The sequence below is a fragment of the Pseudomonas syringae pv. tomato str. DC3000 genome (assembly GCF_000007805.1).
Taxonomy (GTDB): Bacteria; Pseudomonadota; Gammaproteobacteria; order Pseudomonadales; family Pseudomonadaceae; genus Aquipseudomonas; species Aquipseudomonas avellanae.
Genome location: NC_004578.1, coordinates 2,393,203 through 2,450,679, shown reverse-complemented (window position 1 = coordinate 2,450,679; position 57,477 = coordinate 2,393,203). Strand labels below are relative to the sequence as shown.

Sequence of the window (57,477 nt, the reverse complement as noted above, 5' to 3'; positions counted from 1 at the left end):
ATCGCAACGCCATTCACCGTGCCCACGATACTGCTGGCACTGGCCTGCGCTGCACCGGCATTAAGGCGCAAACCTACCCCGTCGACGCCGGTGCCTGCCAATTGCGAGCCCGTCAGACCGAGCTGACTGAAATGCGTGACCACTGTACCCGCCAATGCGCCGCTGCTGGAGCTGTTGGTCAGGTTCACGCTGGAGCCGGTTGTCAGGTCCCGTAATCGATTGACGCTCAGACCGATACCGCTGGCATTGGCGATGGTGCTGTTGGAAACAGTCCCGAGACTGTTAGTGATGCTAAGGCCATTGCTGATCGCAGCGCCATTCATGGTGAGCTCGGAACCGCCACGCAACGTGGCAGCCACAAGGGCCGACCCGGCCGAGATATTCAGCATGGAGCCCGTAGAGTCAACCCTGCCGTGCTGGCTTCCGCCATTCACATTCAGCGTTGCGTCGCTGGACAACACGTAATTATTGACGGGGCTGGATTGATCGATGTCCATCACCTCGTCTTTTACCGGGACAGTAGCGGCAAACACTTGATTGCTGATCAATAGCGCAGGAACAAGTGCCAGGCACTTTATGGCAACGGGCAAAAGATGCAGGGCGCAGGGGGGGCGGAGCATCATGGCAGCTTCCTCGATCTAGGAAATATGTAAGCCCGTTCGATATCTGTCTTAAGAAAAAGAAAAGCGAGCTGTAGGACGTCTGCGGATCCTACCGACGTATATCCGACAAAAATGCAAGGCAATTCCGACATTACTGTAGGAATATTCCTACCAACACTGCGAGTGGCGATTCCCCCTGCACTGCTGTTACACCACAACTGCAATGTCCTTAGAGCACGGTCCCAAGGTCGGCACCCTGAAAGATGCCGACCTACTGAAACGCACACCCCTGCGACGCTATAAAACAGCGCTATCTATTACTGAGCATCGCCAGTTTCCAGCCCGCTGTCCTCACCGGATATACAGGTCGTGCGAGAGCTTGCAGAGCAAAAGGTCGAGCCCGTTTTTCGACTGATCCGGACGCGTGTTGAATGAGAGCCTCGCTGTCCGCTGTCTTTGGACAACTCATAGGTAAAAAGTCCGCTGCCGTTGGTAACAGGCTCTACAAGATCCGCATAAGGCACCTTGAATTCAATACCCTGTGCCACGTGCTCGGGAGTCACGGTAATCGGATCAAAGGTAAACTCCGTTCCGGGTATCAGCATCGTGCCATCCCTATCACTGTATCCCCGCCAACTGAACACGACGGTATCACCCGGTTGCATGTCGGCAGCATTGCCTGGCATCACAACATCGATACCCTCCCACGGCTTGCTACCACAGTTGATGAACGGTTCGTCTGCCGGACTTCCACTCCAGCGTCCAGGAAACTCCACATCGACCAATCCCTTGATGGGAATGATAGTGACACTCACCTCGGTGAGGGCGGATTGCTGTACGTTTATGCCGTTCGAAGTGGTGTAGTAGATCGGCAGCTTCTCGTTGTATCCCCCCCTGACAATATCCGCCCACGCAACTTCAAAGGCGACCGTTGCACCGGGCGACTCAGTGGTCAGCGTTATTTCACTGACAGGATCACTCAAAGTACCCCAGTAAAGTTTCAACACCTGCCCTGCTTGGACTTCGTTATAGAGTTGCAGTTGCGCCGTGGCAGACAAACCCAGATCGGCCTCCGTCAGTTGATTATCCGGCGCAGACGAATTCCGACTTTTTACGACCACCGGGGGGAGATTTATGTTTACAGGATCAAGCCCGACAGGGGGCGGGCCAGCCACACTGAAGTTAACGTTCACTGTCAGTCTCGGCGAAGGAGTCTTCGACACTCCACGCACGACGTTGTAGCCAACCTCGAAGGTGCGCGCATTGTCTGCACCTTGCGCTGACAGCGTGGCCCAATGGATCGGGAAAACCATCGGAAAGCTAGACACCGGCACCAGCGGTAGCCGGGTGTTTTCCCATACAACTTCTATCTGGTCTGCTTCAGGTTTCGCATTTTCATAACTGGGCGCAGGAATCTCGACCTCAACGCCTAACAGAGCGTCGGCTCTGTCGATCCACCCATCGAACGCCAAGTCGACCTCTGGAGTTTGAAGCCCAGCAGGGCCAGGATTGAGATCAACCTCTATATAGGTCGCACCCGAATAAGCCCCAAAGTTACCCGTGCGATCTTGATAACGGTAGACAACCGCTATTCTTCCCTGAGACAGCGTTTTGACAAAGTCGGCTTCGAGGCGGACAACCGGATCACCCGCTTCCGGGACTACATCGTCTACCGTAATTGGTTTGCTCGTAATGGGTTCAAATGGATCACTCTGGCGGGAAGTGAGCAATGAGGGCACCCATGAAATAAAAAAATTATCACCCGCTAACATGTCCTTGGTGCGCGAGACCGAAATATCCAGGTAAGCATTGTCGTTCAGGTATTGAAGCGTCAGACCGTTCGTCACCACCTCGACAGGCAGTGTAGGAGGCGGGCCTTCGTCGCCCTCATTTGGCGGAACTTTATCAACGGTGAATTGGAGTTCTGACGAGTCAGCCTCGTTGCCATCATATTGGGTATAGTGATATGAAAATAAATAACGCCCTGCCTCTTTAATGACGTCCACGGGGACTATAACTTCAACATCGGAGGGGCTGTCCAGCACGTTTGTCTGAAGGTGACTGCCGTTAACCTTATACTCGAGTGTTTCACCATAACCGTATTCTATGAAATCAGATCTTGGAAGAGTCAGCGTCAGAGGGTTTTCCCATTGAGTCTTTGGCCACAGGGTTCGATCATCGCCCGAAATTGGTAGCAAAGCACCCAATGCCACTGGCGCAGCTTCCAGCCTATAATTTCTTTCGCGAGAACGCTCAAGGCGCTTCTTGCGTACCGCCTGGCGGACCTCTTCAGCCGTTTTTTTTTCTTCGTGCAAGTCCATTTGTCGTTCTCCATAACGATCAGCCGCCATCAAGCCCTGGCGGCAACAGGCGCAACCGCAACCGCAACCGCTCACCGGACGTTTAAGCCAGCCGAAACCGGAGAGATCACGGGTTTCCGTCATGCTAGCTAGCAACCTAAGGCTTAATCAGGGCACCGCGATACTGGTAGAAGTGCTAGCTAGACAATCTTCGTTTTAAGGCGTAAGCGTCGTGGTTCGTTCACTCATCTCTATGTATCCGTATCGATACATTCACGACATCCGCCTGACATCGGCCAGCGTCACCCTACCGCCGAGCCTCACGGCGAAGTAGCATGAGCGGCAGCGTTGATCTTCAACAGCGGCCAGACAACGGCGGCACACGCAGGCGACAGACGCACTATGCAAGCACTTCCCGAGAACACCCTTGATGCCACATCGACCGACCAGCGCTGGAGCGTGCGGGCGCTGATCGTCGATGACGACGTGGCCATTCGCGAACTGCTTTGCGACTACCTGACGCGCTTCAACATCAATGCCCGCGGCGTGACCGACGGTTCGCAGATGCGTCAGGCACTCACCGATGAAACCTTCGATGTGGTGGTGCTCGACCTGATGCTGCCCGGCGAGGACGGCCTGTCGCTGTGCCGCTGGTTGCGCAGCACTTCGGACATTCCGATCCTGATGCTGACCGCACGTTGCGAACCGACTGACCGGATCATCGGCCTGGAGCTGGGTGCCGACGATTACATGGCCAAACCGTTCGAACCGCGCGAGCTGGTCGCGCGCATCCAGACCATCCTGCGCCGGGTACGCGACGAACGCAGCGATCAGCGCACGACCATTCGCTTTGACGCCTGGCGCCTGAACAGCGTCCTGCGTCAATTGACGGCCGCCGACGGGCTGGTGGTGCCGCTGTCCAACGCCGAGTTTCGCCTGTTGCGCGTCTTTCTCGAACGACCGCACAGAGTCTTGAGCCGCGAACAGTTGCTCGATGCTGCAAGAGGCCGCTCGATAGAGGCGTTTGATCGCAGTATCGATTTGCTGGTTTCGCGCCTGCGCCAGAAACTCGGCGACGACCCGAAGAATCCGCAACTGATCAAGACCGTACGCGGTGAAGGCTATCTGTTCGATGCCAGGGAGCTGGGTTGATTCGCAGGTTCGACACCCTGTTTGCGCGGCTGTTTGGCGGTGCACTGCTGGCTATTCTGCTTGCGCACTTGCTGGCCTTCATCTGGTTCACGCAATACGGCATGCGCCCCATGCCGCCGCCAAGGCCTGACTTCGAGCCTGCGCACGGCCAATTTGATGACAGGCCGATGCACAGGCCGCCGATCCTGGGGGGGCCGGCGATAGTGCTGTTCTTTCAGTTCATCACTATGATCATCGCCGCGTGGTATGGCGCCAAGGCACTCAGCCGTCCGATACAGCGACTCAGTGACGCCGCCGAGCGCCTGAGTGAGGACCTCGACAGCCCGCCATTGGAAATCAGCGGCCCCAGGGAGGCGCGTCAGGCCGCGCAGACGTTCAACCTGATGCAAAGCAAAGTGCGCGACCAGATGCAGCAACGTGGACGCATGCTGGCGGCGGTGTCCCATGACCTACGCACGCCGCTGTCGCGGCTTAAACTGCGCGTTGAACAGATCGAGGAACCCAGACTGCACGGCCAGATGACACAGGACCTCAACGACATGATCAGCATGCTCGATGCCACGCTCGCCTACCTCAACGAGCATCGGCGCACCGAGGGCTTGCAGCAGTTTGACCTGCAGGCGCTGATCGAGTCCCAGGCCGAAAATGCCCAGGACAATGGCGACGACGTGCAGTACGAGGGGCAGTGCAAACCGCTCAGGACGCAACCGATGGCGCTGCGCTCGTGCCTGCAGAATCTGGTCGACAATGCGCTGCGCTACGCCGGTAGCGCGCGCATCGTGATTGAAGACAGCGCAGATCACGTGCGCGTGTCGGTGGTTGATCACGGACCGGGCATTGCGCCGGAGTTTCACGAGACGGTGTTTGAACCGTTCTACCGCCTGGAAAGCTCGCGCAATCGCAACTCCGGCGGCATCGGCATGGGCATGAGCATCGCCCGCGAGGCTGCGCGCCGCATCGGCGGGCAGTTGTCGCTGGCGCAGACCCCGGGCGGTGGTCTGACGGCGGTACTGGACCTGCCGCGCCTTTGACGCACTGAGTATCGCGCCCTGTACAAAGCCTACATCACCACGACAACTGACAGCAGCCGACGGGTATAAAACTCCGCGGGAGTGAGCGTGCTCACGAAAGCGATTGTCCATGCGCCCTGTTTCTTAGACGTGTGTGACTATCGTACCGATGCTCCGCCTCGGCACGATCGTCAGTTAGATTTGCATATAATGATGAGTGCTTAGCGCGGGTTACGCGCCCGTTCACTGCCAACCCAGTCCGTCAACAGGCTGTACGCCACCGCCAGCAGGGTCGGGCCGATGAACAGGCCGATGAAGCCGAACGCCAGCAGCCCGCCAAACACCCCCAGTAACACAATCACCAGCGGCAGATTGCCGCCCCGACTGATCAGGTAAGGCTTGAGCACGTTGTCCACGCCACTGATGACGAACATGCCCCAGATGCCGAGAAATATCGCCATACCATACTCGCCCTGCCAAACCAGCCAGGCGGTTGCAGGCAACCAGACCAACGGCGGGCCCATCGGGATGAGGCTGAACAGGAAAGTCAGAATGCCCAGCACCAGCGCTCCAGGAATGCCTGCGATCAGAAAACCGATCAGCGCGAGCAACGCCTGCGCCGCTGCGGTGCCAATCACACCGTTGACTACCCGCTGCACCGTGCCTGCAACCAGGTCCAGATAATACTGCGCCCTGTCACCGATCAAGCGTTCCAGCAGGCTCAACACGAACGCCGCCAGACGCGGACCGTCGCGATAGAAGAAAAAGGCGAAAACGATACTCAGAGTCAGCTCGAGGATGCCGCCACCGATCTGCGCGCTGCGCGCCAGCAACCAGTTGCCGACCTCGCCCAGGTACGGCTTGACCGTGGTCATGAACGCCGCGCCCTGCTGGTCAATGGTGGTCCACAACCCCACCAGGCGCTCGCCCACCAGCGGAATACCCGCCAGCCATTGCGGCGGATCAGGCAGCCCGTCGACCTGTATATCCTTGATCAACGCCGTGGCGTCACGCACATGGTCGGCGAGATTGAAGCCCAGCCAGACGAGTGGTGCCGCGACCAGCAACATCCAGCACAAGCACATCACCAGCGCAGCCAGCGACTCACGGCCCTTGAACCAGCGCGTCAGCAAACGCATCAACGGCCAACTGGCAAACGCCAGCACCGCGCCCCAGACCAGCGCCGACCAGAACGGTGCCATTACCCAGAGACAGGCGCCGAATAGCGCCAGCAGCAGAATCTGCACCAGCAAACGATCATTGTTGAACATGCGGCATCCATCAGAAGGGCTCGGAGGTAGCGAGCATAAAGGCGAACAGGGCTGGCGTCAGCCGTTGTTCGCCATGTTCGCCATGTTCGCCAATCAGTGACTAGCGGATGACCTCGATTTTCAGCCCTTTGCCATCGAGCGCCCCGGTCTCCAGCCGGGCAGCGCGAACACCTTTGCCGATCAACGCGTCACGCCAGGCACCTGCGCTGACGCCGGACACGATCAAACGCAGTGAACTGTCGAGGTTGAGGCCGCGAGAAACCAGCGTGACCCAAGCCTCTTGTGGCTCGCCGGCAAGCCGGGGCAGTTCCAGCTTGCCGGTGCTTTTCAATTGACGCAGCAGCGTCGCCGAGGTGGGCAGCAGCTCGCCCAGTGGCGCAGCGACTTCGAACTGCTCGACGTGCAGATAGGCTCGACGATTGCCGCGGGTAATGCTGTAGAGCGCCACCAGAGTGTCATTGCGGGGCTCTGCCATGCGCAACAGCAGATACGCCTGCCGGTCGTCCGCGCCGAACAGCTTGGCGTTGCCGAACACTTCGTTGGCCCACAGGCTGCTTTCTCCGCAGTCGCGTGCCTGACACCAGAACAGCAATTCAGCGCCCTGCTGCTGCAAGGCTTGGCGCGCGGCGGTAAAAGCGTCGTCGGACGTATGTTCGGCAGGTAACTGATAGGTGACCGAGGTCAGGTTGCCGCGCGCGCTGACCTGTCCGTCGAATCGCAACTGGCCACTGATCTTGCGGATCGAGCCCATCGGGTAGACACGCTCCAGTTCGGCGACGGGACGGTAGTCAACGATCTCGGCATCGGCCAGACGCGGCACAATGTCCAGATCACGGCTGCCTTCCAGATCGTCGGCGCTGAGTGCGCTGCTGAACAGGCCGCTGAAAATGACTGCGCACAACGCGGCGACTGGAACACGTGTTAAAAGCATGAGTGCTCTCATCGGCAGGCAAGCGTAAAGAAAGGATGTGGGTAATCGCCTGCAAGGCGATCATGGCGGGCTGCGGGTTGATCCATCACGGTTGACTCCTGTTTCAACCCGCCCAGCGTCGGCAGTTGCCGGCCTCAAGTCAAGAAGCAGCGAAAAAGCGATTGATACAGTGTGCAACAGAGCGCGCTCCCTCCTCGTCGTCCAGGTGCAAATGATGCCCGCCGGGCAGCCGTGCAACGTCAAACGGCAGGCCGGACAGCAGCTCGTGTTTTTTCGCCAGCATGCCGTCCGACGCAATCACCAATTGTGTCGGACAGCGAATGCCGTGAACGAACGCCATCGCCTGGCGCTCGGTAAACCGTATCGCTGAGGGCAAAGTCAGGCGGCTGTCGCTGCGCCAGGTATAACCGCCCGGCACCGGCATCAAACCCCGTTGAGCGAGCAGTTCGGCCGCCCCACGACTGACCGCCAGCATGCCTTTCATGCGCGCCTGAACGGCGCGCTCCTGATCCCGATAGACCGGTTTTTTCTTGTTCGACAGCGCCAGTTGCGCCTGCAAGGCTGCGCCCATACGCTCGGCGGCAGACTGGGGGTCACCGGTCAGCGGCACAAGCCCGTCAATCAGAGCCAAGCGCGTAACCCGCTCGGGCAGCGAACTTGCGAGCAACACCGCAATGATCGCGCCCAGCGAGTGCCCTAACAAGGCAAAGCGCTGCCAGCCCAGTTGTTCGGCGACCTGCAGGACGTCAAACACATAGTCGGCCAAGGCATAGGCAGCACCCGCCGGGCGATGATCGGAGTGGCCATGCCCGGCCAGATCCAGCGCGACGATCCGCAAACCGTCAAGGTGCGGGGCCAGCCGGGCAAAACTGTTGGCGTTGTCGAGCCAGCCGTGCAGCGCGATGACCGGCTGGCCGTCTTCAGGGCCGAACAGATGGGCCGCCAGCTCTATATGCCCAAGGTTCAAGCGCACTTCCTCGACAGCCAGCCTCATGCGCCCGCCCGTTGCAGCTGTCGCGCATCCCAGCGTGCGAACAGCGATTTGAGTAACTGCGCCGTTTCATCGGGGCGTTCCAGTGGAAACATGTGCCCTCCGGGCATGGACAGGTATTCGCCATCGCGCATACGCCGGGCCAGATAGCCATGATGCGGCATGATGACCCGGCTGTGCTTGCCGCGCACCATCGCCAGCGGCACCTTGAGCTGACGCGACGGCAACGGGCTGGTGTGGGGAATGCTGCGATAGATGCTGATCTCTGTCGCCGGATCGAAGCGCAGACGCAGTTGCTCGCCGTCCTGCTGTAAGCCGTGTTGCAGGTATGCCGTCAGGCAGTCGGGGTCGAACCGGCGAAACAAGGTTTTGCTGGCAAAATAAGTACGGGCCGCATCAAGGTCGGCGAAGGCATCACGACGGCCCAGTGTGCGACCTGCCGGGGTGATGCGGTCAATGAAACCAAGGCGTTTGGCTGCGCGGATGAACAGCTTGTCCGCCAGCCCCAGCACCGGAGAATCAAGCATCACTACCCCACGGTACAGCTCAGGGCAACGCAGCGCGGCATGAAAATGCAGCACTCCGCCAAGCGAGTGCCCCACGCCCCATACCGGACCGGCCTGCTCGCGCAGGTGATGGATCAGCTCATCCACCAGGTTCAACCAGTTGTCATCCACCGGAAAACGCGGGTCGTGAGCATGCAGCTCAAGGTGGGCCACTTGATATTCCGGCGCCAACGCGCAGAACAACTTGCCGTAAGTGGCGGAAGGGAAGCCGTTGGCGTGAGCGAAGAACACCGATTGCGACATGCCACTACTTCCAGAGGCCGTATGAGTCGCAATTGTGCGCAGCCGCCTTGAGCAACGGCAATGACTGGAACTGCCATCACAGGCGGCACTCCGGCCATCGCGTACCGAACCATACATACTCAGCGGGCAGGCGGCTCCTGGCCATGCGGCACGACTGCCACGGTCAGTCGCGAAATGCAGCTCAACTTGCCTTCGTCGTTGCTGATGCGGATGTCCCAGACGTGGGTGGTACGGCCGATATGCACGGGACGCACGACCCCGGTCACGCGCCCGGTACGCACGCCACGCAAATGGTTGGCATTGACCTCGATCCCGACGCAGAAGTGCGTACCCGGATCGACCAGCAGATAGCTGGCCATCGAGCCCAGTGACTCGGCCAGCACCACTGACGCGCCGCCGTGCAGCAGACCGAACGGCTGGTGGGTACGCTGATCGACCACCATACTGGCCGTCATCGAGTCTTCGGTGAACGACTCGAAGCGAATGTCGAGCACTTCGCCAATAGTGTTTTTCTGAGCCGCCATGAGGGCTTCGATGTCGGGAGCCTGACGCCATATGCTCATGTCAAATCCTTTTTAGAGTGGGTTACGCTTGCTTCACAAGCGCGAGGTCGATGTTCGGACAGCCTGTTCAGACGTGTCGAACGCTGTTGAGTGTCAGGGTGCCGGCCGCCACGAATTCGCCTTCCAGCTCGGCCAGGCTGGCAGTGCTCATGGGTTCGGCCTGCTGCGCGCTGCCATGCACCAGCACGCCGATCAGTTCACCCACCAGAGGCTGATGACTGACCAACAGCACGTTGTCGACACCCAGCGTGTCGAGCTGTGCCAGCACCTGACTCGGGCTGCTATCCGGCGTCAGCCAGGGCACTGTCACCACCGGCGCGTCGAAACCCAACGACTGACGCACCAGTTCTGCGGTCTGCTGGGCGCGTACATAGGGGCTGGCGAGAATGCGCTGGAGGGGCTTGCCGGTCAGATGCAGGGCGCTTTTCTGCACTTCCTCGCGGCCATGCGCCGTCAGCTCGCGCTCGGCGTCGCTGCGCGCACGGGACTGGGCTTCGCCATGACGCAACACCCAGACCTTCACAGTCTGGGCTCTTCGTCGCGAACCGGGTGCGGCGCAGGCGCGACGTGATGCGCGGCTTCACCGTTCGGGTCACGGGGTGCAGGCCAGTCGGCAAACGGCCAAGGCTTCTGATCACTGTGAAACGTACCGAAACGGCCAATCTGCGCCAGATACTGGCTCAGGCTATCGCCGAAGTTCATCAGGCTGCCACTCGGCGCGCCGTAGATAAGGCGATACGCCAGTTGCACCAGCACCACGCCCGCCAGCACGATCTGGGCCACGTGCCACACACACAGAAACAGCAGCATCCAAAGGATACGCAGAAGGATCGATTCGTTATCAGCAGTTTTCGACTCGTTCAAAACCTTCTCCCTGATGAAGTTGAATGGAGCAAATTGAATTCAATTGAAGCCGGTAATCGAAATAAAATCGACGTCGGTCTTCGGCTCGGCACGCATCAGCGCCTCGATGACCTGACTGAGCGTACGGCCTTCAAAAAGAATCGCATGCAGTCCCGCGACCAACGGCATGTAGACCTGAACCTCCTGCGCCTTGACCTTGAGCACCTTGAGGGTGTTGACACCCTCAGCCACTTCGCCCAGGCGAGTCACCGCTTCTTCCAGCGAGAGGCCCTGCCCCAAGGCAAAACCGACCTGATAATTACGGCTTTTGGGCGAGGAGCAGGTCACGATCAGATCGCCCACCCCCGCCAGCCCCAGAAAGGTCATCGGATTGGCGCCCTGACTCACAGCAAAACGGGTCATTTCCGCCAGCGCACGGGTAATCAGCATGCTCTTGGTGTTTTCGCCCATGTCCAGCGCCACGGCCATACCGGCAATGATCGCGTAGACGTTCTTCAATGCCCCACCCAGTTCGACGCCAAACCGGTCGTTGCTGGCATAGACCCGGAAGGTTCGCCCGTGCAGGGCAGCCTGAACCTGCTGACACAGGTCTTCATCTTCACTGGCCACCACGGTGGCAGTCAGGGCGTGCTCGGCTATTTCGCGCGCAAGATTGGGCCCGGACAACACGCCGATACGCGCCTGGGGGACAATTTCTTCAAGAATCTGACTCATCAGTTTGAAGCTCTGCGCTTCAATACCTTTGGTCAGGCTCACCAGCATCTTGCCGCTCAGGCGCTCGATATGCGGCGACAGCACGGAACGCAGCGCACTGGAGGGCAAGGCGACGAAGATCAGTTCGCTGACCTCGAGCGCCGCGGTCAGGTCGGTTACCGGCTCGACCTCAGGGCGCACCTTGATGCCTTTGAGGTAACGAGGGTTTTCGCGATTGACGCGAATCGCCTCTGCCTGCTCCGGATCGCGCATCCACTGACGAACCTGATGACCGTTTTCGGCCAGCAGATTTGCAATGGCGGTACCGAAGCTGCCGCCACCAAGAACCGCTACGGGCTGCTGCGTGGTCATAAAACTATCCATCCAGGGCCATCAAATGGCGATGCTGGCATTATACGGAGCGCTGCGCCACGAGCCAGCACCAAAAAGCAGCCAGCAACATGAAGAGAGATGATCTGCCACAAAGATGGCCTTCAAGGGCCGTACGTCTTTACCAGGCAACAAGTTGGCTGGAAAGCCGCGCCATCTCGGTTAACATGCGCGCACTGCACGAATTATCGCCACGACCGGTTTGTTACAGGGCCAGGACGATGCGCGACCACTGAGCGAACAGGCATGGATGCATCAAGCGTAGTTCCGACGTATCGTCCTGCGTGCAAGGCGCGCCGCCGATGAAGTTCCGTCAATGGGATATCAATACCCGCACCCAGATCATCAGCCTCGGCCCTGCCCTGTTGCTGACCGTTATGCTGATCAGCTTCTTTACGTTCGTGCGGATTCAGGACCTGCGTCAGGAGCTCAATCACACCGGGCAGCTCATCGCCAATCAACTCGCCCCGGCGGTCGAACCCGGCGTGACGGCAGGCGACATCGACGGGCTCAAGTCGCTCATGCGCGCAACCCTGTCCATGCCCAGCGTGCGTTATGTAGAAATACAGGACGCCTCCAACACCGTCATGGTCTACATCGACCAGACCCGCGAAAACGAGCATCAGCCCAGGCAGATGGAAATCTTCCAGGCGCCCATCCGTCACCAGCGCGCAGCGGCGCACACCGCTCCCGCAGCACGCAGGGAAACGCAGGACGCCGCGTCGCCCGACTATCTGGGTCGCGTACTGGTGGGCATGTCCAGCGAGGCGTTCAATCGACGCCAGCAGGAGATACTGCTCAAGGCAGGGATTCTGGCGTTGTGCGCCCTGCTGTTCACCTTTCTGCTGGCCCGACGCCTGTCATTGAGCCTGTCCAGACCTATCAGCGAGATGGGTGAAGCCCTCAAGGCCATTCAGCAGGGCGACTACCACACACCCATGCCGGTCAGCGACGATGCCGAGCTGGGAGCGCTGGCTCGGCATATCAATAGCCTGGCGGAGAACCTGCACCGCACCAGCCTTGAACAGCAGCGCTCGGTGGCGCAACTGATCCAGACCCGCGAAGAAGCCGAACGGGCCAACCGCGCCAAGTCGGATTTTCTGGCGATGATGAGTCATGAGCTGCGCACCCCCATGAACGGCGTTCTGGGCATGCTGCAACTCATGGAAACCACGCGCATGACCGATGAGCAGAGCGAGTACGCGACGCTGGCCACCGAGTCCACCGAACATCTGTTGAAGGTCATCAACGACATCCTCGATTTTTCCCGCATCGAGCGCGACGCTTTGCAAATGGAAGGCATCGCGTTCAACCTCGCCGAACTGGTCAGCGTCTCGACCCATGCGTTCAACCACAGTGCACTGCAGCGCAAGCTGTTGCTGGAACTGCACGTCCAGCCGGGCCTGGAGGCAATGACGGTGATCGGCGACCCGACCCGCATCCGTCAGATCCTGGTGAACCTGATCGGCAACGCGCTGAAATTCACTGAGGAAGGCAAGGTCTGCGTCGAAGCCGACTGGTTGATGCTTGACGATGAACAGCTGCGTTTTACCTGCAAGGTGCATGACAGCGGCATTGGCATCGATGCCGAGCGACTGGAGTCCATGTTCGATGCCTTCAAGCAGGCAGACAGTTCGATTTCCAGACGCTATGGCGGCACCGGGCTGGGGTTGCCGATTGCCCGTAAGCTGGCGGAACGCATGGGCGGCACGCTTTACGCAGAAAGCGTGGAAGGTGCGGGATCGGCGTTCACCCTGCAGATCGCTCTGCCGGTTTCGCGCTATGTTTCGGTCGATGTCGTCCCGCCGCCATCTGCACTCTATGCGTATGGCAAGGAGCGCAGCATATTGCTGGTCGAGGACAACCCGGTAAACCGCACCGTGGTGCAGGCCATGTTGCATAATCTGGGCTGCAAAGTGGATGTCGCGGTCGATGGTGTCGACGCCGTCATGAAAGCCGGTGCAGGAAACTACGCGCTGATCCTGATGGATTGCCGACTGCCGGTCATGGACGGTTATGAGGCCACTCGCAAAATCAGGCAACTTTCCGGACTGGAAAGGATCCCAATCATCGCCTTGACTGCCAACGCGCTGCATGGGGATCGGGACGCCTGTTTACAGGCAGGGATGGATGATTATCTGCCGAAGCCGTTCAAACATGCTGATTTGCAGCAGGTTTTGCAGCGCTGGTTATCCTTTCAAGCACCTGCGACTGGCGATAAATGTTAAATTGCGGCAGTCTTGGTTACCCCATCGGCCAGCAAAATCGGCTGGATGACAAAATTCAGTGTACAGGTGTACTTTGATTTCACCTGAGCTGTGACTTTCATTACAACGCAACAGTCTATGAGTAGGCTGCCGGACAGGGTCCTGGCGAATTGGTACGTCAGAACCGGCGTTCGAGCCAGTGGCGCCACAACCTGCCACACAAGATTATTGAGGAGCTCGCATGACCAAACAACACGCCTTTACCCGGGAAGACCTGCTGCGCTGCAGTCGCGGCGAGCTGTTCGGCCCAGGTAATGCGCAACTGCCCGCCCCCAACATGCTGATGGTTGATCGCATCACCCACATCAGCGAAGAAGGCGGCAAGTTCGGCAAAGGTGAATTGGTCGCCGAACTGGATATCAACCCGGACCTGTGGTTCTTTGCCTGCCACTTCGAAGGCGACCCGGTCATGCCCGGCTGCCTGGGCCTGGATGCCATGTGGCAACTGGTCGGTTTCTACCTCGGCTGGCAGGGTAATCCTGGCCGTGGCCGCGCCCTGGGTTCGGGCGAAGTGAAGTTTTTCGGTCAGGTGCTGCCTACTGCCAAAAAAGTCACCTATAACATTCAAATCAAACGCACCATGCGCGGCAAACTGGTCCTGGCAATCGCCGAAGGCACCGTGAGCGTCGATGGTCGCGAAATCTACAGCGCCGAAGGCCTTCGCGTCGGTCTGTTTACTTCCACTGAAAATTTCTAAGGGTACTCGCATGCGCCGCGTCGTTATCACTGGTCTGGGTATTGTTTCCTGCTTGGGCAATGACAAAGAGACCGTCACCGCAAACCTGCGTGCTAACCGCCCTGGCATCCGCTTCAACCCGGAATATGCCGAAATGGGTCTGCGTAGCCAGGTTTCCGGCTCCATCGACCTGAATCTGGAAGAACTGATCGATCGCAAGATCTATCGCTTCGTCGGCCATGCGGCAGCCTATGCCTATCTGGCGATGAAAGATGCCATCACCGACTCCGGCCTGTCCGATGACCAGGTGTCAAACGTTCGTACCGGCCTGATCGCCGGCAGCGGCGGCGCGTCCACCCTCAACCAGATGGAAGCGCTGGACACTCTGCGCGAAAAAGGCGTGAAACGCGTCGGCCCTTACCGTGTCACGCGGACCATGGGCAGCACCGTTTCGGCCTGCCTGGCCACGCCCTTCAAGATCAAGGGCGTGAATTACTCTATCTCGTCTGCCTGCGCCACCAGCGCCCACTGCATCGGCAACGCTGTCGAGCAGATCCAGCTCGGCAAGCAGGACATCGTCTTTGCCGGCGGCGGCGAAGAAGAGCACTGGAGCCAGTCGTTCCTGTTCGACGCGATGGGCGCATTGTCCACCCAGTACAACGAGACACCGGAAAAAGCCTCCCGCGCCTACGACGCCAAGCGTGACGGTTTCGTCATTGCCGGTGGCGGCGGCATGGTGGTAGTCGAGGAGCTGGAACACGCTCTGGCACGTGGCGCGAAGATCTACGCAGAAATCGTGGGCTACGGCGCAACATCCGACGGCTACGACATGGTTGCGCCAAGCGGTGAAGGTGCGATCCGCTGCATGCAGATGGCCCTGGCTGACGTCGACAAGAACGATGTCGACTACATCAACACCCACGGCACCTCGACCCCGGTTGGCGACGCCAAGGAAATGGAAGGCGTGCGAGAAGTGTTCGGCACCAACGCGCCGGCCATCAGCTCTACCAAGAGCCTGTCAGGTCACTCGCTGGGTGCTGCAGGTGTTCACGAAGCGATCTATTGCCTGCTGATGATGGAAAATAACTTCATCGCCGGTTCCGCGAACATCGACGAACTGGACCCGGCCATCGCCGACATGCCGATCCTGCTCAAGACGCGTGAAGACGCCAAGCTCGATCTGGTCATGAGCAACAGCTTCGGTTTCGGCGGCACCAACGCCACGCTGGTACTGAAACGCTGGGCGGGCAAGTAATACTGCTTTTGCCACAAACAAAGAAGGCGCCTTTCGAGGCGCCTTTTTTGTGGTTCGGGCAAAGTAGCTAATGCTCCCAGGTATGCCTGAGGGGAAGATGGATCTTCAGAGCATTTCCCGTTCCTCACGCTCCAGCGTGGGCACGATAGTGTTTTCCAGCACGCCTTAGGGGAAGATAGCTGTTCCTTCAGCCAAACACTTCTTTCAGCAAATCATGCATCGACTTGAACGCGCGGGCCGACACTTTGGCGTCGTACATCATCATGCCTGGCACATTGGCGTGCGGGTCGGTGAATGAGTGGAATGCACCGCCGTGGCTGTGCAGTTGCCAGTCCACGCCAGCGGCGTTCATTTCTTCCTCGAAAGCAGGCAGTTGCTCTTTCGGCACCAACGGGTCAGAAGCGCCGTGCAGGACCAACACTGAGCCCTTGATGTTGCTGGCATCAGCAGGGTTTGGCGTGTCCAGCGTCCCGTGGAACGAGATGGCCGCTTTCAGCTCGGCCCCGGTACGCGCCAGCTCCAGCGAACAGCAGCCGCCGAAGCAGAAACCGAACGTTGCGATTCTGCTCACATCCAGCGACACATCCGCCTGACTCAACAACTGGTCGAGCCCCGCCTGCATGCGCTTGCGCAGCAGGCCACGGTCGTTCTTGAGCGGCGTCATGGCAGCGCCCGCCTCGTCATTGTTACTCGGGCGAAGCTGCTGACCGTAAAGATCCGCCAGCAGCACCACATAGCCCTTCGCAGCCACAGCCCTGGCAATGTCCTCGGCACCCCGACTGACACCCATCCAGTTAGGCGCCATCAAGAGACCGGGCTGCAGGGCGGTAGCGCTGCTGTCATACACCAGTCGGCTTTCATAAGGCTGACCTTCAATCTGATAGACCACAGAACGGATTTCGATAGTGCTGCTCATTACTGACTCCTGGTCATACGCAAGATGAGAGTGGGTGGTTACTGCCCCCAACAAAAAACCCGCCGAAGCGGGTTTCTTGTCAGTCGGCTATCAAACCGACAGTTCTACCAACAGCTTGTTCAACCGGCGCACATAAGCGGCCGGGTCTTTCAGGCTGTCGCCGGCAGCCAGCGCCGCCTGGTCGAACAGGATGTGCGACAGGTCGCCAAAGCGCTCTTCGCTCTGCTCGGCGTCGAGCTTGCCGATCAGCGGGTGAGCCGGGTTGAATTCGAAGATTGGCTTGGAGTCCGGAACCTTCTGCCCGCTGGCTTCCAGAATCTGACGCATCTGCAAGCCCATGTCCTGCTCACCTATGGCCAGAATCGCTGGAGAATCGGTCAGGCGATGGGAGACTCGCACCTCACTCACAGACTCGCCCAGTGCAGCCTTCAGACGTTCGATCAGGCCTTCTTTGTCCTTGGCAATCTCTTCCTGCGCTTTCTTGTCCTCTTCGGAATCAAGGTTGCCCAGATCAAGGTCGCCGCGCGCCACATCGACGAAGTTCTTGCCGTCGAAATCGCTGAGGTAGCTCATCAGCCACTCGTCGATACGGTCGGTCAGCAGCAACACTTCGATGCCCTTCTTGCGGAAGACTTCAAGGTGCGGGCTGTTTCTGACCTGCGCGTAGGATTCGCCAGTAAGGTAGTAGATCTTGTCCTGACCTTCTTTGCCGCGCGCCAGGTAATCGGCCAGAGAAACGCTTTGCTCGCCGCTGTCGTCGGAAGTCGATGCAAAACGTAGCAGACCCGCGATTTTTTCTTTGTTGGCAAAGTCTTCCGCCGGGCCTTCTTTCAGCACCTGACCGAAGTTCTTCCAGAAGCCCTTGTACTGCTCGGGTTCGTTCTTCGCCAGCTTCTCGAGCATGTCCAGCACACGCTTGGTCAGCGCCGATTTCATCGAATCGATGATCGGGTCTTTCTGCAGGATTTCGCGGGACACGTTCAGCGACAGGTCATTGGAATCGACCACGCCCTTGACGAAGCGCATGTACAGCGGCAGGAACGATTCGGCCTGATCCATGACAAACACGCGCTGCACATAGAGCTTCAGGCCGCGCGGTGCTTCGCGCTGATACAGATCGAACGGCGCACGCGCAGGCACGTACAGCAGCGAGGTGTATTCCAGCTTGCCTTCGACCTTGTTATGGCTCCAGCTCAGCGGGTTCTCGTAGTCGTGGGCGACGTGCTTGTAGAACTCCTGATACTCCTCGTCCTTCACCTCGGTGCGAGGGCGTGTCCAGAGTGCGCTGGCGCGGTTGACGGTTTCCCATTCCTGCGCCGGTGCTTCTTCGCCTTCTGCGGCAGGAGCCTGCTCTTTGGGCAGCTCGATCGGCAAGGCGATGTGGTCGGAGTACTTCTTGATGATGTTGCGCAGACGGTAACCGTCCGCGAACTCTTCTTCACCGTTTTTCAGGTGCAGCACGATACGCGTACCGCGCTCGGCCTTGTCGACGTTGGCGACTTCAAACTCGCCTTCGCCTTTGGAGGACCAGTGCACGCCTTCGCTGGAGGGCGAACCGGCGCGACGGCTGAACACTTCGACCTGGTCAGCAACGATGAATGCCGAGTAGAAGCCCACGCCGAACTGACCGATCAGGTGCGAATCCTTCTTCTGATCGCCCGACAGGTTTTTCATGAAATCAGCGGTGCCGGATTTGGCGATGGTCCCCAGGTGGGTGATAACATCTTCACGGCTCATACCGATGCCGTTGTCTTCAAGGGTAACGGTCTTCGCGTCCTTGTCGAAGCTCACGCGGATCTTCAGCTCGGCGCCGCCTTCCAGCAGCTCAGGCCTGGACAACGCTTCAAAACGCAATTTGTCGACCGCGTCAGACGCGTTCGAGATCAATTCGCGAAGGAAAATTTCCTTGTTGGAATACAGCGAATGGATCATGAGGTGCAGCAGCTGCTTTACCTCGGTCTGGAAGCCCAGGGTTTCCTTTTGAGTTTCCACACTCATAATCATCAAACTCCGATCTGGATGGTATAAGCCGTCACAATCAGGCTAAAGCCTCTATGACAGCGGGTAGTCATCAAGGTGGGGGCTGGGTCAGGGATTTCAAGAGCCAATGATGCCCGACGCGTGTTTCATGCTTGGAATGCGACCGGCGAGGCATTGAACGCTGCTCGTTTGAAACCGGCGCAATGGGGTCAACGTCTTCGGTCTGCCCCCACGATGAAACAGGTGTTTCCAATATTGTCGTCACGGTTGGAACTTAACTCTCGGGGGCAGGCTCTTAGGCACGTGAATACTTAATAAGGAGAAACACCCCATGCGTAAATCTTTAGCCTATGCCTTGATGCTTTCTGCCACCCTGGGCCTCGCCGCCTGTGACAAGAAGTCCGAAAACACCCAACAAGATGCCAACAAGGCAGCTCAGCAGTCCCAGGAGTCGATGGAGAAGGCTCAGGACAAAGTGAATGACGCGGCCAAGGAAAGCCAGGAAGCTGCCCAGAAAAACGCGGAAGCTGCTCAGCAGCGCGCCGCTGAAAACGCCAACAAGGCGCCAGAAGCAGCTCCAGCCACCAAGTAAGGCTGGCCTGCTCGCTGAACTGAAAAGGCCCGCTTCGAGCGGGCCTTTTCATTGACTACGATTTACCCGGCAATCAGCCGGCGCAATACCCGAGCACTCAAGCCAGCGCCTCGCTACGCTTGCCCATGACCCGGTCGATCACCACTGCGCCCGCCAGGGTGATGACCGATGGCACCAGCCACGCAAGCCCCTGATCACTCAGCGGCATACTGGTCAGCGCACCCGGCAGGTACTCACCAAAACCTGCCCCCTTGAGCGCGTCGACAAGGCCGAAAACGAACGACACCAGCATGACTGGCGCGACCACCCTGCCCTGACTCTGCCAGAGGCCTTTGCAGAAGCTCAGCGCGACCAGCACGATGCACGGCGGATAGATCGCTGTCAGCACCGGAATCGAAAACTGGATCAGCCTGGTCAGCCCCAGATTGGACACCAGTAACGAAAACACCGCCAAAATGATCACCAGCGTTCGATAGGACAACGGCAGCACCTTGGCGAAGTATTCCGCACAGGCGCAGGTCAGGCCCACCGCCGTGACCAGACAGGCAAGAGAAATCAGCACGGCAAGAAAGCCGCTGCCCAGCGAACCGAAGGTGTGCTGCACGTAGGCATGCAGGACCGCAGCGCCGTTACTCGCGCCTGCTGCGACCGCATGACTGCCGGAGCCCAGACGAAACAGGCTGACATACACCAGCGCCAGCCCGACACCGGCAATCAGCCCGGCGATGATCGCGTAGCGAGTGATCAGACGCGGCGACTCGACACCGCGAGAGCGGATGGCATTGACGATGACAATGCCGAAGACCAGCGCACCCAGCGTGTCCATGGTCAGATAGCCATTGATGAAACCCTGAGAAAACGGCGCGATCGCATAAGCCGGCTCGGCCTCGCCTATGCCGCCTGCTGGCAAGGCGAACGCCGCAACCCCCAACACCGCCAGGGCGAAGATCTTGAGTGGTGCCAGAAAGCGCCCGACCGTATCCAGCAAGCGCCCCGGATACAGCGAGACCCAGAACACCACCAGGAAATACACCAGGCTGTAGAGGAGCAGCGCCATCGGGCTGTCGCCGGTCAGCGGGGCCAGACCGACTTCAAACGAAACGGTGGCTGTGCGCGGGGTCGCGAACAGCGGACCGACCGCCAGATAGCAGACCGCCGCAAGTGCCCCGCCGGCAATCTTGCCGATCGGGCTGCTCAAAGCATCCATCGCGCCGCCAACCTTGGCCAGGGCGATCACGGTGATCACCGGCAGACCGACCGCCGTGACCAGAAAACCGAGCGCCGCCATCCATACATGCGGCCCGGCCTGCAGGCCTACGATGGGCGGAAAGATGATGTTGCCAGCCCCGACAAACAGGGCAAATGTCATAAAACCGAGTGCCAGGATGTCCTGGCCTTTCAAGACTTTCATTACGAGGGACCACACGGATTCGAGATGAGGGATGGGACGTCACCCATTAATGAGGTAGACGCAGCCCGTCGGCGTAAGACGTGGCAGTACCTTGCGAAACACCCCTCGTGAGGGCACCGCAAAAACGGCGGACAGGGTAGCCAACTTCGACCAAAAATGCACTGTCTCAGGGCGTATCACCCGACGACGCACCGTTGAACAGCAGTCGAACAAGCTGCCGGATATTCGGAAATATCCGACAGACCCACCGTTGATTGATCGGTAGATTGACGGTCATCTCTGCTGCCAATGACTGATGTCCATGCCCGAAACGAAAACCCGGTCTGTAGCCCTCACCCCGCCCCTGCACACGCCACGTCTGCTCCTGCTGCCACTGCAACTCGAAGACGCGCCCGCCATGCAGAGCCTGTTCAACCACTGGGAGGTCGTGCGCTACCTGACCCATCACGTGCCCTGGCCCTATCCAGAAGGCGAAGCACTGCGCTACCTGCGCGAAGACGCTCTGCCTGCGATGCAGGACGGGGAAGAATGGCATTGGTCGATTCGTCTGCGCAGCCAACAGGACCGCTTGATCGGCAGTGCCTGCATGATGGACGAGCAGGATAACAACCGTGGCTTCTGGCTTTCACCGGCCTATCAGGGGCTGGGGCTGATGTCAGAGGTCTGCGTGGCGATTGATCGCTTCTGGTTTGAAACACTCAAACGCCCTGTTCTGCGCGTGGCCAAGTGCGCCTTGAATGAAGCGTCCTGCCGCCTGTCGCAGCGCGAAGGCATGCGCCTTGTGACCGTTCAGGAATCGCAGTTTGTCTGCGGCACGACGCAGGAACAGCTATGGGAATTGACGCGGGACGAATGGCGGGCAAATAACGGCGGTTAGCCAAGCTGGCCTGGGTATGACTTTTAACTCGCCCAAACAAAAGCCACCCGAACAGACTGTGTGAAAACCTAGCAATCTGCGCAGCGCTCAAAGAAAATGCTCCGTATCGAAAGATACAGAGCATTTTTCGTTATGGCCTACATCCAAGGTGAGTCCCGCAGCCAGACCAGCCTATTCCCGGTCTCGCTGGAAGAGTTGATCCCCGAGGATCACCTCGTTCGTGTCATTGACCTGTACGTTGCCAAGCTCGATCTGGTGCAACTGGGCTTCGATAAAGCGATTCCAAAAAGCACGGGGCGCCCTGCTTATGATCCCGCCGATCAGCTAAAACTCTACCTCTACGGCTATTTTCAGCGGATTCGCTCATCGCGACGTCTTGAAGCCGAGTGTCAGCGCAACATCGAAGTGATGTGGCTGATCAACCGGCTCAAGCCCGACTTCAAGACCATCGCCGACTTTCGCAAGAACAATAAACCCGCCTTCATCGCGACCTGCCGTGCTTTCGTTCGATTTTGTCGCACAGCAGGCTTGATCGCCGGTGAATTGGTGGCCATCGACGGCAGCAAGTTTCAGGCGGTCGCCTCCTCACGGCGTCATGTGAATTTGAAGCAGCTCAAGCGCCAGGAAGAAAAACTGGATAAGCGCATCGCTCAGTATCTGGCCGAGCTGGATGAGGCCGACAAGGCTGAAACCACAGATTCAATTGATCGCAGCGCAATCAAAGCAGCACTGGCACAGCTTGAGGCTCGACAACAGGATAATCAGAGTTGCCAGGCACTGATGCGTTCGATGGGCATCGAGCAGTTCAACACTCATGAAAGCGATGCCCGAATGATGCGCACGGCCAAAGGGCCACGTGTGGCCTACAACGTGCAAACCGTCGTGGACGCCGAGCATTGCCTGATTTTGCATCATGAGGTCACCCAGGATGGCGATGACCGAAAGCAACTGGAGCCGATGGCCAAGGCCGCCAAAGCAGAGTTACAGCAAGATGAGCTGACGGTCACTGCCGATGCCGGCTACTCCAATGGCAAGCAGTTTCAGGCCTGCGAGGATGCTTCGATTACGGCCTATGTACCGCCCAATCGTTCGAAAAACCCTGGCAGTCAGGAAGAGCAGCTCTTTGAGCGAAAAGACTTTATCTATGAGGCCGGACACGATCGTTTCCAGTGTCCGGCAGGCAAATGGTTAACGCTAAAACAGCACAACAAAGGTGATCGGATCTATCAGGCTGAGGTCGATGACTGCGCCAACTGCGCGCTGAAAACGCAATGCACTCGAGCCCAGCGCCGTTATGTCTCACGACATGCCCATGAAGAGGCTTTCGAGCGGATGGAGCAAAGAATGCAGGCGCATCCTGAGATGATGGCCAACCGAAGATCCATCGTTGAGCACCCCTTCGGCAACCTCAAGCAATGGCTATTTGGTAATGGCCGTTTCTTGCTGCGACAACTGGAGGGGACAAAAGCTGAAATGGCCTTGGCGGTGAATGCTTATAACCTGAAACGAGCGATTAAAGTGCTCGGTGTGCGCCATCTGATGGCTTTGATGGGCTGAGCGGTCATTTTTTCGTCTGCTGCCAATACAAAACAAAACGCCCCGAACAAGTCGGGGCGTTTGCTTGGGCCTTCATCAGTGTGTTTTCACACAGTCTGCGAAGGTGGCTTTTGTCGATTGCTCGAATCAGTAAGCGAAGCTTACTTGGTCGGCCAACCGGTCAGCTCGGCCAAGGCCTTGCCGATGTCTGCCAGGGAGCGCACGGTTTTTACGCCAGCGTCCTGCAGTGCAGCGAATTTCTCGTCTGCAGTACCTTTACCACCCGAGATGATTGCACCGGCATGGCCCATGCGCTTGCCCGGAGGAGCAGTCACACCAGCGATGTAGGAAACAACCGGCTTGGTCACGTGTGCCTTGATGTAGGCAGCCGCTTCTTCTTCAGCCGAACCGCCGATCTCGCCGATCATGACGATCGCCTCGGTCTGCGGGTCTTCCTGGAACAGTTTCAGGATGTCGATGAAGTTCGAGCCAGGGATCGGGTCACCGCCGATGCCGACGCAGGTGGACTGACCGAAACCGGCGTCAGTGGTCTGCTTCACAGCTTCGTAAGTCAGGGTGCCGGAGCGCGACACGATGCCGACTTTGCCTGGCAAGTGAATGTGACCTGGCATGATGCCGATCTTGCACTCGCCCGGAGTGATGACGCCTGGGCAGTTAGGACCGATCAGGATCACACCCAGTTCGTCACACTTGACCTTGGCTTCGAGCATGTCGATGGTCGGGATGCCTTCGGTGATGCAGACGATCAGCTTGATGCCGCCGAACGCTGCTTCAAGGATGGAATCCTTGCAGAAAGGAGCTGGAACGTAGATAACGCTGGCGGTAGCGCCAGTGGTGTCTACCGCTTCTTTCACAGTGTTGAACACTGGCAGGTTCAGGTGCGTAGTGCCACCCTTGCCTGGCGTCACGCCGCCAACCATTTTAGTGCCGTAGGCAATGGCTTGCTCGGAGTGGAAAGTACCTTGCGAACCAGTGAAACCCTGGCAGATAACCTTGGTGTCTTTATTGATCAGGACGCTCATTACTTGCCCTCCGCGGCTTTGACAACTTGTTGAGCAGCGTCGGTCAGGCTGGTCGCAGCGATGATGTTCAAACCGCTTTCTGCCAGTACTTTAGCGCCCAGTTCAGCGTTGTTGCCTTCAAGGCGCACAACAACCGGGATTTTCACGCCGACTTCTTTCACTGCACCGATGATGCCTTCGGCAATCATGTCGCAACGAACGATGCCGCCGAAGATGTTGACCAGTACTGCGGCGACATTGGTGTCGGACAGAATGATCTTGAACGCTTCGGTAACGCGTTCCTTGGTGGCACCGCCGCCAACGTCAAGGAAGTTTGCAGGCTTGCCGCCATGCAGGTTGACGATGTCCATGGTTCCCATGGCCAGGCCAGCACCATTGACCATGCAGCCGATGTTGCCTTCCAGCGCAACGTAGTTCAGTTCGAACTTGGCAGCGTGAGCTTCGCGAGGATCGTCCTGCGAAGGATCGTGGAAGCCCTTCAGCTTAGGCTGACGGTACATGGCGTTGGCGTCGATGTTGATCTTCGCGTCCAGGCAGTGCAGATCGCCGTCGGCCTTGATCACCAACGGGTTCACTTCCAGCAGAGCCAGGTCATGGTCCTGGAACAGTTTGGCCAGACCGGTGAAGATCTTGGCGAACTGAGTGACCTGCTTGCCTTCCAGACCCAGCTGGAAAGCCAGATCGCGACCCTGGAATGGCTGAGCGCCAACCAGTGGATCGATCGTGGCCTTAAGAATCTTTTCAGGAGTGTCGTGAGCAATCTTCTCGATGTCCACACCACCTTCGGTGGAAGCCATGAACACGATACGACGGCTGGAACGATCGACCACAGCGCCCAGATACAGCTCTTTGGCGATGTCGGTGCAGGACTCGACCAGGATCTTGGTCACTGGCTGACCGTTGGCGTCAGTCTGGTAAGTCACCAGGCGCTTGCCCAACCACTGTTGGGCGAACGCTGCAGCGTCTTCCTTGCTACGAACCAGCTTTACGCCGCCCGCTTTACCGCGACCACCTGCGTGAACCTGGGCTTTGACGACCCACTCGGTCCCGCCGATCTTGTCGCAGGCTTCTGCTGCTGCTTCCGGGGTGTCTACCGCGTAACCTTTGGATACTGGCAGGCCGTACTCAGCGAACAGCTGCTTACCCTGATACTCGTGAAGATTCATGCTTATTACCGTCTTCGTTTAGGTACTGCGCATTCGGTGCTGCACGTCAGCGTGCCGCACCACCTGTGACCGCTACTCCGGGTGGACCCCGCAAATGCCGTCGGGCACTCGTGAAGCCGCCTGAGAGGTCGAGTCCGGCGCAGATTCCGCGGTAAGCCCTGCTGGCAAGGCTCACGACGGGCACTGCGTCGTGGTTTCTCTTGTTGTCTTAGCGTTTCTTGCGATTCTGAATGTGGATGGCGCCGCCATTCACAGCCAGTGCAGCTTCATGCAATGCCTCGGACAGAGTCGGGTGCGAGAAGACCATCATGCCGATGTCCTCTGCGCTGCTGCCGAATTCCATCGCGATGGCGCCCTGCTGTACCAGTTCGGCAGCGCTCGGGCCAATAACGTGAACACCCAGAACGCGGTCGGTCTTGGCATCGGCAATGATCTTGACGAAACCACCGGTGTCGTTGGCTGCCATGGCACGGCCGCTGGCTGCGAACGGGAACGTACCGACATTGACTTCAACGCCTTCGGCCTTGAGGGTCTGTTCGGTCTTGCCTACCCACGCGATTTCCGGGTGGGTGTAGATAACCGACGGGATCAGGTTGTAGTTCATCTGGGCCTTGTGACCCTTGATGCGCTCGACAACCATGATGCCCTCTTCCGAGGCCTTGTGCGCCAGCATCAGGCCGCGAACCACGTCACCGATGGCATAGACGCCCGGAACGCTGGTGGTGCAGTAGTCATCGACGTAGATGAAACCGCGCTCGTCGAGGTCGACACCGCTGTCGGAGGCCAACAGGTCGGTGGTCACAGGACGACGTCCGACAGCAACGATCAGACGGTCGAACGTGATCGACTGCTCGCCTGCTGCGTCGGTGTAGCTGACCACCACTTCTTCGCCGTTGACCTTGGAGCCGGTCACGCGAGCGCCCAGTTTGATGTCCAGGCCCTGCTTGGTGAAGGTTTTCAGCGCTTCCTTGGAAACGGCTTCGTCAGCGGCCGGGATGAACTTGTCCAGCGCTTCCAGAACAGTGACCTGAGCGCCGAGGCGAGCCCAGACCGAACCCAGCTCCAGACCGATTACGCCTGCGCCGATAACGCCCAGACGCTGTGGAACCTGTTGAAATTCCAGCGCACCGGTGGAATCAACGATGACTTTCTGATCAACCGGAGCTGGCGGAATGTCGATAGGACGCGAGCCCGAAGCAAGGATCACGTGGTCCGCTTCGATGATTTCAACAGTGCCGTCGGCCGCTGTCAGCTCGACTTTCTTGCCGGCCAGCAATTTGCCGTGGCCTTGCAGGGTGGTCACGCCGTTGGCTTTGAACAGGCTGGCGACGCCGCCGGTCAGGCCTTTGACGATGGTCGACTTGCGACCGATCATGGCGGGCACGTCGATGGCCACTTCAGATGTCGAAATGCCGTGCACTGCGAAACCGTTCTTGGCTTCGTAGAATTTCCAGGAGCTGTCGAGCAGCGCCTTGGATGGAATGCAACCTACGTTCAGGCAGGTACCACCGAGGGCCAGTTTGCCCTCCTTGTCCTGGTATTTCTCGATGCAGGCAGTCTTGAGACCAAGTTGCGCTGCCTTGATGGCGGCAACATAGCCGCCAGGGCCTGCGCCAATCACTACCACGTCGAATTTCTGGGACATAACAAAGAGTTCCTCTTTAGCTGCAAGCTTTTAGCTGCAAGCTGCAAGTCAGTCCGCGTTTCAACGCGAGGCCGACTTGCGACCTATTGATTAGGTAAAACACATCAGCCCCGACTGCACGCCCTTTCGCTTCTGACTTGAAGCTGGAAGCTTGCGACTCGAGGCTGCCTCATCAGATATCCAGCAACAGACGAGCTGGATCTTCCAGCAGGTTCTTGATGGTAACGAGGAAAGTTACTGCTTCTTTACCATCGATCAAACGGTGATCGTAAGACAGCGCCAGATACATCATCGGGCGAATCACAACCTGACCGTTGACTGCCATCGGGCGTTGCAGAATGTTGTGCATTCCCAAAATTGCAGCCTGTGGCGGGTTGACGATCGGCGTCGACATCATCGAACCGAAAGTACCACCGTTGGTGATCGTGAAGGTGCCACCGGTCATCTCATCGATGGACAGCTTACCGTCACGGGCTTTTTTGCCGAAGGTGGCGATGCCGCCTTCGATTTCAGCCAGGCTCATGTGCTCGGCGTTACGCAGAACCGGCACAACCAGGCCGCGATCGCTGGAAACCGCTACACCGACGTCGGCATAACCATGGTAAACGATGTCAGAACCGTCGATCGAAGCGTTGACTGCCGGGAAGCGTTTCAGCGCTTCGGTGGCCGCTTTTACGAAGAAGGACATGAAGCCCAGACGTACGCCATTGTGCGACTTCTCGAACAGGTCCTTGTACTTCGAACGCAGCGCCATGACTTCGGTCATGTCGACTTCGTTGAACGTGGTCAGCATCGCCATGTTCGACTGGGCTTCGACCAGACGCTTGGCAACGGTTGCACGAACGCGGGTCATCGGCACGCGCTTCTCGGTGCGGTCGCCAGCGGCAACGACCGGAGCAGCAGCGGCGACAGGCTTGGCAGCAGGCGCAGCGGCTGGAGCGGATTTCTTCGCTTCAACGGCAGCAACGATGTCTTCCTTGGTGATACGGCCGTCTTTACCGGTGCCCTTGACGCTGGCCAGGTTGATGCCGTTCTCTTCAGCCAGTTGACGCGCAGCAGGCGCGGCAATCGGGTCTTCTTCGCCAGCGGCAGCCGGTGCAGCGGCAGGTGCCGAAGCAGGCGCAGCAGCGGGTGCTGGAGCAGCAGATGCCGTGGCACCGTCATTCAACGTGCCAAGCACTTCATTGGACAGGACGATAGCGCCCTCTTCCTTGGTGATCGCGCCCATCACGCCATCAGCTTCGGCCAGTACTTCCAGGACAACCTTGTCAGTCTCGATGTCAACCAGCATCTCGTCGCGCTTTACCGCATCACCCTCTTTTTTGTACCACTTGGAAATGGTGCCATCGGCAACGGATTCCGGGAAAGAGGGGGCTTTGATATCGATAGCCATTATCTGTAATTCCTTAATTCGGTTTCTAATGCTCGAAGGCGTTAAACAGTGAAGGCATCGCGCAGGAGTTTTTCCTGCTGCTCAGCGTGCATCGAAGCGTAACCACAGGCTGGTGCGGCAGAAGCATCACGACCGGCGTACTCGAGAACGAGTTCGCGTTTGTGGTTGCCCATGCTGCGACGCAAATGGTGTTGGCTGCTGTACCAGGCACCCTGGTTCATCGGCTCTTCCTGACACCAGACCACATGCTGCAGGTTGGTGTACGGCGCGATGGTTTCCATCAGGTCGTCTTCAGGAAACGGGTACAGCTGCTCGAGACGAACGATAGCGATGTCTTCACGACCTTCGGCACGGCGTTTTTCCAGCAGGTCGTAGTAGACCTTGCCGCTGCACAGCACCAGACGCGTGACCTTGGCCGGATCGAGGGTATCGATTTCCGGAATGACGGTCTGGAACGAGCCTTCGGCCAGATCTTCCAGCGTCGAAACAGCCAGCTTGTGACGCAGCAGCGATTTCGGAGTCAGCACGATCAACGGTTTGCGCAGCGGACGGATGACCTGACGACGCAACAGGTGGTAGATCTGCGCCGGAGTCGTCGGTACGCACACCTGAATGTTGTGCTCTGCGCACAATTGCAGGTAGCGCTCAAGACGTGCCGAAGAGTGCTCCGGCCCTTGGCCTTCGTAGCCGTGAGGCAACAGCATGGTCAGACCGCACAGACGGCCCCACTTGTGTTCACCACTGGTGATGAACTGGTCGACAACCACTTGGGCGCCGTTGGCAAAGTCGCCGAACTGCGCTTCCCAGATAACCAGTGCATCCGGCTGGGTAGTCGAGTAACCGTATTCAAATGCCAGCACGGCCTCTTCCGACAGGAACGAGTCGTACAGGTCGAAACGCGGCTGACCGGCGTACAGATTCTGTAGCGGAATGTAAGTCCCGGCGTCTTTCTGGTTGTGCAGCACAGCGTGACGGTGCGAGAACGTACCGCGACCGATGTCCTGGCCTGTCATGCGGATCGGGTGGCCTTCGAACGCCAGCGTGGCGTATGCCATGGTTTCGGCGTAGCCCCAGTTGATCGGCAAGCCACCGGCCTGCATCTTCTGGCGATCTTCGTAGATCTTCTGCACCTGACGCTGCACGACGAAGCCTTCTGGCAACTCCATCAGCTTGGCGGACAGTTCCTGCAGGGTCTTGAGATCGAATCGGGTGTCGTGACGCGCAGTCCAGGCATGGCCCAGATACGGACGCCAGTCGACGAACAATTCCTTGTTCGGCTCCTTGACCAGGCTTTTCACCACGTGCAGGCCGTTGTCCAGCGCGCTGCGGTAGTCATCGACCTTGGCCTGAACGCGGGCTTCATCGAGGACGCCGGTCTTGATCAGATGCTCGGCGTACAGCTCACGGGTGGTGCGCTGCTTGGTGATCTGCTGATACATCAGAGGCTGGGTGCCGCTGGGCTCGTCAGCTTCGTTGTGACCGCGACGGCGGTAGCAGACCAGATCGATGACGATGTCCCGCTTGAACTGCATGCGGTAGTCGATCGCCAACTGGGTGACGAACATCACGGCTTCCGGATCATCACCATTTACATGGAGGATCGGCGCCTGAATCATCTTGGCAACGTCGGTGGCGTACTCGGTGGAACGCGAGTCCAGCGGGTTGCTGATGGTGAAACCGACCTGGTTGTTGATAACGATGTGGATCGTGCCGCCCGTCTTGAAGCCGCGAGTCTGCGACATCTGGAAGGTTTCCATGACCACGCCCTGACCGGCAAAAGCCGCATCGCCGTGGAGGGAAATCGGCAGAACCTTGTCACCGTTCGGATCGTTGCGACGATCCTGACGCGCGCGCACTGAACCCTCGACCACCGGAGAAACGATCTCCAGGTGAGACGGGTTGAATGCCATGGCCAGGTGAACTTCACCGCCTGCGGTCATGACGTTGGAAGAGAAGCCCTGGTGGTATTTGACGTCACCGGAACCCAGTTCCACTTTTTTCTTGCCTTCGAACTCGTCGAACAGGTCGCGCGGGTTCTTGCCGAAGGTGTTGACCAGTACGTTCAGACGACCACGGTGGGCCATGCCGATCACGACTTCCTTGGTGCCATAGGACCCGGAACGCTGAATCAGCTCGTCGAGCATCGGAATCAGACTTTCGCCGCCTTCCAGACCGAAACGCTTGGTGCCTGGGTATTTGGTGCCCAGGTATTTCTCGAGACCTTCCGCCGCAGTGACACGCTCAAGCAAGTGGCTCTGGATGTCAGCCGAAAACGCCGGACGACCACGAACACTTTCGAGACGCTGCATGAACCAGTTGCGCTGCTCGGAATCCACGATGTGGGTGAACTCGGAGCCTATGGTGCGACAATATGTCTGCTGCAACGCTTCGTGAATTTCGCGTAGGCTCGCTTCCTCTTTGCCGATGAACAAGTCGCCAGCGCGGAAAGTCGTGTCCAGATCGGCATTGGTCAAGCCGTAGTGATTGATCGACAGATCTGCGGGTGCAGGACGCTGCCAAAGGCCCAGCGGATCGAGCTGAGCAGCCTGATGGCCACGCATCCGATACGCCTGGATCAGTCGCAGCACTTCAACCTGCTTCTTTTCGTGCTCGCTGCTCACACTGCCGGCGGACACCGGTTGAGCGCGGCGCTGGTTTTTAGCCAGCAACACGAAATGATCGCGAATAGTCGAATGCGATACATCAGTGGCAGAGCTGCCGTCTGCTGGCAACTTCTGAAAGTAGGTGCGCCATTCTTCTGGCACAGCGTTAGGGTCGTGCAGGTAGAGCTCATAGAGCTCTTCCACATAGGCAGCGTTACCACCGGATAGGTGGGCACTGTTCCACATGCGCTGCATCACGCTTTCTTGCATGCTTGGTCACCCTCGGTAAGGGGACACCACCGGCGAAGACACCAGAGCAATCCTGAAATAGTCGTGTGCAGCGACTGTATCAAGTCACCAGGGATCACGCAGATAGTCCGGGTACCAGCCCGGATGCCCCTGCTGGTCTCATTTCTTCAAAATAAGAGCGGCAGCTTTGCGAGCTACTGCTCAGGTTAAAACTACGGCGCCGGTTGAAGCCTGCGCCGCAGCCACTTCTGTGCAACGGTGTAACAGATAAAGCGATGAATCAGATGCCGCTTTGCAACAACATGTTGCGCACGTGACCGATAGCCTTGGTTGGGTTCAGGCCCTTCGGACATACGTTGACGCAGTTCATGATGCCGCGGCAGCGGAATACGCTGAACGGGTCATCAAGCGAAGCCAGACGCTCGTTGGTGCGGGTGTCACGGCTGTCAGCCAGGAAACGATAGGCTTGCAGCAGTGCAGCTGGACCGAGGAACTTGTCGGGGTTCCACCAGAAGGACGGGCAGGAGGTCGAGCAGCAAGCGCACAAAATGCACTCGTACAGACCATCGAGCTTTTCGCGCTCTTCTGGCGTTTGCAGACGTTCGATGGCCGGAGCCGGCGTGTCGTTCTGCAGGAATGGCTTCACCTTCTCGTATTGCTTGTAGAAGATGCTCATATCGACGACCAGGTCACGAATAACCGGCAAACCTGGCAGAGGACGGACAACCAGCTTGTTCTTGGCGACAACCGCAGACAGCGGCGTGATGCACGCCAGGCCGTTCTTGCCATTGATGTTCATGCCATCGGAGCCGCACACGCCTTCACGGCACGAACGACGGTACGAAAAGCCTTCGTCCTGTTCTTTGACCAGCGCCAGCACGTCCAGCACCATCAGGTCCTTGCCACCGGTATCGACCTGAAACTCCTGCATGAACGGAGCAGCGTCCTGATCAGGGTTGTAACGATAAACACTGACTTGCAACATATCGGTCACCCCTTAATAAGTCCGAATCTTGGGTTCAAACGTCGGGACAGTCTTCGGTGAGAAGTTCACGGCACGCTTGGTCACGCGCTTGTCACCCGGGAAATACAGGGTGTGGCACAACCAGTTCTCGTCATCGCGATCTTCGAAGTCTTCACGGGCGTGAGCGCCGCGGGACTCTTTACGATGCTCTGCGGCGATCGCCGTGGCTTCGGCAACTTCCAGCAGGTTTTGCAGTTCAAGCGCTTCGATACGGGCAGTGTTGAAAGCCTGGCTCTTGTCGTTGATCTTGACGTTGGCGATACGAACGCGCAGGTCAGCCAGTTGGGCAATACCCTTCTGCATGTATTCGCCGGTACGGAACACACCGAAATAGTTCTGCATGCAGCTTTGCAGCTCTTTACGCAGCGTGGCGACGTCTTCGCCGGTGGTGCGCTCGTTCAGGCCGGCAAGGCGTGCGAGAGCAGCATCGATGTCGGACTCGGAAGCGCGGGTGTAGTCGATACCCTCGCTCAGCGCCTTCTCCAGATGGATACCCGCAGCACGACCGAACACCACCAGGTCGAGCAGCGAGTTGCCGCCCAGACGGTTGGCACCGTGCACCGATACGCAAGCCACTTCGCCCACCGCAAACAGACCCGGGATGATGTGATCGACGCCATCAGCGTCCTGAGTGATCGCCTGACCATGAATGTTGGTGGCAACGCCGCCCATCATGTAGTGGCAGGTTGGAACTACCGGAATCGGCGCTGTTGCAGGGTCTACGTGGGCAAACGTCTTGGACAGCTCCATGATGCCTGGCAGGCGGCTGTGCAACACTTCTTCACCCAGGTGATCGAGCTTGAGCATTACATGGTCGCCATCCGGACCACAGCCGTTACCGGCAATGATTTCCTTGACCATGGAACGCGCGACCACGTCACGACCGGCAAGGTCCTTGGCGTTCGGAGCATAACGCTCCATGAAACGCTCGCCGTGCTTGTTGATCAGGTAACCGCCTTCACCACGGCAGCCTTCGGTAACCAGTACACCTGCGCCGGCAATGCCGGTCGGGTGGAACTGCCACATCTCGATGTCCTGAACCGGGACACCGGCACGCAGTGCCATGCCGATACCGTCACCGGTATTGATCAGGGCGTTGGTGGTGGACGAGTAGATACGCCCTGCACCGCCGGTTGCCAGCACGGTGGCGTTGGCACGGATGTAAGAGGTTTCGCCGGTTTCAATGCAGATGGCGATGATGCCGACAAAGGCGCCATCCTGATTCTTGACCAGATCCACACCGTAGTATTCGTTGAGGAATACGGTGCCGGCCTTGAGGTTGGCCTGATACAGGGTATGCAGCAGTGCGTGACCGGTACGGTCGGCAGCAGCACAGGTACGTGCAGCCTGACCACCCTTGCCGAAGTCCTTGGACTGACCACCGAACGGACGCTGATAGATGCGACCCTGCTCGGTACGAGAGAACGGCAGACCCATGTGCTCGAGTTCGAAAACGGCTTCCGGGCCTACGGAACACATGTATTCGATAGCGTCCTGGTCGCCGATGTAGTCGGAACCCTTGACGGTATCGTACATGTGCCAGCGCCAGTCATCGTTAGGATCGGCAGAGGCGATTGCGCAGGTGATGCCACCCTGTGCGGAAACGGTGTGCGAGCGGGTCGGGAACACCTTGGTGACCACGGCAGTCTTGTGACCGCCCTGGGCGAGCTGCAGGGCAGCGCGCATGCCGGCACCGCCACCACCAATGATGATGGCGTCGAAGGAAAGCGAGTTTATATTAGCCATGAATCAGATACCCCAAAGAATCTGCACGCCCCAGACGAAGTAGGCGAACATCAGAACGCCGCATACCGCCTGAAACAGAAAACGTACCGCAGTGGCGGACTTGCCCAGCGCCATCGGCGTCAGGTAGTCGGTCGCGATGGTCCACATGCCGACCCAGGCGTGAGCGCCAAGGGCAACGAGGGCCAGCAGACTGAAGATACGCATCCCGTTATGTGCGAACAGATCATGCCATTGGGCGTAGCTCAGACCCGGATGAAAGACCATGTACCCGATCAGGAATATGAAATAAGCCGCGAGCACGACCGCAGATACACGCTGGGCCATCCAGTCATAGAGGCCCGAACGCGAAAGGTTGGTGACGTTGGTTACCATATCCATACTCCCGCCAGAAGAATCAGTACCACGGAAACCGCGATAACGATTTTGGAGCCCAGCTTGCCGCCCTCGAGCGTCTCGCCTACCCCGGTGTCCATGATCAGGTGACGGATACCGGCCACCATGTGATACAGCAGGGCAGACAGAAGCCCCCAGATGATCAGCTTGGCCAGCGGGCTGGTCAGACACGCCTTGACTTCACCAAAGCCTTCTTCGGACGCCAGCGACTTGTCCATTGCATACAGCATGATTGCAATACCGACAAAGAGGATGACACCGGAGATGCGGTGGAGAATGGACGTGTAAGCGGTGACTGGGAGCTTGATGGTCCTTAGGTCTAGATTTACAGGTCGTTGGCTATTCACGGCTTTTTTTCACACTGAAGAGCCCCTAACAATCAGGGCAAGTTGTTGGGAAGTGCACTGGTCAGGTACCCACCACCCAGGAAGTGACGACCCCCTTGAAACAGGCCAAAAAGCCTCTGGCGGTCGGACGTCGAGTATAGACAGTTAGGTCGCTAATGACAACGCGCAGACTTACCGCCAATAGCGCATTGCTTTGCCGGCACAAAAGGCGTAAACGGCAGGAAATGCCCTGAAAAATTTCACGGCCCGGGCCTTGTGGAACACGACTTTAGGCAAATTGACTTTAGAATTTATCTCACTATAGTGATGCGGGCCCTGCGTGGGGGGCCTGTCTGATGATTTGAAGCATAAATAGGAGGCCACATGGCTGACAAAAAAGCGCAGTTGATCATCGAGGGCGCTGCCCCCGTCGAGCTGCCAATACTGACCGGTACAGTGGGTCCGGACGTGATCGACGTACGCGGTCTGACCGCCACCGGCCGCTTCACATTTGACCCTGGCTTCATGTCCACGGCCTCTTGCGAGTCGAAGATCACCTACATTGATGGTGACAACGGAATTCTGCTGCACCGCGGCTACCCGATCGAACAACTGGCCGAGCAGTCCGATTACCTCGAGACCTGCTACCTGTTGCTCAACGGCGAGCTGCCAACCGCCGAACAGAAAGCCCAGTTCGTGGCCGTGGTCAAGAACCACACGATGGTTCACGAACAACTCAAGACCTTCTTCAACGGCTTTCGCCGTGACGCCCACCCGATGGCCGTCATGTGCGGTGTAGTCGGCGCCCTGTCGGCGTTCTACCACGATTCGCTGGACATCAATAACCCGCAGCACCGCGAAATTTCGGCTGTACGCCTGGTCGCCAAGATGCCGACCCTGGCAGCGATGGTCTACAAGTACTCCATGGGCCAACCCATGATGTACCCGCGCAACGACCTCAGCTACGCCGAAAACTTCCTGCACATGATGTTCAACACGCCGTGCGAGATCAAACCGATCAGCCCGGTGCTGGCCAAGGCGATGGACAAGATCTTCATCCTTCACGCCGATCACGAGCAGAACGCGTCGACCTCTACCGTGCGCATGGCGGGCTCCTCGGGTGCCAACCCGTTCGCCTGTATCGCAGCCGGTATCGCGGCACTCTGGGGCCCGGCTCACGGCGGCGCCAACGAAGCCGTGCTGACCATGCTCGATGAAATCGGCGACGTGTCGAACATCGACACATTCATAGCCAAAGCCAAGGACAAGAACGATCCGTTCAAGCTCATGGGCTTCGGTCACCGGGTCTACAAGAACCGTGACCCTCGCGCGACCGTGATGAAGCAGACCTGCGACGAAGTACTCAAGGAACTGGGCATCAAAAACGATCCTCAGCTCGAGCTGGCCATGCGTCTTGAAGAGATCGCCCTGACCGACCCGTACTTCATCGAGCGCTCGCTGTACCCGAACGTTGACTTCTACTCGGGCATCATCCTCAAGGCTATCGGCATCCCGACCAGCATGTTCACCGTGATCTTCGCCCTGGCGCGGACCGTTGGCTGGATCTCGCACTGGAAAGAAATGCTCTCCAGCCCTTACAAGATCGGTCGCCCGCGCCAGCTCTACACCGGCAACGTGCAACGCGACATTATTGCACTGAAAGACCGCAAGTAAGCGACACGACGCAAAAAACAAGGGCTGCCACTGGCAGCCCTTTTTTGCACCCCTCAAAAAGGCCGCAGATTACTGCGCAGCCCGCTCCCTGAGCGCTTTCAACGTATTGAATGGCGCATCGACAACAAACTTGTTGGCGATCATCGAGGGCACACTGCCGCCCGGCTCGGTATGCACCTGATACGTTACTTCGGTCTGATTGGGGCCTTTGGGCACCATCTTCCAGAAGCCCTTGACCTCGCTCACGCGCACAAAGCCCTTTTCCTCGGGAATGTACCTGGGCTGCTCTTCGAGATTGCGGGTAATACTCCCGTCAGCGCCCTCTTGGGTGGTAATCAGCAATACCGAGTCGCGAGGGGTTACCGGCCAGGGTGTATTGAACTGGCTGTAGGTCCAGGTCTTGTCGCCTTCATGCTTGAGCACTTTCTGCAATTTACACTCATGAATCCAGGCACAGGCGCCCGCGACGTCTTCCTGAAGCGCGCGCAGCTTGCTTACGCTGGCGTTGATCACGGCAATGCCCTGATAAGCCTTGTAGTCGGAGCCCGGCACCTCACTCAGCGAAACCTTGATTCCGTCTTCGTTCCTGGCCACCTTCCAGTCTTCAGCCTGCACTGCCCCGACAACCATGACAGTCAACCCACAAGCAACAACCATGCGATACAGCGAACTCATTGTTTTATTCCTTGTTTTTGAAGTGCCGACAAAGCGCTCGCGCTCACTGATTCCGTTTCAAGCCACCGCAGTAGCCTTTTCCCACCAGCCGATAAGACGAATGGCGTCTGCCTGATCGACACCGCAGACATCTTCCGCCGCCTTGAACTGGCTGCAGACCGCAGGACGCTCGGCCTTGCCGAACAATGCACACAGAAGCCCGACCGACAGGTGCAGACAGCGCTCCCCTGCCGGCTTTCCGTGAGGCATACCCGGTATGGGAGACGTGATGGATGGCGCTATGCAACACGCACCACAATCGGAACGGCAGTCCATGACCAGACACCTGACTGAAAAGTTGACAAAGAAGAGACGATATTAACCGTCAAAACGTTTGTTTGAAAATGCCGTATCGGACGATAGGCAGGGCTTACTGCTTGAATTTGAAATCCAGCGCAGCGCCTTCGACGTCGCGACGGTTGTCATTGCGCATCTGCAACTGCATTTCATTGGTCAGCAGCCGACCTTCAAGCTCGAAGGGGCCAGGGTTGGCCGAGTCGCCTTTGTCACTGAACATCTGCGGCAATATTGGCTTGCGCTTGCTGGTGATCACATTGGCAGGCGGGGCCAGTTCCTTGACCAGCTCGGGAGGCAGGCTCAAGTCCAGCCTGGGCGACTTGATTCGCACATCCTTGGCCTTCGCCGCTTTTGCTTCCTTGGCCTTCTGACGCTTGTCGGCGGGTGCCTTGACAGCAACGACCTTTGACAAAGGCTTTTCAGAATCGGTCGTCGTGGCCTTGCCGGAATGAGCTGCCGAGGGTTCGGATTTCTCCTTGCCCACCACGACCGGAACAACCGGAACGCCCGGCATCAACTGATGCACTGTATCCGGTGCCTTGATCTGCCGGGCATCAGTGGCCACTGCCTCTACAGGCGCCTCGGTTTTCAAGTGAACCTCGGGGGAGACCGGCGCAGTGATAACCGCCTCGACCTTGGGCTTGGGCTTGGGCACAGACGATTCCTGAGCGTCACAACCACTCAGAAGCACGACGACAATCAACCCCAGACAGCGAAAAACATTCATAGGCAAAGAATCAGGCAAGACAGTGGCAAAAAGCCGGGAAGGAATACATGCTGTCCTTTTGAGGCCAACCTGACAAGGCAAGAGTTCAAAACAACTGACAAAAAATCTTTACAACTCAGTACACCTGTATCGCTTCCTGACACAACTGCTTGGCCAACATACCCAGCGTCATCAGCGCGCGCTCAGCCTCTTTGTTCCACGGCATGCCGCAATTGAGGCGAATGCAGTGGTTGAACTGCTCGGTGTTACTGAAGATCAGCCCCGGCGCGATGCTGATGCCCTGCTCCAGCGCACGCACATGCAGCTCCTGGGTATTGACGCGCCCCGGCAGACTGACCCACAAGATAAACCCGCCCGCCGGACGACTCATCTGCGTGCCCTCAGGAAAGAACTGCTGCACCGCCAGTTGGTAGGCGCTCATGTTCTTGCGGTATTCCAGGCGAATGAAGCGCAGATGCCGGTCATAGCCGCCGTTTTCAAGGTAGGCAGCTACGGCCATTTGCGTGACGCTGCAAGCCGAGTGAGTGCTGAAAGTCTGCAGACGCTGAATTTCAGCCTGGTATTTGCCCGCGATTGTCCAGCCGATACGTACACCGGGCGATAGCGTTTTGGAGAAGCTCGAGCAATAAATCACCCTGCCCAGCCGATCAAACGCCTTGAGTGCCTTGGTTCGTCCGACCTCGAACATCAGCTCGCCGTAGACATCGTCTTCAACCACCTGAATATCAAAATCCGAGGCCAGCCGCAGCAAGTTCTTCTGGCGCTCCTCAGGCATGGTGCCGCCCAGCGGGTTGCTCAGCCGCGAGGTCAGCACCAGAGCCTTGATCGACCACTGATTGGCCGCCAATTGCAGGGCTTCCAGGCTGATGCCGGTGGCCGGGTCGCTGGGGATCTCGATGACTTTCAGGCCCAGCAGATCGGCGAGTTGCAGCAAGCCGTAATAGGCCGGCGACTCGGCAGCGATCAGATCGCCAGGCCGGGTCAGCACACGCAGGGTCATTTGCAACGCATCCACACAGCCGTGAGTAATCACCACTTCGGATGGATCAACCACTACGCCCGCGTCGCGCATACGGATGGCAACCTGCCTGCGCAGTGGCTCGAAGCCCGGACTGAACATGTAACTGAACGCACGCGGACTGTGAAAGCGCGTCACTTTCGCAAGCTGCTGATGCAGGGCGCGTACCGGCAGGTAATCCACATGAGGCACCGCTGCGCCCAGGGCGAACACGCCTTCGCGTCGCGACTCTTCAAGCACCTGCTGGATAATGCTGCTGCGCGTGACCAGCCCTGGCCGCTCGACCCGCGCGATGTCCGGCGTCGAAGCCGTCAACGCAGGGGTCTGGTGAACGTAGTAACCCGACTGCGGACGCGCCCTGATCAAGCCCTGATCCTCAAGGTTCGCGTAGGCCTGCAACACCGTTGCATGGCTGACATTGAGCTGCGAGCTCATTTTGCGAACAGAAGGCACACGCTCACCGGGCTGGTACACACCACGACGGATGTCTTCAGCAAGTTGTTGAGCGATACGTTGATAGAGCAAAAGGTTGGTCATGACACAGCCTCGAAAAGACCGGCGATTTATTGTTTTTAAAAATACAGATGGGTAATAACCGGCTCAGTCCAGAAGTGTACGGGAACAGTTTGCGTTCAAGCCAGCGATCACAGCGGCTGCGCGAAAATAAACGCGGCCAAAAACGCCATATTCAAAGTGTTTAAAGCCAAAAAAACCCGAGGCCGTTTCCGGCGTCGGGCTTTTTTGGCTATTAGCGTTAACGAGCAGCGCCTAAATGACCTTTTTCGTCAGAAAAAACGATTTCGACACGGCGATTCTGTGCACGCCCTCGTTCGGACGCATTGGCATCGACCGGAAACTGCTGACCATAGCCTTCGACCTGAATGCGTTTATCGTCGACACCCAGGTCCATCAGAACATCGGCAACTGCTTGCGCACGGTCCTTCGACAGGGTCAGATTGTCCTCACGGTCGCCGGTGCTGTCGGTGTAGCCCTCGATCCTGACCACGCGGCGCGGATTGATCTGCAAAAACTGCACAACCTTGAGAATGGTGCGACTGGCCGAGCTTTTCAGTTCGGCATGCCCGGCGTCGAAAAGCACATCACCCAGCGTCATGACCAGCCCGCGATCGGTCTGGGTGGTGGCCAGACTGAGGATCTGGTCTTCCAGCCAGCGCCCCTGCTGCTGAGCGCTGGCCAGCTTGGCTTCGCGCAACGCCAACTGCATGCGCTGGCGCTCCATGTCCATTTTGGCCAGACGCTCCTGACTCAGCATGAGGTTGCTGTGCTCGCGGGCAATCTCGCTGTAGCGACTGCTGAGGTAGGCGTAATGGCTGACATCGGCGCCACTGCCCAGATAGCTGGACAAGCGCTCGGCGCGAGCCAGCGATTCACCCGCGCGAATCACATCCTTGGGCGCGCTGCGCAGCACGTCGGTGTCTTCCTTGACCTTCTGGAAGTCGGCACTGGCCTGTTGCAGGGCCTGCGCGCTGTCCTGATGACCGGCACAGCCGTAAAGACCCGCCGAACCCAGCAACAGGCACACGCTCAACACACGTGGAATACGGTTCATTGCGCCTCCCCCAGCTGCTTGCGCAAGCGATTGAGACGGGTATTCAACTGATTGACCTGTTCCTGACTCTTGAGCGTGAGCACTCGCGCCTCTGCCAGCCGCGCATCCAGCTCGGCCTGCTCGGCCTTCATGCGCGCATCGCGGTAAGCGTGTGTAGTCATGGACGCACGCGCTTCGGCGAAGCGGGCCAGCGCTATTTCCATCTCGGGCTGATCTTCCGTTGCGCCGACCGCCTTGGCCTGCTGCAGTGCCTGCTCGGTCAGTTTGAATTGCTCGCTCGGAACGGGATCGCTGGCGCAGCCGGCCAGCGTGGCGATTGCCATGACGGCCATTGAAAAACGAATACTCACAAAAACATTCCTACTTGTTTGGGACGCTGGCGCTGGCAGGTTGCAACAACTGGGCTTTCCACAATTCCAGGTTGTGCCTGATGACGTCGCCCGCAAGGCCGGAGGCGGCCGATTCTGCCATCTTTTTCGCCAGCTGTCCGCGCAACCATGGATCGTTGCAGGCCGAATTGAACGATAACGCCAGATACAGGCCCGGCGTATCAACCGGCAACGGTTGTGCAATCAGGTCTGCCGACAGGCTCAGCGTCTGCACCATGACCATCCCGGCATACCGCCCGGCCAGCACATAATCCACCTCGCCCAGCGCCAGTTTCTGAAAGGCCGGCGTCAGGCCCGACACGCGCTCCAGAGTCAGATGTTGCCGGGTCTGTGCTTCAAACAACGGCGTCAGGCGGGTCTTTTCCGAGATAGCGCCGGGATGCCCGTGCAGTTCGCTGATGGCATTGAACGGTACGGCATGATCGCGGCGCGCCCAGACCATAATGTCGTTCTGCACGATCGGCGGATGAATGTAATCGAGTGATTCAAGCTGTGCGGTATTCATCGGCGCATCAGCCAGCAGATCCATACGCCCGGTGCGCACCTCTTCAAGCGCCTGGCTGCGCTTGCCGCCGTACACAACCTCGAGCTTGATGCCCAGTTCGCCCGCCGCCTGCGTCAATAGATCGGCATTGGCCCCCATCAGGCGCTTAGGGTCCTGAGGGTCACGCCACAGATAAGGCGGCGCGTCGGGGCTGCCAGTCACGATCAGGCGCTCGCACTTGCCGGCAGCGAATGCCAGCGTCGGCAGCATGACCAGCCCGAGTAAAAGCGACGACAGCAGCCGGGAATGGCACATGAAAAGTCCTTTTGAAAGTCAATAAAAAACCCGTTCTGTCCGGGCAAGCGCACTGCAGGCAAGCTGCTGGCACGCAAACCCCGAACGGAACGGGCTCTCTTTATAGTAGAAGCGCGTGGCTTAGACCAGCTTCTCCAACTCGGGAATGGCTTCGAACAAATCCGCCACCAGACCGTAATCAGCCACCTGGAAGATCGGCGCTTCTTCGTCCTTGTTGATCGCGACGATCACCTTGGAGTCCTTCATGCCGGCCAGATGCTGAATCGCGCCGGAAATACCGACCGCAATGTACAGCTGTGGCGCAACGATCTTGCCGGTCTGACCGACCTGCATATCGTTGGGCACAAAACCGGCGTCAACCGCAGCGCGGGAAGCGCCGACCGCAGCGCCAAGTTTGTCGGCCAGGGTGTACAGGTGCTTGAAGTTGTCGCCATTCTGCATGCCGCGACCGCCGGAAACGACGATCTTGGCGGCGGTCAGCTCAGGACGATCGGACTTGGCCAGTTCTTCACCGACGAAGCTCGACGTGCCAGCGTCGTGAGCAGCCGACACCGCTTCAACGGTGGCCGAACCACCTTCGGCAGCCACCGGGTCGAAACCGGTGGCACGCACAGTGATGACCTTGACCGAGGCGATGGACTGCACGGTGGCAATCGCGTTACCGGCATAGATCGGGCGGGTGAACGTGTCAGCCGAGACCACCGAAACGATCTCGGAGATCTGATCCACATCCAGCTGCGCAGCGACGCGCGGCAGGATGTTCTTGCCATTGGAGGTGGCAGCGGCCAGAACGTGGCTGTGGCCGGCGGCCAGTTCGACCACCAGCGGCGCAACGTTTTCAGGCAGTTGATGCGCGTAGGCCGCATTGTCGGCGACCAGCACTTTACTCACGCCAGCAATTCTGGCTGCGGCTTCGGCAACAGCGCCGATACCGGAACCTGCAACCAGCAGATGAATATCACCGCCGATCTTCTGGGCGGCAGCAACGGTGTTGAGCGTAGCCGGGGCTACGGTCGCATTGTCGTGTTCAGCGATAACCAGGATCGTCATTTAGATTACCTTCGCTTCGTTTTTCAGTTTCTCGACCAGTTCAGCCACCGACTTGACCTTGATACCGGCGCTGCGTGCAGCCGGCGCTTCGACCTTGAGGGTCTTGTTGGTCGAGGCCGTGGACACGCCAAGCGCATCGGGCGTCAGCACTTCAAGCGGCTTTTTCTTGGCCTTCATGATGTTGGGCAGCGAGGCGTAGCGCGGCTCGTTCAGACGCAGGTCTGTGGTCACGATGGCGGGCAGGCTCAGGGAAACGGTCTGCAGGCCGCCGTCGATTTCGCGGGTCACGGCAACCTTGTCGCCGGTCACTTCGACTTTCGACGCGAAAGTACCTTGCGGGTAGCCGCTCAGCGCAGCCAGCATCTGGCCGGTCTGGTTGTTGTCGCTGTCGATCGCCTGTTTACCGAGGATCACCAGGTGTGGCTGCTCCTTATCGACCACGGCCTTGAGCAGCTTGGCCACGGCAAGCGAAGTGAGTTCTTCTGCGGACTCGACCAGCACGGCACGGTCTGCACCCAGCGCCAGAGCCGTACGCAATTGTTCCTGAGCGGTGGTCGGCCCAATGGTCACGACCACGATTTCCGTTGCCACGCCCTTCTCTTTCAAGCGCACCGCTTCTTCAACAGCGATTTCGCAGAACGGGTTCATGGACATTTTGACGTTGGCAAGATCGACGCCGGAGTTGTCCGCCTTGACGCGAACCTTGACGTTGTAGTCGACCACTCGTTTGACAGCTACAAGAACCTTCATGGATTCCTCACTCTCCGGTGAAAAGATGTCGCCCGGCAATACCAGGCGATCGATAAGTGTCCTCAACAAGCAATCGCAATGTGTGCAGGCCAGCGGCAGGGCTTTAAAAAGCCTTATAAATGCCGGGCGTCACCCGTCAAGCAGCGGCAGGGTGTGTAAAATGCGCCGTGCGACGTTGACCTGTTGCCTGCACCGCGTTTGCCTGATGCCTTTTGGGAGATTCTGTCGAACCTCGTTTCAGCCTACGGCAAACGCAAAACCGCCCGTATCTTGACCGTTACGCCTTATCCGGTCAATACGCCAAATCGGCCAGTTCCGGGTCTGACGTCTATGATTTATCTGGCCTGCGGCCGATTCAAACAAACGTTTGTATTGGACCCGTGCAGTGGTGTAGATATAATGCGTGCCATTAAAAAGGCAGGCGGTGTCTAACACCTCCATACGCCCAGACTTCGGCCTGCAGCGACACACAAAGCAGTGCCACATAAAAAACACCGTGAGCCTTGAGAGTAGGAGATAGCCTGTGGAACGCGAATACATGGAATTCGACGTCGTCATCGTCGGAGCCGGCCCTTCCGGGCTTTCTGCCGCTTGCCGCCTTAAACAGAAGGCCGCTGAAGCCGGGCAGGAAATCAGCGTCTGCGTGGTGGAAAAAGGCTCCGAAGTCGGCGCGCACATTCTGTCCGGTGCCGTGTTCGAACCGCGCGCACTGAACGAGTTGTTTCCGAACTGGCAGGAATTGGGCGCGCCACTCAATACGCCGGTCAAGCGCGATGACATCTACGTGCTGCGCGACGCCGAAAAAGCCCAGAAAATCCCCGACTTTTTCGTGCCAAAGACCATGCACAATCATGGTAACTACATTATCTCACTGGGCAATCTGTGCCGCTGGCTCGCCCAGCAGGCTGAAAACCTGGGCGTGGAAATCTACCCGGGCTTTGCGGCCCAGGAAGCGTTATTCGACGAAAACGGCGTGGTGCGCGGCATCGTCACCGGTGATCTCGGCGTCGACCGCGAAGGCAACCCGAAAGAAGGCCTGTACACCCCCGGCATGGAACTGCGCGCCAAGTACACGCTGTTCGCCGAAGGCTGCCGTGGCCACATCGGCAAGCAGTTGCTCAAGCGCTTCGACCTCGACAACGAAGCCGACGTGCAGCACTACGCCATCGGCTTGAAGGAAATCTGGGAAGTCGATCCGGCCAAACACGAACAAGGCCTGGTGGTGCATACCGCAGGCTGGCCACTGGATGATGCCAATCCGGGCGGCTCTTTCCTGTATCACCTGGAAAACAATCAGGTGGTGGTCGGCCTGATCGTCGACTTGTCCTACACCAACCCGTACCTGTCACCGTTCGACGAATTCCAGCGCTACAAGCATCACCCGGTCATCAAGCAGTACCTGGAAGGCGGCAAACGCATCAGCTACGGCGCACGCGCCATTGCCAAGGGCGGCCTGAACTCGCTTCCGAAAATGGTCTTCCCTGGCGGCGCGCTGATCGGTTGCGACCTCGGCACCCTGAACTTCGCCAAGATCAAGGGCAGCCACACTGCCATGAAGTCCGGCATGCTGGCTGCAGAATCGGTAGCGGACGCCCTGTTCGCCGGCAAGGAAGGCGGCGACGTGTTAACCGCCTACGTCGATGCCTTCAAAGCCAGCTGGCTGCATGCGGAGCTGTTCGCCAGCCGCAACTTTGGCGTGGCGATCCACAAGTACGGCGCGATCAAGGGCGGCGCATTCAACTTCATCGATCAGAACATCTTCGGTGGCAAGCTGCCGTTTACCCTGCACGACACTAAGCCGGATTACGCCTGCCTCAAGCTGGCGGCGGACTCAAAGAAAATCGATTACCCCAAACCCGACGGCAAGCTCAGTTTCGACAAACTCAGCTCGGTATTCCTCTCCAGCACCAACCATGAAGAGGAACAACCCTGCCACCTGAAGCTGACCGATCCGAGCATCCCGATAAGCAAAAACCTGCCGCTGTACGACGAACCGGCCCAGCGCTACTGCCCGGCAGGCGTGTACGAAGTCATTACCAGGGAAGATGGCGAGAAACGCTTCCAGATCAACGCGCAGAACTGCGTGCACTGCAAGACCTGCGACATCAAGGACCCTTCGCAGAACATCACTTGGGTTGCACCGGAAGGCTCTGGCGGACCGACCTACCCGAATATGTGAGGTGGAGCAGCTGCAAGTTGTAAGCGGCAAGCTTAGAGCTTAGAGCTTGCAGCTTATGGCTTGCAGCTAGCCTCTCCAGGACTCCGTTCAAAATAGCGCTTGTATTCCCGACTGAACTGCGACGCGCTCTGATAGCCGACCCTGAGCGCGACCTGCGCCACGTTCAACCCGTCGGCTACCAGCAATTGCTGGGCCTTGAGCAGGCGCAGGCGTTTGAGGTACTGCACAGGCGACAATAACGTACTGCGCTTGAAGTGTTCGTGGAAGGTCGAGGTGCTCATGTTCGCGCAGCGCGCCAGGGTGTCGACGTTCAATGCGTGATCGTAATGATCATGCAGATACGTCACCGCCGAGGCGATCCGCGCAAACTGCCCCTGTTGCTCGACCAGCGCCCGCAATACACCCGATTGCGGGCCGCGTAGCGCGCTGTACAGCACTTCACGAATGCGCGCCTGCCCCATCGCCTGACACTCCAGCGGATCGTGCAGACAGCGCAACAGGCGTTCGACGCTGTCGCGCATCGCAGGGTCGATGCGTACCGATGTCATGGACTCCGGGGTCTGCATCTGGCTTTCCTGGCCGCTGGCCGGGCCCATCGCTTGCACCAGCTCGCCAAGCAGCACGCGGTCGATGGCCACCGACACGCCATACAGCGGCTTGCCCGGGGTGGCGAAGGTCTCGCATTTGAACGGCACCGACAGCGCCTGAATCAGGTAATGCCCAGTGCCGTATTCAAAAGTGCGCGGCCCCAGACAGGCGACTTTGCTGCCCTGCACCACAATCATCAGGCTCGGCTCGTAGATCTGCGGGCTACTGGCCACATAACCAAAAGCCGACAGCACACGGACCGCGGGCAAATGCGTGGCCACAAAGCCGGGACGTACCGCCAGCGGCTGAATCAGGGACACAAGCGTGGCATTGCCATCAGGGGAAAAAGCGAGTGACATGGAAAGCAGGCCGACAGAGAAATAGACAGCTGTATAATCGCAGATTTGCGCGCCGGGGCCGACCCCGAATTATCCGGCCGGAGGAATAGGCATGAAACACGGAGGATTCACCATAGCCGCGCACCCTCCATACAAGGACAATTGCTTGCCTCTGTTTCTGTAACACTCTGTGAGGTCAACAATGTACACAGCTATCGGCTACGCCGCTCAATCAGCTACCGCCCCCCTCGCCCCGATGACCTTCGAACGTCGCGCTCCGCGTGCCGACGACGTGGCCATCGAAATCCTGTTCTGCGGCGTCTGCCACTCCGACATTCACCAGGCGCGCAACGAGTGGGGCATCGCTGTCTACCCGCTGATGCCCGGCCACGAGATCGTCGGTCGCGTCACCGCCACTGGCGCCAACGCCACCAAGTACAAGGTCGGTGATCTGGTCGGTGTCGGTTGCATGGTCGACTCGTGCCGCGAGTGCTCGGCCTGTAAATCGGATCTCGAACAGTATTGCCTGGAAGGCCCGACCATGACTTACGCCACGCCAGACCGCGTGGACGGCAGCAACACCATGGGCGGTTACTCGAACAGCATCGTGGTCGCCGAGCACTTCGTCGTTCGCGTTCCGGAAAAGCTCGACCCGGCCGCAGCCGCTCCGATTCTTTGCGCAGGCATCACCACTTATTCGCCACTCAAGCACTACGGCGTCAAGGCCGGTGACAAGGTCGGTATTCTGGGCATGGGCGGTCTGGGCCACATGGGCATCAAGTTCGCCAAGGCAATGGGTGCTGAAGTCACCCTGTTTACCCGCTCCGCAGCCAAGGCTCAGGAAGCACGTCGCCAGGGCGCCGACCATGTGATCGTTTCCACCGATGCCGAACAGATGAAGGCCGCGGCCGGGCATTTCGACTTCCTGCTCGACACCATTCCGGTGCAACACGACCTGAACCCCTACCTGGAAACGCTGCGCTTTGACGGCGTGCATATTCTGGTCGGTCTGATCGAACCTATCGAGCCGCCCGTCCATGCAGCCCATCTGGTGATGAGCCGTCGCGTGTTGGCCGGTTCGTTGATCGGCGGCATTGCCGAAACCCAGGAAGTGCTGGATTTCTGCGCCGAGAACGGCATCACCTGCGACATCGAAATGCTCGATATCCGCAACATCAACGAAGCCTACGAGCGCATGCTGGCCGGTGACGTGAAATACCGCTTCGTGATCGACATGGCCACATTGCAGGCCTGATTGGCCAGGAATCAGCCGCCGAGATCGGCCGAAAGTTCCGCTGCTATCTGTTTGATCAGCGGAACCAGCTCGGCCATTTTCTCCAGCGGCATGTAAGGCACGGTACTGGCAACACTGATGCCAGCAACAATCTGTTTGCTGGCATCCCGTACCGGCGCTGCAACACAACGAATCGACGGTTCGTTGTCCTCCAGGTCAAACGCATAACCGCCCTGCACGTACTCCTCCCTTCGCGCTTTAAGCTGTTCCCAGGTTTGTTGCTCATGAGCAGGCCACAGCGGGTTTCTGCCTGACGCCGGCGTGCTGACCTCGTACAGTCGCTGCCACTCCGCTTGCGTACTGTCCAGCAACAACGCCTTACCGATACCGGTGCGCACCAGCGGCATGCGGTGCCCGACCCGTGAACGCATTTCCGGCCCATTGCGACCAGGGTTCTTGTGCAGGTACAGCACGTCGTCACCCTCCCGAACCGCCAGATGCACCGTATCGCCGGTCAGTTCCGACAGCCTATCCAGATACGGGCGGGCGAGAATGGCCAGCGGCACTTCTTCGCGCGCCTGAAAACCCAGCTCGATCAGCTTCGGCCCCAGCAAATAACCCACTTGCGGCACCACCCGAAGGTAGCGCTCCTCGACCAGGCAACTGGCCAGCCGGTGAGTAGTGCTGCGCGTGGTGCCGATCAGCCGGGCGATCTCTTTCAGGTCCCGTGCGCCACTGGCCACCGCCTGAACCACGCCAAGGCCGCGCAACAGGGTCTGGGTTCCGCTTGGCGCCGGTTCTTTGCCAGTGATTTTTTCAGGGATGATCGAATCGTTGTGCATGACAGGCCAGGTTCAAATAGGGAAAGGTTCGGATCAGCAAGCTGGCAGCATTATCGCCGCCAGCGTCCGCACGCGTCGACATTAGAGTTCGATACGCTCCACCTTCCCCACCAGCAGGATGTAAGACAGCGCGCCCAGCAGTGCCAACGCCGAAATGTAGGTGATGGCTGGCGCAAACGAGTCACCGGTTGCCAGAAAGCCGATCACGATCGGTGTAGCGATGGCGGCGAGATTGCCGATGAAGTTGAACGTGCCACCGGTCAGGCCCAGCAAGCGCGCCGGGGCCAGGGTCGAGACCAGCGACCAGGTGATCGATGCCAGACCGTTACCGAAAAACGCCAGCGCCAGGAAGGTGATGACCAGTGGTGTGGAATCGACGAAGTTGGCGCCGATGATCGACGTGGAAATCAGCAGCCCGGCAATGATCGGCAATTTGCGGGCAAAGCCCACGCTATGGCCACGGCGGATCAGCCAGTCGGAGAAAAACCCCGAACACAACACCCCGACAAACGCCGCCAGAAACGGCAATGACGCCAGCAACCCGGACTTGATGAAGTCCATGCCGCGGTATTTGACCAGATAGGTCGGGAACCAGGTCAGGAAGAACCACAGCGTGGAGTTCAGGCAGAACTGCCCCAGATAGATCCCCCACAGCTTACGCTTGCTCAGCACGATGCCCAGGTCCAGCCAGCTGAAACCCTGCTTCTGCTTGTCGGCTTCGGTCTGGATGTCCACCAGTCCGCCGCCCTCTTTGATCAGGTCGATTTCCTGTTGGTTAACGCCTTTGAAGTCACGCGGTTCACGATACACCGCGTACCAGATCAACGCCCACAACACGCCGACGCCACCTGTTACGACAAACACCATGTGCCAGCCGTAGTGCGCCTGCAACCAGGCCAGCACCGGCGTCAGAAACGCCAGACCGACGAACTGCCCGGAGGTGTAGACGCCAATGGCGGTGGCGCGCTCGCGCTCTGGAAACCAGGTGGTCACCACACGACTGTTGATCGGATAGGCCGGTGCTTCGAGCGCACCGACGGCCATGCGCAGCACGAACAGTGCGATGAAGCTGGCGGCAAAGCCGAGCATGATGGTCGCGATGGACCACAGCAGCAGTGCGGCGGTGTAAAGGATGCGCGGCGGCACCCGGTCCACCAGCCAGCCACCGGGCAATTGCATGGCGGCGTAGGTCCAGCCGAACGCCGAGAAGATCAGCCCGACGTGCACCGTATCAAGGCCCAGTTCGGCGGTCAGTGCCGGGGCGGCTATGGACAGGTTGCTGCGGTCCAGGTAGTTGATCACCACCGTAATGAACAGCAGCACCATGATGAAGAAACGTTTGCGGGACGGCGTCACCAGCGACGCCGCGCCTTCCATCGTACGAGTACGCATGGCCTGTAGCCTCTTGTTGGATTTATTGAGGTCTGTGCTTCGATATAAATGAGCTGAAGACACGCTGATTCTCGTCCCCACGCTCCGCGTGGTGATGCATTTCGTGACGCTCTGCGTCACATACATGCGCCGCGCAGCGCCCTCAAAATCGGACGCAGAGCGTCCAGAACGGCATTCCCACGCAAAGCGTGGGAACGATGATCACGGAGATTTACTGCGCCCTACCACTCCGCAAAACTGCCATCGGCATGACGCCAGATCGGGTTGCGCCAGCGGTGGCCGATGGCGGCGCGTTCGATGACGTATTCTTCGTTGATTTCGATGCCCAGGCCCGGCCCGTTGGGGATCTTGACCATGCCTTTGTCGTAGTCGAACACTTCCGGATGCTTGACGTAATCGAGCAGGTCGTTGCTTTCGTTGTAGTGAATGCCCAGGCTTTGTTCCTGGATAAAGGCGTTGTAACAAACCGCATCCAGTTGCAGGCACGCCGCCAGCGCAATCGGCCCCAGCGGGCAATGCAGCGCCAGCGCGACGTCGTAGGCTTCGGCCATGTTGGCGATCTTGCGGGTTTCGGTGATACCGCCCGCATGCGACGCATCCGGCTGAATAATGTCGACATAGCCCTCACTCAACACCCGCTTGAAATCCCAGCGCGAGAACAGCCGTTCGCCCAAGGCAATCGGCGTGCTGGTCAGCGGTGCCAGTTCTTTCAGGGCTTCGTAGTTTTCGCTGAGCACCGGTTCTTCGATGAACATCAGCTTGTACGCATCCAGCTCTTTCATCAGCACCTTGGCCATCGGCTTGTGGACGCGGCCATGGAAGTCCACACCAATGCCGACATTCGGCCCCACCGCATCACGCACGGCAGCCACATTGGCCAGCGCCAGATCGACCTTGTCGAAGGTGTCGAGAAATTGCAGCTCCTCGGTGCCGTTCATTTTCACCGCCGTAAAGCCGCGCTCGACGGCTTCTTTGGCTGCACGCGCCGTGTCGGCAGGACGGTCGCCGCCGATCCACGAGTACACACGGATCTTGTCGCGCACCTGGCCACCCAGCAAATCACTCACCGAAACACCCAGCGCCTTGCCCTTGATGTCCCACAACGCCTGATCAATGCCGGCCAGTGCGCTCATGTGGATCGCGCCGCCCCGGTAAAAACCGCCGCGATACAGCACGGTCCAGATGTCTTCGATGTTGCGCGGGTCCTTGCCGATCAGGTAATCGGACAGTTCCTCCACAGCAGCGGCCACGGTGTGTGCGCGACCTTCGACCACCGGCTCGCCCCAGCCGACAACGCCCTCGTCAGTCTCGACCTTGAGGAAGCACCAGCGTGGCGGAACGATGAACGTGGTGAGTTTGGTGATTTTCATGGGTGCGGTTTCTCTTGTTGACTCTCTTATTGGATAACGACTATCGAACAGCGATGCCGATCAGTCTGCAAGCCCTGCGGTATGTAGCTTCCAGGCAGCCACATAAGCCTTGGCCCGCTCGGCGACGTCGGCAGCGCTCATACCCGGCTTGAACAGCCCGGAGCCCAGGCCGAAGCCTTTCACGCCGGCGTCCAGAAACACTTTCATGTTGTCTGGCGAGATACCGCCGACCGGCAGCACAATCGTGCCCTTGGGCAGCACCGCCAGCCACGCCTTGACCACCGCGGGCGACATCTGCTCGGCAGGAAACAGCTTCAGCACGTCAGCACCTTCGGCCAGCGCGGCAAACGCCTCGGTCGGCGTCGCTACGCCCGGCGACAAGAACAGCCCGGCCGCCTTGGCTGCACGCAAGACGTTGGCATCGCTGTGCGGCATGACAATAACCTGCCCTCCGGCATCCTTGACCTGCGTCACCTGCTCCGGGGTCAGCACCGTGCCAGCACCGATCAGGCAATCGGCAGGCAGTTGCTGACGCAGCAAGCGAATGCTGTCGAACGGCTGTGGGGAATTGAGCGGCACTTCGATGACCCGAAACCCGGCCTCATACAACACGTCGCCAATCGCCGGTGCCTCTTCGGGGCGCAGTCCGCGCAGAATCGCGACCAGACCGTTTTCCTTCAATGCTTGCTTGAGCATGTCAAACCTCTTGAATGTGTTGGGATGGCTGGCGTGCGATCAGGCCCGCCTGCACCGCGACCTGCCACAGGCCGCGCTCGGTCGCCTGTTCGGCCAGTGTCACTTGCGGGAAACCACAGACCGTCAGGCCACGTGAATAACGCGCGCACAGCGCTTCGCTGCCGATGAGGATCACCGCAGGCAATTGTTCATGGGTATGCAGATGCAGCCTGGCGATGGCACCCAGTTCATGGCCGAACAGCAGACCGGAAAGGTAGTCCGGCTGAGCGCTCGCCGCCAGCTGCCCGGTCAGGCCGAGCGTTCGGGTGCTGAAAATGGTGGAAAGCGGTCCGGCGGACCCGGTGTCCGACAGGGCAATTGACAATCCGCGATCAAACGCCTGGTCATCAAACGCCTCGGCAGGCTGCATGGTGCGCCCCAGAATGGTGTGCGCGCACAGGGCGGCGTAGACCTCGCCGGTCATGAAGGTATCAAAATGAACGATGCGCCCGCGCGTGACCTGCACCCATTTGGAATGGCTGCCCGGCAGGCCAATCAGCAGGGGCTGGTTGTCGAGTTGCGTCTCCAGCCCGGCCAATACGCCGAGCACCTGGGTTTCTTCGCCACGCATGACGTTGGGCAGGGTAGAACGTTGCAGTACGCCCGGAATGATATGCACGGTCACGCCACGCTGGCTGCGCACCGTTTGCAGCGCTGCGCTCAGTTGGTTGACGCTGGCCGGGGTTTCCCGATAAGCCGCCTCGCGCCAGCCCTGCGCGCTGCCGACCATGCCGCAGGCAATCACCGGCAGGCCGGGCTCGGCGTCAAGCCAGTCGCCGCAGGCCTGATCGAAAGCCAGTTCAAAACCGTCACTGCACAGTTGCCCGGAAATCAGACGCGGCGTGGTCGGCAACTGCATGATGCCCGCGCTCAGGGCGCGCTGTTCCAGCACCTGGCCGTGTTCGCCAAGTCGATAAGCACGAAGGGAGGTCGTCCCCCAGTCGAGTGCGATCAATTGCGCCTGCATTGCTTCACCTGTTGTTTTATTGGAAGTGAGTGCCAGACGACTATAAACCTGTTGTCACACTTATCTCAATATGTAAATTTCAATCCCACATAATGGGATTTTAACAGTGAGACATTAAAAAACCCGCTGCCCTTTCGGACAGCGGGTTTGGTGTAAACCGAAGCATCAACGCTCCAGCAGGATCCTCAGCATGCGCCGCAGCGGTTCGGCCGCGCCCCACAACAATTGGTCACCCACTGTGAAGGCGCCCAGGTACTGCGAACCCATGTTCAGCTTGCGCAGACGGCCCACCGGCACACTCATGGTGCCGGTTACGGCGGTCGGGCTGAGTTCTTGCGCGCTGGCTTCGCGGGTATTCGGCACCAGTTTGACCCACGGGTTGTGCTGGCTGATCAAGCCTTCGATGTCCGCAATCGGCACATCCTTGTTCAGCTTGATGGTCAGTGCCTGGCTGTGACAGCGCATGGCGCCGATGCGCACGCAGATGCCGTCGACCGGGATCGGGCTCTTGAAGCGACCGAGAATCTTGTTGGTCTCGGCCTGGCCTTTCCACTCTTCGCGGCTCTGGCCATTGGGCAGCGCCTTGTCGATCCACGGGATCAGACTGCCGGCCAGAGGCACGCCGAAGTTCTCGGTCGGGAACGACTCGCTGCGCATGGCTTCTGCCACCTTGCGGTCGATATCCAGGATGGCACTGGCCGGGTTGGCCAGTTCATCCGCAACAGACGCGTGCACCGCGCCCATCTGCTTGATCAGTTCACGCATGTTCTGCGCGCCGGCCCCGGAGGCCGCCTGATAGGTCATGACGTTCATCCACTCGACCAGCCCGGCGTCGAACAGGCCGCCCAGGCCCATAAGCATCAGGCTGACCGTGCAGTTGCCGCCGATGTAGTTTTTGGTGCCCGCGTCCAGTTGCTGGTCGATGACCTTGCGGTTGACCGGGTCGAGCACGATAACCGCGTCATCCTGCATGCGCAGGCTGGAGGCCGCATCGATCCAGTAACCCTGCCAGCCCGCTTCGCGCAGCTTGGGGAACACCTCGTTGGTGTAATCGCCGCCCTGACAGGTCAGCACCACGTCCAGGGTTTTCAGTTCGTCGATGCTGTAGGCATCTTTCAGCGGGGCAACGTCCTTGCCCACCGAAGGCGCCTGGCCACCGACATTGGAGGTAGTGAAGAACACCGGCTCAATGAGATCGAAGTCCTGCTCTTCCCGCATCCGCTGCATGAGCACGGAACCGACCATGCCACGCCAACCGATCAGACCTACACGTTTCATCGCAACTGCACCTTGAATAAAAGTGGGACCGCCGCCCTGCGTGTGTACAGCAGGCGGCGGGCCAGAGAGATTACAGATTCCGTAGCGCGGCGACTACTGCATCGCCCATTTCCTTGGTACCGACTTTGACTTTGCCCTCGGACCAGATGTCGCCGGTGCGGATACCCTGATCCAGCACCAGGCTGACGGCCTGTTCGATGGCGTCGGCAGCGGCGGTCAGGTTGAAGCTGTAACGTAGCATCATCGACACCGACAGAATGGTGGCCAGCGGGTTGGCAATGCCTTGGCCGGCGATGTCCGGAGCCGAACCGTGGCAAGGCTCATACATGCCCTTGTTGGCGGTGTCCAGCGAAGCCGACGGCAGCATGCCGATGGAACCGGTGAGCATCGACGCTTGATCGGACAGAATGTCGCCAAACAGATTGTCGGTCACGATCACGTCGAACTGCTTGGGCGCACGCACCAGTTGCATGGCGGCGTTATCGACGTACAGGTGGCTCAGTTCGACTTCCGGGTAATCCTTGGCGACCTGCTCGACAATTTCGCGCCACAGCTGGCTGGACGCCAGTACGTTGGCCTTGTCTACCGAGCAGAGCTTTTTGCCACGCACCATGGCCATATCAAAACCGACCTTGGCAATGCGACGGATTTCGCTCTCGCTGTACGGCAGCGTGTCGTACGCCTGACGCTCGCCATTGTCCAGCACGCGAGTACCGCGTGGCGCGCCAAAATAGATGCCACCGGTCAGTTCGCGAACGATCAGGATGTCCAGGCCCGCGACGATTTCCGGCTTGAGGCTCGAGGCGTCCGCCAGTTGCGGGTAGAGAATCGCCGGGCGCAGATTGCCGAACAGGCCCAGTTGCGAACGGATTTTCAGCAGGCCGCGCTCAGGACGGATGTCACGCTCGATGGTGTCCCATTTCGGGCCGCCCACCGCGCCGAGCAGTACCGCATCGGCCGCACGGGCGCGGTCCAGTGTCTCGTCGGCCAGCGGCACGCCGTGCTTGTCGATGGCCGCGCCGCCGATCACGTCGTGGGTCAATTCAAAACCCAGTTGATACTTCTGGTTGGCCAGCTCCAGCACCTTGACCGCTTCGGTCATGATCTCAGGACCAATACCATCACCTGGGAGAATCAGAATCTGCTTGCTCATAACATCCTCGATGTGTGCAGCGGCACCTTGGGTGGCGCCTTTTTATAACGCTGAATACGGCAAAAAATTTATCACCTGGCTAAAACACTGTTGCCAGCAAGGTGCAACGGCACCTTACTGGCAAACAAGCCTGCGGTGGCTACTGATCAGTCGCGAAACAACCATGGCTGGCTGGCGCGATGCTTGCCTTCAAAGCTGGCAATGGCGTCGGCGTCCATCAGCGTCAGGCCGATGTCATCCAGACCGTTAAGCAGGCAGTGCTTGCGGAATGCATCGATTTCAAAGCTCAGCACCTCGCCGTCAGGGCGGGTCACTGTCTGCGCCTGCAGATCAATTCTCAACTGATAGCCAGGGCTGGCCTCGACCTGCTTGAACAGTTGATCGACGTCGTCTTCAGCCAGAATGATCGGCAGCAGGCCGTTCTTGAAGCTGTTGTTGAAGAAGATGTCGGCATAGCTAGGGGCGATGATGGCGCAAAAACCATACTCTTCCAGCGCCCAGGGTGCGTGCTCGCGGCTGGAACCACAACCGAAGTTTTCCCGCGCCAACAGCACGCTGGCACCCTGATAACGTGCGTTGTTGAGCACGAAATCATGGTTCAGCGGGCGCTTGGAGTTGTCCTGATACGGCTGGCCCACATCCAGATAGCGCCACTCATCGAACAGGTTCGGGCCAAAGCCCGTGCGCTTGATCGACTTGAGAAACTGCTTGGGGATGATCTGGTCGGTGTCGACGTTGGCGCGATCCAGCGGAGCGACCAGGCCATTGTGCTGGGTAAAGGCTTTCATGCTGGATTCCTCAATTCGCGAACATCGATGAAACGGCCAGTAACCGCTGCAGCAGCAGCCATCGCCGGGCTCACCAGATGCGTACGACCACCTGCGCCCTGACGGCCTTCAAAGTTACGGTTGGAAGTTGACGCGCAATGCTCGCCGGAGCCGAGGCGATCCGGGTTCATGGCCAGGCACATCGAACAGCCCGGCTCGCGCCATTCAAAACCGGCGTCAATGAAGACCTTGTCCAGCCCTTCTTTCTCAGCCTGCGCCTTGATCAGCCCCGAGCCTGGCACCACGATGGCCTGCTTGATGGTTGCAGCCACCTTACGGCCCTTGGCAACGTCCGCCGCGGCGCGCAAATCTTCGATGCGCGAGTTGGTGCAGGAGCCGATGAACACCCTGTCCAGCTGGATATCGGTGATCGGCTGATTGGCTTTCAGGCCCATGTATTTCAAGGCGCGCTCAATGGAGCCACGCTTGACCAGGTCCGGCTCCTGCGCAGGGTCCGGCACGTTCTGATCGACGGCCAGGACCATTTCCGGCGAAGTGCCCCAACTGACCTGTGGCTTGATCTGTGCGGCATCCAGCTTGACCACGGTGTCGAACACCGCATCAGCGTCGGACACCAGATCCTGCCAGGCCTCGACGGCAAGGTCCCATTCAGCGCCCTTCGGTGCAAACGGACGGCCTTTGACGTATTCGATGGTCTTCTCGTCAGTGGCGACCATGCCGACCCGCGCACCGGCCTCAATGGACATGTTGCAAATGGTCATGCGGCCTTCGATCGACAGGTCACGAATCGCGCTGCCAGCGAACTCGATGGCGTAACCGTTACCGCCTGCGGTGCCGATCTTGCCGATAACAGCCAGCACGATGTCTTTGGCAGTCACGCCGAACGGCAATTGCCCTTCGACCGACACCAGCATGTTCTTCATCTTCTTGGCCACCAGGCACTGGGTCGCC

At 58.9% G+C, this 57,477-nt stretch carries 52 protein-coding genes (2 of these 52 cut by a window edge); 11 read left to right on the top strand and 41 right to left on the bottom strand.

From position 1 onward, the window contains the following. Both PSPTO_RS11550 and PSPTO_RS11545 read right to left on the bottom strand, forming a co-directional pair. Positions 1-623, bottom strand: the 5' portion of a protein-coding gene (locus PSPTO_RS11550; RefSeq protein ID WP_011103898.1) for an autotransporter outer membrane beta-barrel domain-containing protein. 1,699 nt of this gene lie to the left of the window's left edge; only the first 623 of its 2,322 coding nucleotides appear in the window; its start codon is at positions 621-623; its stop codon lies beyond the left edge, outside the window. Positions 624-919: 296 nt separating this feature from the next. Continuing rightward, on the bottom strand, positions 920-3,046 hold the full coding sequence (locus PSPTO_RS11545) for a hypothetical protein (RefSeq protein WP_226992691.1): 2,127 nt from the start codon (positions 3,044-3,046) through the stop codon (positions 920-922). A 258-nt stretch (positions 3,047-3,304) separates the two neighbouring features. Here PSPTO_RS11545 and PSPTO_RS11540 point away from each other — a divergent pair, with 258 nt between their 5' ends. Then, the gene (locus tag PSPTO_RS11540) at positions 3,305-4,054 is read left to right on the top strand and encodes a response regulator (RefSeq protein ID WP_007244755.1); all 750 of its coding nucleotides are present in this window, start codon (positions 3,305-3,307) and stop codon (positions 4,052-4,054) included. Beyond that, positions 4,051-5,085, top strand: coding sequence for a sensor histidine kinase (locus tag PSPTO_RS11535; RefSeq protein ID WP_005765836.1), 1,035 nt, complete (start codon positions 4,051-4,053; stop codon positions 5,083-5,085). The genes PSPTO_RS11540 and PSPTO_RS11535 overlap by 4 nt, the downstream gene beginning before the upstream one ends. A 200-nt stretch (positions 5,086-5,285) precedes the next feature. Here PSPTO_RS11535 and PSPTO_RS11530 read toward each other — a convergent pair whose 3' ends face one another. The 8 genes from PSPTO_RS11530 to PSPTO_RS11495 form a co-directional block, all read right to left on the bottom strand. Continuing rightward, a complete protein-coding gene (locus PSPTO_RS11530; RefSeq protein WP_005765838.1) occupies positions 5,286-6,335 on the bottom strand; it encodes an AI-2E family transporter in 1,050 nt (349 codons plus the stop codon). Positions 6,336-6,435: 100 nt separating this feature from the next. After that, on the bottom strand, positions 6,436-7,266 hold the full coding sequence (locus PSPTO_RS11525) for a DUF4892 domain-containing protein (RefSeq protein ID WP_046463559.1): 831 nt from the start codon (positions 7,264-7,266) through the stop codon (positions 6,436-6,438). A 139-nt stretch (positions 7,267-7,405) separates the two neighbouring features. Further along, positions 7,406-8,260, bottom strand: coding sequence for an alpha/beta hydrolase (locus PSPTO_RS11520; RefSeq protein WP_005765844.1), 855 nt, complete (start codon positions 8,258-8,260; stop codon positions 7,406-7,408). Continuing rightward, positions 8,257-9,066 carry an alpha/beta fold hydrolase gene (locus PSPTO_RS11515; RefSeq protein WP_011103894.1) on the bottom strand — a complete coding sequence of 270 codons (810 nt, stop codon included), beginning with the start codon at positions 9,064-9,066 and terminating at the stop codon, positions 8,257-8,259. The genes PSPTO_RS11520 and PSPTO_RS11515 overlap by 4 nt, the downstream gene beginning before the upstream one ends. A gap of 119 nt (positions 9,067-9,185) precedes the next feature. Then, positions 9,186-9,629, bottom strand: a complete 444-nt coding sequence (locus tag PSPTO_RS11510) for a hotdog fold thioesterase (protein WP_005618719.1) — start codon at positions 9,627-9,629, stop codon at positions 9,186-9,188. Positions 9,630-9,696: 67 nt separating this feature from the next. Then, complete coding sequence (gene sixA, locus PSPTO_RS11505; RefSeq protein ID WP_005769602.1) at positions 9,697-10,152, bottom strand: phosphohistidine phosphatase SixA; 456 nt, start codon at positions 10,150-10,152, stop codon at positions 9,697-9,699. Next, positions 10,149-10,439 carry a DUF4389 domain-containing protein gene (locus PSPTO_RS11500; protein ID WP_230692374.1) on the bottom strand — a complete coding sequence of 97 codons (291 nt, stop codon included), beginning with the start codon at positions 10,437-10,439 and terminating at the stop codon, positions 10,149-10,151. Before PSPTO_RS11500 ends, sixA begins: the two co-directional genes overlap by 4 nt. 93 nt (positions 10,440-10,532) lie before the next feature. Further along, positions 10,533-11,558 (bottom strand): NAD(P)H-dependent glycerol-3-phosphate dehydrogenase, encoded by a 1,026-nt coding sequence (locus PSPTO_RS11495; RefSeq protein WP_005769608.1) that lies wholly within the window; start codon positions 11,556-11,558, stop codon positions 10,533-10,535. Positions 11,559-11,878: 320 nt separating this feature from the next. On the opposite strand from PSPTO_RS11495, the gene PSPTO_RS11490 reads away from it, so the two are divergent. From PSPTO_RS11490 to fabB, 3 genes are all read left to right on the top strand, one after another. Continuing rightward, a complete protein-coding gene (locus PSPTO_RS11490) occupies positions 11,879-13,804 on the top strand; it encodes a response regulator (RefSeq protein WP_005769610.1) in 1,926 nt (641 codons plus the stop codon). Positions 13,805-14,024: 220 nt separating this feature from the next. Next, entirely contained in the window at positions 14,025-14,540 is a 516-nt protein-coding gene (fabA, locus tag PSPTO_RS11485; RefSeq protein WP_003379759.1) for a 3-hydroxyacyl-[acyl-carrier-protein] dehydratase FabA, read from the top strand. A 10-nt stretch (positions 14,541-14,550) separates the two neighbouring features. Next, the gene (gene fabB, locus PSPTO_RS11480) at positions 14,551-15,774 is read left to right on the top strand and encodes a beta-ketoacyl-ACP synthase I (RefSeq protein WP_005769613.1); all 1,224 of its coding nucleotides are present in this window, start codon (positions 14,551-14,553) and stop codon (positions 15,772-15,774) included. Between the two features lie 187 nt (positions 15,775-15,961). Here the strand turns inward: fabB and PSPTO_RS11475 are convergent, their stop codons facing one another. Further along, positions 15,962-16,690 (bottom strand): dienelactone hydrolase family protein, encoded by a 729-nt coding sequence (locus PSPTO_RS11475; protein ID WP_005769615.1) that lies wholly within the window; start codon positions 16,688-16,690, stop codon positions 15,962-15,964. 90 nt (positions 16,691-16,780) lie between these two features. After that, positions 16,781-18,688, bottom strand: coding sequence for a molecular chaperone HtpG (gene htpG / locus PSPTO_RS11470; RefSeq protein ID WP_005769616.1), 1,908 nt, complete (start codon positions 18,686-18,688; stop codon positions 16,781-16,783). 313 nt (positions 18,689-19,001) lie between these two features. Between htpG and PSPTO_RS11465 the strand changes: the two genes are divergently transcribed. After that, positions 19,002-19,262, top strand: a complete 261-nt coding sequence (locus PSPTO_RS11465) for a lipoprotein (protein ID WP_005738079.1) — start codon at positions 19,002-19,004, stop codon at positions 19,260-19,262. A 97-nt stretch (positions 19,263-19,359) separates the two neighbouring features. Here PSPTO_RS11465 and brnQ read toward each other — a convergent pair whose 3' ends face one another. Next, positions 19,360-20,673 (bottom strand): branched-chain amino acid transport system II carrier protein, encoded by a 1,314-nt coding sequence (gene brnQ, locus PSPTO_RS11460; protein WP_005769618.1) that lies wholly within the window; start codon positions 20,671-20,673, stop codon positions 19,360-19,362. A 301-nt stretch (positions 20,674-20,974) separates the two neighbouring features. On the opposite strand from brnQ, the gene PSPTO_RS11455 reads away from it, so the two are divergent. Continuing rightward, positions 20,975-21,550 carry a GNAT family N-acetyltransferase gene (locus PSPTO_RS11455; RefSeq protein WP_005769620.1) on the top strand — a complete coding sequence of 192 codons (576 nt, stop codon included), beginning with the start codon at positions 20,975-20,977 and terminating at the stop codon, positions 21,548-21,550. Positions 21,551-21,682: 132 nt separating this feature from the next. Then, a complete protein-coding gene (locus PSPTO_RS11450) occupies positions 21,683-23,107 on the top strand; it encodes an IS1182-like element ISPsy6 family transposase (RefSeq protein WP_003408269.1) in 1,425 nt (474 codons plus the stop codon). A gap of 140 nt (positions 23,108-23,247) precedes the next feature. Here the strand turns inward: PSPTO_RS11450 and sucD are convergent, their stop codons facing one another. The 9 genes from sucD to sdhC form a co-directional block, all read right to left on the bottom strand. Beyond that, positions 23,248-24,129 carry a succinate--CoA ligase subunit alpha gene (gene sucD / locus PSPTO_RS11445; RefSeq protein ID WP_005617294.1) on the bottom strand — a complete coding sequence of 294 codons (882 nt, stop codon included), beginning with the start codon at positions 24,127-24,129 and terminating at the stop codon, positions 23,248-23,250. Then, positions 24,129-25,295 (bottom strand): ADP-forming succinate--CoA ligase subunit beta, encoded by a 1,167-nt coding sequence (gene sucC, locus PSPTO_RS11440; RefSeq protein WP_002552981.1) that lies wholly within the window; start codon positions 25,293-25,295, stop codon positions 24,129-24,131. Before sucC ends, sucD begins: the two co-directional genes overlap by 1 nt. Before the next feature lie 208 nt (positions 25,296-25,503). After that, positions 25,504-26,940, bottom strand: a complete 1,437-nt coding sequence (gene lpdA, locus PSPTO_RS11435) for a dihydrolipoyl dehydrogenase (RefSeq protein WP_003382001.1) — start codon at positions 26,938-26,940, stop codon at positions 25,504-25,506. 172 nt (positions 26,941-27,112) lie between these two features. Beyond that, a complete protein-coding gene (odhB, locus tag PSPTO_RS11430) occupies positions 27,113-28,333 on the bottom strand; it encodes a 2-oxoglutarate dehydrogenase complex dihydrolipoyllysine-residue succinyltransferase (protein ID WP_005769624.1) in 1,221 nt (406 codons plus the stop codon). A 41-nt stretch (positions 28,334-28,374) separates the two neighbouring features. After that, entirely contained in the window at positions 28,375-31,206 is a 2,832-nt protein-coding gene (locus PSPTO_RS11425) for a 2-oxoglutarate dehydrogenase E1 component (protein WP_005769626.1), read from the bottom strand. Positions 31,207-31,465: 259 nt separating this feature from the next. Continuing rightward, entirely contained in the window at positions 31,466-32,170 is a 705-nt protein-coding gene (locus PSPTO_RS11420; protein WP_003382004.1) for a succinate dehydrogenase iron-sulfur subunit, read from the bottom strand. Between the two features lie 12 nt (positions 32,171-32,182). Further along, complete coding sequence (sdhA, locus tag PSPTO_RS11415; protein ID WP_005769628.1) at positions 32,183-33,955, bottom strand: succinate dehydrogenase flavoprotein subunit; 1,773 nt, start codon at positions 33,953-33,955, stop codon at positions 32,183-32,185. A gap of 3 nt (positions 33,956-33,958) precedes the next feature. Further along, positions 33,959-34,327: a succinate dehydrogenase, hydrophobic membrane anchor protein gene (sdhD, locus tag PSPTO_RS11410; protein ID WP_003382006.1), complete on the bottom strand. Its 369-nt coding sequence runs from the start codon at positions 34,325-34,327 to the stop codon at positions 33,959-33,961. After that, positions 34,321-34,695: a succinate dehydrogenase, cytochrome b556 subunit gene (gene sdhC, locus PSPTO_RS11405; protein WP_005738085.1), complete on the bottom strand. Its 375-nt coding sequence runs from the start codon at positions 34,693-34,695 to the stop codon at positions 34,321-34,323. The genes sdhD and sdhC overlap by 7 nt, the downstream gene beginning before the upstream one ends. Positions 34,696-35,058: 363 nt before the next feature. On the opposite strand from sdhC, the gene gltA reads away from it, so the two are divergent. Continuing rightward, positions 35,059-36,348: a citrate synthase gene (gltA, locus tag PSPTO_RS11400; RefSeq protein WP_005769631.1), complete on the top strand. Its 1,290-nt coding sequence runs from the start codon at positions 35,059-35,061 to the stop codon at positions 36,346-36,348. A 69-nt stretch (positions 36,349-36,417) separates the two neighbouring features. Here gltA and PSPTO_RS11395 read toward each other — a convergent pair whose 3' ends face one another. The 9 genes from PSPTO_RS11395 to PSPTO_RS11355 all read right to left on the bottom strand — a co-directional run bounded on the left by PSPTO_RS11395 (position 36,418) and on the right by PSPTO_RS11355 (position 43,662). Next, the gene (locus PSPTO_RS11395) at positions 36,418-37,023 is read right to left on the bottom strand and encodes an START domain-containing protein (RefSeq protein WP_005769634.1); all 606 of its coding nucleotides are present in this window, start codon (positions 37,021-37,023) and stop codon (positions 36,418-36,420) included. Positions 37,024-37,080: 57 nt separating this feature from the next. After that, a complete protein-coding gene (locus tag PSPTO_RS11390) occupies positions 37,081-37,338 on the bottom strand; it encodes a YkgJ family cysteine cluster protein (RefSeq protein ID WP_005769636.1) in 258 nt (85 codons plus the stop codon). 94 nt (positions 37,339-37,432) lie between these two features. Continuing rightward, positions 37,433-38,086 (bottom strand): hypothetical protein, encoded by a 654-nt coding sequence (locus PSPTO_RS11385; RefSeq protein WP_046463567.1) that lies wholly within the window; start codon positions 38,084-38,086, stop codon positions 37,433-37,435. A gap of 115 nt (positions 38,087-38,201) precedes the next feature. Continuing rightward, positions 38,202-39,641, bottom strand: coding sequence for a PLP-dependent aminotransferase family protein (locus tag PSPTO_RS11380; RefSeq protein ID WP_003382014.1), 1,440 nt, complete (start codon positions 39,639-39,641; stop codon positions 38,202-38,204). Between the two features lie 217 nt (positions 39,642-39,858). Continuing rightward, the gene (locus PSPTO_RS11375) at positions 39,859-40,674 is read right to left on the bottom strand and encodes an OmpA family protein (protein ID WP_005769641.1); all 816 of its coding nucleotides are present in this window, start codon (positions 40,672-40,674) and stop codon (positions 39,859-39,861) included. Next, positions 40,671-41,024 carry a DUF4398 domain-containing protein gene (locus tag PSPTO_RS11370; protein WP_005769643.1) on the bottom strand — a complete coding sequence of 118 codons (354 nt, stop codon included), beginning with the start codon at positions 41,022-41,024 and terminating at the stop codon, positions 40,671-40,673. Before PSPTO_RS11370 ends, PSPTO_RS11375 begins: the two co-directional genes overlap by 4 nt. A gap of 10 nt (positions 41,025-41,034) precedes the next feature. Next, entirely contained in the window at positions 41,035-41,862 is an 828-nt protein-coding gene (locus PSPTO_RS11365) for a substrate-binding periplasmic protein (RefSeq protein ID WP_011103890.1), read from the bottom strand. A gap of 120 nt (positions 41,863-41,982) precedes the next feature. Beyond that, positions 41,983-42,912, bottom strand: a complete 930-nt coding sequence (locus tag PSPTO_RS11360; RefSeq protein WP_005769647.1) for an electron transfer flavoprotein subunit alpha/FixB family protein — start codon at positions 42,910-42,912, stop codon at positions 41,983-41,985. Continuing rightward, positions 42,913-43,662: an electron transfer flavoprotein subunit beta/FixA family protein gene (locus tag PSPTO_RS11355; RefSeq protein WP_005769649.1), complete on the bottom strand. Its 750-nt coding sequence runs from the start codon at positions 43,660-43,662 to the stop codon at positions 42,913-42,915. A gap of 523 nt (positions 43,663-44,185) precedes the next feature. Between PSPTO_RS11355 and PSPTO_RS11350 the strand changes: the two genes are divergently transcribed. Continuing rightward, entirely contained in the window at positions 44,186-45,841 is a 1,656-nt protein-coding gene (locus tag PSPTO_RS11350; protein WP_005769651.1) for an electron transfer flavoprotein-ubiquinone oxidoreductase, read from the top strand. Between the two features lie 53 nt (positions 45,842-45,894). On the opposite strand, the gene PSPTO_RS11345 is transcribed toward PSPTO_RS11350, so the two are convergent. Next, the gene (locus tag PSPTO_RS11345; protein WP_005769653.1) at positions 45,895-46,788 is read right to left on the bottom strand and encodes an AraC family transcriptional regulator; all 894 of its coding nucleotides are present in this window, start codon (positions 46,786-46,788) and stop codon (positions 45,895-45,897) included. Between the two features lie 181 nt (positions 46,789-46,969). Between PSPTO_RS11345 and PSPTO_RS11340 the strand changes: the two genes are divergently transcribed. Next, positions 46,970-48,022 (top strand): NAD(P)-dependent alcohol dehydrogenase, encoded by a 1,053-nt coding sequence (locus tag PSPTO_RS11340; RefSeq protein WP_007244776.1) that lies wholly within the window; start codon positions 46,970-46,972, stop codon positions 48,020-48,022. An 11-nt stretch (positions 48,023-48,033) separates the two neighbouring features. Here the strand turns inward: PSPTO_RS11340 and PSPTO_RS11335 are convergent, their stop codons facing one another. From PSPTO_RS11335 to leuC, 9 genes are all read right to left on the bottom strand, one after another. Next, complete coding sequence (locus tag PSPTO_RS11335) at positions 48,034-48,843, bottom strand: IclR family transcriptional regulator (protein WP_011103889.1); 810 nt, start codon at positions 48,841-48,843, stop codon at positions 48,034-48,036. An 81-nt stretch (positions 48,844-48,924) separates the two neighbouring features. Further along, positions 48,925-50,235, bottom strand: a complete 1,311-nt coding sequence (locus PSPTO_RS11330; protein WP_005769658.1) for an MFS transporter — start codon at positions 50,233-50,235, stop codon at positions 48,925-48,927. A gap of 221 nt (positions 50,236-50,456) precedes the next feature. Further along, complete coding sequence (dgoD, locus tag PSPTO_RS11320; RefSeq protein ID WP_255302372.1) at positions 50,457-51,635, bottom strand: galactonate dehydratase; 1,179 nt, start codon at positions 51,633-51,635, stop codon at positions 50,457-50,459. A 30-nt stretch (positions 51,636-51,665) separates the two neighbouring features. Next, positions 51,666-52,301 (bottom strand): 2-dehydro-3-deoxy-6-phosphogalactonate aldolase, encoded by a 636-nt coding sequence (locus PSPTO_RS11315; RefSeq protein WP_007244779.1) that lies wholly within the window; start codon positions 52,299-52,301, stop codon positions 51,666-51,668. Position 52,302: 1 nt separating this feature from the next. Beyond that, positions 52,303-53,307: a 2-dehydro-3-deoxygalactonokinase gene (locus PSPTO_RS11310; RefSeq protein ID WP_011103887.1), complete on the bottom strand. Its 1,005-nt coding sequence runs from the start codon at positions 53,305-53,307 to the stop codon at positions 52,303-52,305. Positions 53,308-53,472: 165 nt separating this feature from the next. Next, positions 53,473-54,585 carry an aspartate-semialdehyde dehydrogenase gene (asd, locus tag PSPTO_RS11305; protein WP_007244780.1) on the bottom strand — a complete coding sequence of 371 codons (1,113 nt, stop codon included), beginning with the start codon at positions 54,583-54,585 and terminating at the stop codon, positions 53,473-53,475. A gap of 70 nt (positions 54,586-54,655) precedes the next feature. Further along, positions 54,656-55,738 (bottom strand): 3-isopropylmalate dehydrogenase, encoded by a 1,083-nt coding sequence (leuB, locus tag PSPTO_RS11300; RefSeq protein WP_005769662.1) that lies wholly within the window; start codon positions 55,736-55,738, stop codon positions 54,656-54,658. 146 nt (positions 55,739-55,884) lie between these two features. Beyond that, positions 55,885-56,526 (bottom strand): 3-isopropylmalate dehydratase small subunit, encoded by a 642-nt coding sequence (leuD, locus tag PSPTO_RS11295; protein ID WP_011103886.1) that lies wholly within the window; start codon positions 56,524-56,526, stop codon positions 55,885-55,887. Beyond that, positions 56,523-57,477: the 3' portion of a 3-isopropylmalate dehydratase large subunit gene (leuC, locus tag PSPTO_RS11290; RefSeq protein ID WP_007244781.1), read on the bottom strand. The gene runs 473 nt beyond the window's last position; only the last 955 of its 1,428 coding nucleotides appear in the window; the start codon falls outside the window, past its right edge; its stop codon occupies positions 56,523-56,525. The genes leuD and leuC overlap by 4 nt, the downstream gene beginning before the upstream one ends.

What these genes read in the sequence shown, in the direction of transcription:
- sucC (WP_002552981.1), bottom strand. Translation starts at nt 25,295, where the DNA reads ATGAATCTTCACGAGTATCAGGGTAAGCAGCTGTTCGCTGAGTACGGC.
- lpdA (WP_003382001.1), bottom strand. Translation starts at nt 26,940, where the DNA reads ATGTCCCAGAAATTCGACGTGGTAGTGATTGGCGCAGGCCCTGGCGGC.
- PSPTO_RS11315 (WP_007244779.1), bottom strand. Translation starts at nt 52,301, where the DNA reads ATGCTCAAGCAAGCATTGAAGGAAAACGGTCTGGTCGCGATTCTGCGC.
- PSPTO_RS11395 (WP_005769634.1), bottom strand. Translation starts at nt 37,023, where the DNA reads ATGAGTTCGCTGTATCGCATGGTTGTTGCTTGTGGGTTGACTGTCATG.
- PSPTO_RS11345 (WP_005769653.1), bottom strand. Translation starts at nt 46,788, where the DNA reads ATGTCACTCGCTTTTTCCCCTGATGGCAATGCCACGCTTGTGTCCCTG.
- PSPTO_RS11490 (WP_005769610.1), top strand. Translation starts at nt 11,879, where the DNA reads ATGAAGTTCCGTCAATGGGATATCAATACCCGCACCCAGATCATCAGC.
- fabB (WP_005769613.1), top strand. Translation starts at nt 14,551, where the DNA reads ATGCGCCGCGTCGTTATCACTGGTCTGGGTATTGTTTCCTGCTTGGGC.
- PSPTO_RS11475 (WP_005769615.1), bottom strand. Translation starts at nt 16,690, where the DNA reads ATGAGCAGCACTATCGAAATCCGTTCTGTGGTCTATCAGATTGAAGGT.
- PSPTO_RS11455 (WP_005769620.1), top strand. Translation starts at nt 20,975, where the DNA reads ATGCCCGAAACGAAAACCCGGTCTGTAGCCCTCACCCCGCCCCTGCAC.
- PSPTO_RS11390 (WP_005769636.1), bottom strand. Translation starts at nt 37,338, where the DNA reads ATGGACTGCCGTTCCGATTGTGGTGCGTGTTGCATAGCGCCATCCATC.
- leuD (WP_011103886.1), bottom strand. Translation starts at nt 56,526, where the DNA reads ATGAAAGCCTTTACCCAGCACAATGGCCTGGTCGCTCCGCTGGATCGC.
- PSPTO_RS11365 (WP_011103890.1), bottom strand. Translation starts at nt 41,862, where the DNA reads ATGTGCCATTCCCGGCTGCTGTCGTCGCTTTTACTCGGGCTGGTCATG.
- PSPTO_RS11510 (WP_005618719.1), bottom strand. Translation starts at nt 9,629, where the DNA reads ATGAGCATATGGCGTCAGGCTCCCGACATCGAAGCCCTCATGGCGGCT.
- PSPTO_RS11545 (WP_226992691.1), bottom strand. Translation starts at nt 3,046, where the DNA reads ATGACGGAAACCCGTGATCTCTCCGGTTTCGGCTGGCTTAAACGTCCG.
- PSPTO_RS11520 (WP_005765844.1), bottom strand. Translation starts at nt 8,260, where the DNA reads ATGAGGCTGGCTGTCGAGGAAGTGCGCTTGAACCTTGGGCATATAGAG.
- gltA (WP_005769631.1), top strand. Translation starts at nt 35,059, where the DNA reads ATGGCTGACAAAAAAGCGCAGTTGATCATCGAGGGCGCTGCCCCCGTC.
- fabA (WP_003379759.1), top strand. Translation starts at nt 14,025, where the DNA reads ATGACCAAACAACACGCCTTTACCCGGGAAGACCTGCTGCGCTGCAGT.
- PSPTO_RS11530 (WP_005765838.1), bottom strand. Translation starts at nt 6,335, where the DNA reads ATGTTCAACAATGATCGTTTGCTGGTGCAGATTCTGCTGCTGGCGCTA.
- PSPTO_RS11360 (WP_005769647.1), bottom strand. Translation starts at nt 42,912, where the DNA reads ATGACGATCCTGGTTATCGCTGAACACGACAATGCGACCGTAGCCCCG.
- PSPTO_RS11525 (WP_046463559.1), bottom strand. Translation starts at nt 7,266, where the DNA reads ATGCTTTTAACACGTGTTCCAGTCGCCGCGTTGTGCGCAGTCATTTTC.
- PSPTO_RS11340 (WP_007244776.1), top strand. Translation starts at nt 46,970, where the DNA reads ATGTACACAGCTATCGGCTACGCCGCTCAATCAGCTACCGCCCCCCTC.
- PSPTO_RS11465 (WP_005738079.1), top strand. Translation starts at nt 19,002, where the DNA reads ATGCGTAAATCTTTAGCCTATGCCTTGATGCTTTCTGCCACCCTGGGC.
- PSPTO_RS11375 (WP_005769641.1), bottom strand. Translation starts at nt 40,674, where the DNA reads ATGAACCGTATTCCACGTGTGTTGAGCGTGTGCCTGTTGCTGGGTTCG.
- odhB (WP_005769624.1), bottom strand. Translation starts at nt 28,333, where the DNA reads ATGGCTATCGATATCAAAGCCCCCTCTTTCCCGGAATCCGTTGCCGAT.
- sdhD (WP_003382006.1), bottom strand. Translation starts at nt 34,327, where the DNA reads ATGGTAACCAACGTCACCAACCTTTCGCGTTCGGGCCTCTATGACTGG.
- sdhA (WP_005769628.1), bottom strand. Translation starts at nt 33,955, where the DNA reads ATGGCTAATATAAACTCGCTTTCCTTCGACGCCATCATCATTGGTGGT.
- PSPTO_RS11515 (WP_011103894.1), bottom strand. Translation starts at nt 9,066, where the DNA reads ATGTCGCAATCGGTGTTCTTCGCTCACGCCAACGGCTTCCCTTCCGCC.
- sucD (WP_005617294.1), bottom strand. Translation starts at nt 24,129, where the DNA reads ATGAGCGTCCTGATCAATAAAGACACCAAGGTTATCTGCCAGGGTTTC.
- PSPTO_RS11425 (WP_005769626.1), bottom strand. Translation starts at nt 31,206, where the DNA reads ATGCAAGAAAGCGTGATGCAGCGCATGTGGAACAGTGCCCACCTATCC.
- PSPTO_RS11355 (WP_005769649.1), bottom strand. Translation starts at nt 43,662, where the DNA reads ATGAAGGTTCTTGTAGCTGTCAAACGAGTGGTCGACTACAACGTCAAG.
- PSPTO_RS11385 (WP_046463567.1), bottom strand. Translation starts at nt 38,086, where the DNA reads ATGAATGTTTTTCGCTGTCTGGGGTTGATTGTCGTCGTGCTTCTGAGT.
- PSPTO_RS11450 (WP_003408269.1), top strand. Translation starts at nt 21,683, where the DNA reads ATGGCCTACATCCAAGGTGAGTCCCGCAGCCAGACCAGCCTATTCCCG.
- PSPTO_RS11330 (WP_005769658.1), bottom strand. Translation starts at nt 50,235, where the DNA reads ATGCGTACTCGTACGATGGAAGGCGCGGCGTCGCTGGTGACGCCGTCC.
- PSPTO_RS11420 (WP_003382004.1), bottom strand. Translation starts at nt 32,170, where the DNA reads ATGTTGCAAGTCAGTGTTTATCGTTACAACCCTGATCAGGACGCTGCT.
- asd (WP_007244780.1), bottom strand. Translation starts at nt 54,585, where the DNA reads ATGAAACGTGTAGGTCTGATCGGTTGGCGTGGCATGGTCGGTTCCGTG.
- leuB (WP_005769662.1), bottom strand. Translation starts at nt 55,738, where the DNA reads ATGAGCAAGCAGATTCTGATTCTCCCAGGTGATGGTATTGGTCCTGAG.
- PSPTO_RS11540 (WP_007244755.1), top strand. Translation starts at nt 3,305, where the DNA reads ATGCAAGCACTTCCCGAGAACACCCTTGATGCCACATCGACCGACCAG.
- PSPTO_RS11495 (WP_005769608.1), bottom strand. Translation starts at nt 11,558, where the DNA reads ATGACCACGCAGCAGCCCGTAGCGGTTCTTGGTGGCGGCAGCTTCGGT.
- PSPTO_RS11335 (WP_011103889.1), bottom strand. Translation starts at nt 48,843, where the DNA reads ATGCACAACGATTCGATCATCCCTGAAAAAATCACTGGCAAAGAACCG.
- htpG (WP_005769616.1), bottom strand. Translation starts at nt 18,688, where the DNA reads ATGAGTGTGGAAACTCAAAAGGAAACCCTGGGCTTCCAGACCGAGGTA.
- PSPTO_RS11380 (WP_003382014.1), bottom strand. Translation starts at nt 39,641, where the DNA reads ATGACCAACCTTTTGCTCTATCAACGTATCGCTCAACAACTTGCTGAA.
- PSPTO_RS11310 (WP_011103887.1), bottom strand. Translation starts at nt 53,307, where the DNA reads ATGCAGGCGCAATTGATCGCACTCGACTGGGGGACGACCTCCCTTCGT.
- brnQ (WP_005769618.1), bottom strand. Translation starts at nt 20,673, where the DNA reads ATGAAAGTCTTGAAAGGCCAGGACATCCTGGCACTCGGTTTTATGACA.
- PSPTO_RS11500 (WP_230692374.1), bottom strand. Translation starts at nt 10,439, where the DNA reads ATGCTGCTGTTTCTGTGTGTGTGGCACGTGGCCCAGATCGTGCTGGCG.